The organism is Streptomyces sp. OR43, from assembly GCF_008042275.1.
GTDB lineage: Bacteria > Actinomycetota > Actinomycetes > Streptomycetales > Streptomycetaceae > Streptomyces.
The window spans coordinates 234,028-277,337 of sequence record NZ_RDBK01000008.1; the positions used below are offsets into that span (position 1 = coordinate 234,028).

43 protein-coding genes and 1 pseudogene are annotated in these 43,310 nt (G+C 71.5%); 25 read left to right on the plus strand and 19 right to left on the minus strand.

The window, feature by feature from the left end:
* Positions 1-723 (plus strand): annotated as a pseudogene (locus EAO72_RS05015) (hypothetical protein); the annotation flags it as partial.
* Between the two features lie 123 nt (positions 724-846).
* Here the strand turns inward: EAO72_RS05015 and EAO72_RS05020 are convergent.
* Positions 847-1,257: a VOC family protein gene (locus EAO72_RS05020; RefSeq protein WP_148016427.1), complete on the minus strand. Its 411-nt coding sequence runs from the start codon at positions 1,255-1,257 to the stop codon at positions 847-849.
* 123 nt (positions 1,258-1,380) lie between these two features.
* Positions 1,381-2,271 carry a KPN_02809 family neutral zinc metallopeptidase gene (gene ypfJ, locus EAO72_RS05025; protein WP_148015972.1) on the minus strand — a complete coding sequence of 297 codons (891 nt, stop codon included), beginning with the start codon at positions 2,269-2,271 and terminating at the stop codon, positions 1,381-1,383.
* A 280-nt stretch (positions 2,272-2,551) separates the two neighbouring features.
* Between ypfJ and EAO72_RS05030 the strand changes: the two genes are divergently transcribed.
* From EAO72_RS05030 to EAO72_RS05040, 3 genes are all read left to right on the plus strand, one after another.
* Complete coding sequence (locus tag EAO72_RS05030; protein WP_148015973.1) at positions 2,552-4,150, plus strand: ABC-F family ATP-binding cassette domain-containing protein; 1,599 nt, start codon at positions 2,552-2,554, stop codon at positions 4,148-4,150.
* A 402-nt stretch (positions 4,151-4,552) separates the two neighbouring features.
* The gene (locus EAO72_RS05035) at positions 4,553-4,774 is read left to right on the plus strand and encodes a helix-turn-helix domain-containing protein (protein WP_007263382.1); all 222 of its coding nucleotides are present in this window, start codon (positions 4,553-4,555) and stop codon (positions 4,772-4,774) included.
* Between the two features lie 150 nt (positions 4,775-4,924).
* Complete coding sequence (locus EAO72_RS05040) at positions 4,925-5,716, plus strand: enoyl-CoA hydratase/isomerase family protein (RefSeq protein WP_148015975.1); 792 nt, start codon at positions 4,925-4,927, stop codon at positions 5,714-5,716.
* A gap of 27 nt (positions 5,717-5,743) precedes the next feature.
* On the opposite strand, the gene EAO72_RS05045 is transcribed toward EAO72_RS05040, so the two are convergent.
* On the minus strand, positions 5,744-6,475 hold the full coding sequence (locus tag EAO72_RS05045; protein WP_148015976.1) for a hypothetical protein: 732 nt from the start codon (positions 6,473-6,475) through the stop codon (positions 5,744-5,746).
* 92 nt (positions 6,476-6,567) lie between these two features.
* On the opposite strand from EAO72_RS05045, the gene EAO72_RS05050 reads away from it, so the two are divergent.
* From EAO72_RS05050 to amaP, 5 genes are read left to right on the plus strand one after another with little or no spacing between them, the layout of a single operon-like run.
* Entirely contained in the window at positions 6,568-7,062 is a 495-nt protein-coding gene (locus tag EAO72_RS05050; protein WP_148015977.1) for an Asp23/Gls24 family envelope stress response protein, read from the plus strand.
* Positions 7,063-7,092: 30 nt separating this feature from the next.
* On the plus strand, positions 7,093-7,284 hold the full coding sequence (locus EAO72_RS05055) for a hypothetical protein (RefSeq protein WP_136330255.1): 192 nt from the start codon (positions 7,093-7,095) through the stop codon (positions 7,282-7,284).
* On the plus strand, positions 7,281-7,643 hold the full coding sequence (locus EAO72_RS05060) for an Asp23/Gls24 family envelope stress response protein (RefSeq protein WP_148015978.1): 363 nt from the start codon (positions 7,281-7,283) through the stop codon (positions 7,641-7,643). Before EAO72_RS05055 ends, EAO72_RS05060 begins: the two co-directional genes overlap by 4 nt.
* A complete protein-coding gene (locus tag EAO72_RS05065) occupies positions 7,640-8,317 on the plus strand; it encodes a DUF6286 domain-containing protein (protein ID WP_148015979.1) in 678 nt (225 codons plus the stop codon). Before EAO72_RS05060 ends, EAO72_RS05065 begins: the two co-directional genes overlap by 4 nt.
* The gene (gene amaP / locus EAO72_RS05070) at positions 8,314-8,901 is read left to right on the plus strand and encodes an alkaline shock response membrane anchor protein AmaP (protein WP_148015980.1); all 588 of its coding nucleotides are present in this window, start codon (positions 8,314-8,316) and stop codon (positions 8,899-8,901) included. The genes EAO72_RS05065 and amaP overlap by 4 nt, the downstream gene beginning before the upstream one ends.
* Positions 8,902-9,141: 240 nt before the next feature.
* Here amaP and EAO72_RS05075 read toward each other — a convergent pair whose 3' ends face one another.
* The 6 genes from EAO72_RS05075 to EAO72_RS05100 all read right to left on the minus strand — a co-directional run bounded on the left by EAO72_RS05075 (position 9,142) and on the right by EAO72_RS05100 (position 14,678).
* Positions 9,142-9,897, minus strand: a complete 756-nt coding sequence (locus EAO72_RS05075) for an SDR family oxidoreductase (protein ID WP_148015981.1) — start codon at positions 9,895-9,897, stop codon at positions 9,142-9,144.
* A 4-nt stretch (positions 9,898-9,901) separates the two neighbouring features.
* Entirely contained in the window at positions 9,902-11,713 is a 1,812-nt protein-coding gene (locus tag EAO72_RS05080) for a glycoside hydrolase family 15 protein (protein ID WP_148015982.1), read from the minus strand.
* 94 nt (positions 11,714-11,807) lie between these two features.
* Complete coding sequence (locus EAO72_RS05085; RefSeq protein WP_148016428.1) at positions 11,808-12,611, minus strand: SURF1 family cytochrome oxidase biogenesis protein; 804 nt, start codon at positions 12,609-12,611, stop codon at positions 11,808-11,810.
* A gap of 90 nt (positions 12,612-12,701) precedes the next feature.
* Positions 12,702-12,935: a hypothetical protein gene (locus EAO72_RS05090; RefSeq protein ID WP_078852816.1), complete on the minus strand. Its 234-nt coding sequence runs from the start codon at positions 12,933-12,935 to the stop codon at positions 12,702-12,704.
* Positions 12,936-12,999: 64 nt separating this feature from the next.
* Positions 13,000-14,004, minus strand: coding sequence for a DEDDh family exonuclease (locus EAO72_RS05095; protein WP_148015983.1), 1,005 nt, complete (start codon positions 14,002-14,004; stop codon positions 13,000-13,002).
* Positions 14,005-14,033: 29 nt separating this feature from the next.
* On the minus strand, positions 14,034-14,678 hold the full coding sequence (locus EAO72_RS05100; RefSeq protein WP_148015984.1) for a TetR/AcrR family transcriptional regulator: 645 nt from the start codon (positions 14,676-14,678) through the stop codon (positions 14,034-14,036).
* A gap of 112 nt (positions 14,679-14,790) precedes the next feature.
* On the opposite strand from EAO72_RS05100, the gene EAO72_RS05105 reads away from it, so the two are divergent.
* Genes EAO72_RS05105 through EAO72_RS05125 form a run of 5 tightly spaced genes read left to right on the plus strand, consistent with a single transcriptional unit; the run spans position 14,791 to position 19,732 of the window.
* Positions 14,791-15,591, plus strand: coding sequence for an acetoacetate decarboxylase family protein (locus EAO72_RS05105; RefSeq protein ID WP_148015985.1), 801 nt, complete (start codon positions 14,791-14,793; stop codon positions 15,589-15,591).
* A complete protein-coding gene (locus tag EAO72_RS05110) occupies positions 15,588-16,472 on the plus strand; it encodes an SDR family NAD(P)-dependent oxidoreductase (protein WP_148015986.1) in 885 nt (294 codons plus the stop codon). Before EAO72_RS05105 ends, EAO72_RS05110 begins: the two co-directional genes overlap by 4 nt.
* A gap of 17 nt (positions 16,473-16,489) precedes the next feature.
* Complete coding sequence (locus tag EAO72_RS05115) at positions 16,490-17,770, plus strand: amidohydrolase family protein (protein ID WP_148015987.1); 1,281 nt, start codon at positions 16,490-16,492, stop codon at positions 17,768-17,770.
* Positions 17,767-18,993, plus strand: a complete 1,227-nt coding sequence (locus EAO72_RS05120; RefSeq protein WP_148015988.1) for an amidohydrolase family protein — start codon at positions 17,767-17,769, stop codon at positions 18,991-18,993. Before EAO72_RS05115 ends, EAO72_RS05120 begins: the two co-directional genes overlap by 4 nt.
* Before the next feature lie 25 nt (positions 18,994-19,018).
* Positions 19,019-19,732, plus strand: a complete 714-nt coding sequence (locus EAO72_RS05125; protein ID WP_148015989.1) for a VIT1/CCC1 transporter family protein — start codon at positions 19,019-19,021, stop codon at positions 19,730-19,732.
* Between the two features lie 10 nt (positions 19,733-19,742).
* Here EAO72_RS05125 and EAO72_RS05130 read toward each other — a convergent pair whose 3' ends face one another.
* Positions 19,743-22,841, minus strand: a complete 3,099-nt coding sequence (locus EAO72_RS05130; RefSeq protein ID WP_261991330.1) for an NACHT domain-containing protein — start codon at positions 22,839-22,841, stop codon at positions 19,743-19,745.
* A 148-nt stretch (positions 22,842-22,989) separates the two neighbouring features.
* Here EAO72_RS05130 and EAO72_RS05135 point away from each other — a divergent pair, with 148 nt between their 5' ends.
* The 3 genes from EAO72_RS05135 to EAO72_RS05145 are packed head-to-tail and all read left to right on the plus strand — an operon-like array spanning position 22,990 to position 25,622.
* The gene (locus tag EAO72_RS05135) at positions 22,990-23,871 is read left to right on the plus strand and encodes a sterol desaturase family protein (RefSeq protein WP_148015990.1); all 882 of its coding nucleotides are present in this window, start codon (positions 22,990-22,992) and stop codon (positions 23,869-23,871) included.
* Complete coding sequence (locus EAO72_RS05140) at positions 23,868-24,557, plus strand: lysoplasmalogenase (RefSeq protein ID WP_148015991.1); 690 nt, start codon at positions 23,868-23,870, stop codon at positions 24,555-24,557. The genes EAO72_RS05135 and EAO72_RS05140 overlap by 4 nt, the downstream gene beginning before the upstream one ends.
* Before the next feature lie 21 nt (positions 24,558-24,578).
* On the plus strand, positions 24,579-25,622 hold the full coding sequence (locus tag EAO72_RS05145) for a zinc-dependent alcohol dehydrogenase family protein (RefSeq protein ID WP_148015992.1): 1,044 nt from the start codon (positions 24,579-24,581) through the stop codon (positions 25,620-25,622).
* Here EAO72_RS05145 and EAO72_RS05150 read toward each other — a convergent pair.
* Positions 25,612-27,030 carry a CoA transferase gene (locus EAO72_RS05150; RefSeq protein WP_148015993.1) on the minus strand — a complete coding sequence of 473 codons (1,419 nt, stop codon included), beginning with the start codon at positions 27,028-27,030 and terminating at the stop codon, positions 25,612-25,614. The two genes, EAO72_RS05145 and EAO72_RS05150, sit on opposite strands and share 11 nt — an antisense overlap.
* Positions 27,031-27,107: 77 nt before the next feature.
* Positions 27,108-28,643 (minus strand): S8 family peptidase, encoded by a 1,536-nt coding sequence (locus EAO72_RS05155; RefSeq protein ID WP_148015994.1) that lies wholly within the window; start codon positions 28,641-28,643, stop codon positions 27,108-27,110.
* Positions 28,644-28,932: 289 nt separating this feature from the next.
* Here EAO72_RS05155 and EAO72_RS05160 point away from each other — a divergent pair, with 289 nt between their 5' ends.
* The 3 genes from EAO72_RS05160 (at position 28,933) to moaA (ending at position 32,119) form a co-directional block, all read left to right on the plus strand.
* A complete protein-coding gene (locus EAO72_RS05160; RefSeq protein WP_148015995.1) occupies positions 28,933-29,298 on the plus strand; it encodes a DUF485 domain-containing protein in 366 nt (121 codons plus the stop codon).
* Positions 29,295-30,935 (plus strand): solute symporter family protein, encoded by a 1,641-nt coding sequence (locus EAO72_RS05165; RefSeq protein ID WP_148015996.1) that lies wholly within the window; start codon positions 29,295-29,297, stop codon positions 30,933-30,935. The genes EAO72_RS05160 and EAO72_RS05165 overlap by 4 nt, the downstream gene beginning before the upstream one ends.
* Before the next feature lie 194 nt (positions 30,936-31,129).
* Positions 31,130-32,119 (plus strand): GTP 3',8-cyclase MoaA, encoded by a 990-nt coding sequence (gene moaA / locus EAO72_RS05170; protein ID WP_148015997.1) that lies wholly within the window; start codon positions 31,130-31,132, stop codon positions 32,117-32,119.
* A 31-nt stretch (positions 32,120-32,150) separates the two neighbouring features.
* On the opposite strand, the gene EAO72_RS05175 is transcribed toward moaA, so the two are convergent.
* Together EAO72_RS05175 and EAO72_RS05180 are read right to left on the minus strand one after the other, a co-directional pair.
* On the minus strand, positions 32,151-32,447 hold the full coding sequence (locus tag EAO72_RS05175; RefSeq protein WP_148015998.1) for a hypothetical protein: 297 nt from the start codon (positions 32,445-32,447) through the stop codon (positions 32,151-32,153).
* A 220-nt stretch (positions 32,448-32,667) separates the two neighbouring features.
* Entirely contained in the window at positions 32,668-33,045 is a 378-nt protein-coding gene (locus EAO72_RS05180) for a DUF3099 domain-containing protein (RefSeq protein WP_148015999.1), read from the minus strand.
* A 245-nt stretch (positions 33,046-33,290) separates the two neighbouring features.
* On the opposite strand from EAO72_RS05180, the gene EAO72_RS05185 reads away from it, so the two are divergent.
* Positions 33,291-33,566 (plus strand): GlsB/YeaQ/YmgE family stress response membrane protein, encoded by a 276-nt coding sequence (locus EAO72_RS05185; RefSeq protein WP_148016000.1) that lies wholly within the window; start codon positions 33,291-33,293, stop codon positions 33,564-33,566.
* Between the two features lie 70 nt (positions 33,567-33,636).
* Here the strand turns inward: EAO72_RS05185 and tyrS are convergent, their stop codons facing one another.
* The 3 genes from tyrS to EAO72_RS05200 form a co-directional block, all read right to left on the minus strand.
* Positions 33,637-34,905, minus strand: a complete 1,269-nt coding sequence (gene tyrS / locus EAO72_RS05190; protein ID WP_148016001.1) for a tyrosine--tRNA ligase — start codon at positions 34,903-34,905, stop codon at positions 33,637-33,639.
* Between the two features lie 80 nt (positions 34,906-34,985).
* Positions 34,986-36,380, minus strand: coding sequence for a metallopeptidase TldD-related protein (locus tag EAO72_RS05195; RefSeq protein ID WP_148016002.1), 1,395 nt, complete (start codon positions 36,378-36,380; stop codon positions 34,986-34,988).
* Positions 36,381-36,459: 79 nt separating this feature from the next.
* Positions 36,460-37,983: a TldD/PmbA family protein gene (locus EAO72_RS05200; RefSeq protein ID WP_148016003.1), complete on the minus strand. Its 1,524-nt coding sequence runs from the start codon at positions 37,981-37,983 to the stop codon at positions 36,460-36,462.
* Positions 37,984-38,230: 247 nt separating this feature from the next.
* Here EAO72_RS05200 and fabG point away from each other — a divergent pair, with 247 nt between their 5' ends.
* From fabG to EAO72_RS05220, 4 genes are all read left to right on the plus strand, one after another.
* Positions 38,231-38,950: a 3-oxoacyl-[acyl-carrier-protein] reductase gene (gene fabG / locus EAO72_RS05205; RefSeq protein WP_148016004.1), complete on the plus strand. Its 720-nt coding sequence runs from the start codon at positions 38,231-38,233 to the stop codon at positions 38,948-38,950.
* 5 nt (positions 38,951-38,955) lie between these two features.
* Entirely contained in the window at positions 38,956-39,723 is a 768-nt protein-coding gene (fabI, locus tag EAO72_RS05210; RefSeq protein WP_148016005.1) for an enoyl-ACP reductase FabI, read from the plus strand.
* Between the two features lie 163 nt (positions 39,724-39,886).
* The gene (locus EAO72_RS05215) at positions 39,887-40,285 is read left to right on the plus strand and encodes a hypothetical protein (RefSeq protein WP_148016006.1); all 399 of its coding nucleotides are present in this window, start codon (positions 39,887-39,889) and stop codon (positions 40,283-40,285) included.
* 163 nt (positions 40,286-40,448) lie between these two features.
* Positions 40,449-42,044 carry a hypothetical protein gene (locus EAO72_RS05220; RefSeq protein ID WP_261991331.1) on the plus strand — a complete coding sequence of 532 codons (1,596 nt, stop codon included), beginning with the start codon at positions 40,449-40,451 and terminating at the stop codon, positions 42,042-42,044.
* Here the strand turns inward: EAO72_RS05220 and EAO72_RS05225 are convergent.
* Together EAO72_RS05225 and EAO72_RS05230 are read right to left on the minus strand one after the other, a co-directional pair.
* Positions 42,010-42,222 carry a hypothetical protein gene (locus tag EAO72_RS05225; protein ID WP_148016007.1) on the minus strand — a complete coding sequence of 71 codons (213 nt, stop codon included), beginning with the start codon at positions 42,220-42,222 and terminating at the stop codon, positions 42,010-42,012. The genes EAO72_RS05220 and EAO72_RS05225 overlap by 35 nt on opposite strands.
* A gap of 249 nt (positions 42,223-42,471) precedes the next feature.
* On the minus strand, positions 42,472-43,146 hold the full coding sequence (locus tag EAO72_RS05230; protein WP_148016008.1) for a FadR/GntR family transcriptional regulator: 675 nt from the start codon (positions 43,144-43,146) through the stop codon (positions 42,472-42,474).
* Positions 43,147-43,310 lie beyond the last annotated feature (164 nt).

The window sequence follows — 43,310 nt, forward strand, 5'->3', positions numbered from 1 at the left end:
GCCCTGGTCGCGCTCCTGCTGGACTGGGCCCTGGAAGGTCTTGCCGCCGTTGGCGCGCTCACCCTCGGCGCCGGGACCGCCACCCTGACCCCGCTCGGCAACTGGGCGGTCTGGGTCAAGCTGGAACAGATCTGCGTCGCTGCCCAGAGCCCGGCCGGCAATATCGAGCAGTCCGCAGCCGACATGCTGCTCGGCTGCGCCCGCCTCACGCCCGGACCGGCCCGCGCCGAATACCGGGCCTGGCTGGCCGCCCGGCCCGTCGGCAGCGCCGTCGCCGAACTGCTCGGGGTGGCCCGCGGCGAGGACGCGCTGCTGCGCGGGCTCGCCTTCGAGGCCCTCCGGGTCGTCGGCGCACCGGCCGAGCCCGAGGTGCGCTCCGTCGTCGCCGACCCGTCACTGCGCCCGTACGCACTGCTCTGGCTCGCGGAGTACGACGGAACCGACCCCGAGGACGCCCAGGAGGTCCTCAGCCGCGAGGAGGCCACCTGGCTCTGGGTCGACACCGCGGCGGCCGTCGCCGACCACGGCGAGACGGGACTGCTGGTCCGCCACCTCGACTCGGCCGTACAGGGCAGCGTCCCGGCGCTGCTGGACGAGGTACGGGCCGTGGGCCACCCGCGTACCGTCCAGGTCCTGGTCGCCCTCGCCGCCGCGCACCCCGACCCCGCGCTCGCCAAAGCGGTCCGCAAGGCGGCGTTCCAGGTGCACACGGGCGGTGCCTGACCCGGGGCTCCGCCCACCCCGCGTCTCGACCGTCTCCACCGCCGGAGGGGCTTCACTCTTCCCCCGCCGCCGCACATGTGCCGCGGCGGGGGCAGCGGCCCCGCCGCGGGCGCCGCGGCCCCCTCAGCCCGATCCCGGGGCGTACGTCCCGAAGCTCCACACGTTGCCCTCCGCGTCCCGCGCCATGTAGTCCCGGGAGCCGTAGTCCTGGTCGGTGGGCGGCATGAGGATCTCCACCCCGAACTCCACGGCCCGTGCGTGGTGGGCGTCCACCTCGTCGACCACCACGTAGACGCCGGCCGGCCCCGCCCCCTGCATCGCCTTGGCGAAGACGCCCTCGCGGCCCTTGGAGCCCAGCATCACCCTGCCGTTGCCGCAGGACAGCTCCGCGTGCAACACCGTGCCGTCCTCGCCCTCGTACACCGCCTCCTGGGTGAAGCCGAGGCCCTGCGTCAGCGTCCTGATCGCGGCCTTCGCGTCGTCGTACAGAATCGTCGGATAGATCGTCGGTACGCCTGCCGTCGCCTCTGCCATCGTGCTCATTCCCTTCTCGCGCCGAACCGGGCACCGCACGACCCGGCTGTGATCTGCGTCTCAGTCTTCCACCGGGTGCTGACAACGACCTGCGCAACGCCCGGGCACCGTCGTGCGGGCAGGTCAGCGGAAGGTGTCGCAGGCCTCCATGTCGCCGCTGGTGAAGCCGGTGGTGAACCACTGCTGGCGCTGCGCGGCCGAGCCGTGCGTCCAGGACTCGGGGGTGACGCGCCCCTGGAACCTCTCCTGGATCCGGTCGTCCCCGACCGACGCGGCCGCGTCGAGTCCGTCCCGGATGTCCGCCCGGGTGAGCTCGGTGATCAGCGGCCGGCCGGTCGACTCGTCCGGCGTGGTCGTCGCGTGGTGCGCCCAGACCCCGGCGTAGCAGTCCGCCTGGAGTTCCACCTTCACCGCGTTGCTGTTCTCGCCGGTCCGTCCGTCCTGAGAGCGGGCCAGCGTCCCCATCTGGTTCTGCACATGGTGTCCGTATTCGTGCGCGACGACGTAGGCCTCGGCGAACGGTCCGCCGCTCGACCCGAACGTGGTCCGCAGCTCGTCGAAGAAGCCCAGGTCCAGATAGACCTGCCGGTCGCCGGGGCAGTAGAACGGCCCCACGGCCGAGGTCGCCGACCCGCAGGCCGTGCCGACCCGGTCGGTGAACAGCACCGTGCGGGCGCTGCCGTACGTGGCGTCGCGCCGCTGGAACTCCTGGCCCCAGTAGTCCTGCACGCTGTTGACCACCGCCACCGTCCGGCAGTCGTCCTTGGTGTTGGCGTCCCGGCCGGTCCGGCAGTTCTGCTCGACCTGTGCCGCCGACGAAGCGGTCGCGGTCGTGCCCGAGTCGCCGGAGGACAGCCCGAGCTGATCGGGGCCGACCCCGAAGAGCAGCCCCAGGATCAGCGCGATGACCCCCGCGATCCCACCGCCCACGGTGGCCCTGCCGCCCGGGATGCGGCTGCCGCGCGTGTCCCGGACCTCGGACGTGTCCAGACCGGCGTCGTCGTCGAACTGCATGGCACCACCCTCTGCTCCGCGCGCGGCTGCCACACAGCCATGCGCCGAGTATCAGATAATTCACACCGCAATGCCCGTTTTTGCCTGTGGGGCGGGGCCGACCCGGCGCGCGGGGTGGGCTTTCGGCAACTGCGGCGGGAGCAGGCGGAAAAGTGGTTGGACACCGCCAGTAGACTGGTTCTCATGGCAATTCTCCTTGTGCGTGTGCGTGAGTAACGGCGTCGAGTCGTGAATCGCTAGTCGTTCCTCCGCCGTCCATACCGCTCTGGAGTTTTTCCCCGTGATCACCGCTTCCGGCATCGAGCTGCGCGCCGGCGCCCGCATGCTCATCGAGTCCGCCTCCTTCCGCATCGCCAAGGGCGACCGCATCGGCCTCGTCGGCCGCAACGGGGCGGGCAAGACCACCCTCACCAAGTGCCTCGCGGGCGAGGGCACCCCGGCGGCCGGCACCATCACCCGCTCCGGCGAGGTCGGCTACCTGCCGCAGGACCCGCGCACCGGCGACCTCGACGTGCTCGCCCGCGACCGCATCCTGTCCGCCCGCGGCCTCGACGAGATCCTGCGCAAGATGCGGGAGAACGAGGAGCGGATGGCGAACGGTAAGGGCGCCACCCGCGAGAAGGCGATGAAGAAGTACGAGCGCCTGGAGACGGAGTTCCTCACCAAGGGCGGCTACGCGGCCGAGGCCGAGGCGGCCACCATCGCCGCGGCCCTCAGCCTTCCCGACCGGGTGCTGGGCCAGCCGCTCCACACGCTCTCCGGTGGTCAGCGCCGCCGTGTCGAGCTGGCCCGGATCCTCTTCTCGGACGCCGACACCCTGCTCCTCGACGAGCCGACGAACCACCTCGACGCGGACTCGATCGTCTGGCTGCGCGACTACCTCAAGAGCTACCGCGGCGGCTTCGTCGTCATCTCCCACGATGTCGAGCTGGTCGAGACGGTCGTCAACAAGGTCTTCTACCTCGACGCCAACCGCTCGCAGATCGACGTCTACAACATGGGCTGGAAGCTCTACCAGCAGCAGCGCGAGGCCGACGAGAAGCGCCGCAAGCGCGAGCGGCAGAACGCCGAGAAGAAGGCCGCGACCCTCAACGCCCAGGCCGACAAGATGCGCGCCAAGGCCACCAAGACCGTGGCCGCGCAGAACATGGCCAAGCGCGCCGACCGGCTGCTCTCCGGTCTCGAGGCCGTCCGGGTCTCCGACAAGGTCGCCAAGCTGCGCTTCCCCGACCCCTCGCCGTGCGGCAAGACCCCGCTGATGGCCGAGGGCCTCTCCAAGTCCTACGGGTCGCTGGAGATCTTCACCGACGTCGACCTCGCGATCGACAAGGGCTCCCGGGTCGTCATCCTCGGCCTCAACGGTGCCGGCAAGACCACGCTGCTGCGGCTGCTCGGCGGCGCGGAGAAGCCCGACACCGGCGACGTCATCGAGGGTCACGGGCTCAAGCTCGGCTACTACGCCCAGGAGCACGAGACCCTCGACCCGAACCGCACCGTCCTGGAGAACATGCGCTCGGCGGCACCGGACCTCGACCTGGTCGCGGTCCGCAAGACCCTCGGCTCGTTCCTCTTCTCCGGCGACGACGTGGACAAGCCCGCCGGAGTGCTCTCCGGCGGTGAGAAGACCCGGCTCGCCCTGGCGACCCTGGTCGTCTCCTCCGCCAACGTGCTGCTGCTCGACGAGCCCACCAACAACCTCGACCCGGCCAGCCGCGAGGAGATCCTCGGCGCGCTGCGCACGTACAAGGGTGCCGTCGTCCTCGTCACCCACGACGAGGGCGCCGTCGAGGCGCTCCAGCCCGAGCGCATCATCCTGCTGCCCGACGGCGTCGAGGACCTGTGGGGTGCGGACTACCGGGACCTGGTCTCGCTGGCCTGACCCGGTCCGGGCGCGAGCCGGGGCCCGTCCCGGCCGCCGATCACACGCGCGGCGGCCGTTTTCCGGCCGTCGCGGCCCGCTGATCCACTTGTCCTGGATCATTCGGCCTATGCGTGATCCATCATCTGTGTGAGGACGTCTCGTACCCCGGCGCGGCACCCGGCAGTCAGCTGCCGGATGCACGCATGAGGGGCTCCGGGCCCTGTGCGGCCCTGACCTGGCCGTTCCTCCGGCGCGGTTGCCCCGCCGGCTCCACAGCCTCGCGGAATCCTGGATTCCGCTCGTGTCGTCGCCCTCCCGGGGCGCCGATCCGCTTGCACGGACCTTGCCGAATGGGTGGCCAGGACGGCCCCGAGGGGTGATCATGAGAGTCCAGAGCGCACTTCCCATGAGGAGGCACGGGTGGCCGAGACTCTGAAGAAGGGCAGCCGGGTAACCGGCGCCGCGCGCGACAAGCTCGCGGCAGACCTGAAGAAGAAGTACGACTCCGGTGCGAGCATCCGGGCGTTGGCCGAGGAAACCGGCCGCTCCTACGGATTCGTCCACCGGATGCTCAGCGAGTCCGGAGTGACGCTGCGGGGACGTGGCGGAGCGACACGAGGCAAGAAGGCCGCGGCGGCCTGACGGCCGTCCACGGATCGGGGCAGGTCGCAGGACCTGTCCCGGGGCTCACCGGTTTCGGTGGTGGCCACCCGGTCGATCGTGCGGTCGACCGGGTGGTTACTGTTCAGTCACTTAGCTCTGTGCTGACTGCACCCGATCCGGAGGCGCTCCATGACCTCGCTCGACACTGTGCTCGACAAGGACGGCGTACGACTCACCGTCGACGACGCGGTCGCCACGGTGACCCTCACCAATCCGGCCAAGCGCAACGCTCAGTCCCCCGCTCTGTGGCGGGCGTTGACAGAGGCCGGACGGGCTCTGCCCGGCAGTGTGCGGGTCGTCGTGCTGCGCGCCGAAGGTGTGTCCTTCTCCGCCGGACTCGACCGCCAGGCGTTCACCCCCGAGGGCTTCGACGGCGAGCCGTCGTTCCTCGACATGGGACGCGGCCCGGAGGCCGAGCTCGACGCGGTCATCGCCGAGTACCAGGAGGCGTTCACCTGGTGGCGCCGCAACGACATCGTGTCGATCGCGGCCGTCCAGGGGCACGCCATCGGCGCCGGCTTCCAGCTCGCCCTCGCCTGCGATCTCCGGATCGTCGCCGAGGACGTGCAGTTCGCCATGCGCGAGACCAGCCTCGGACTGGTCCCCGACCTCACCGGCACGCACCCCCTGGTGCACCTGGTGGGGTACGCGCGCGCGCTCGAAATCTGCGCCACCGGCCGCTTCGTGCACGCCGCCGAGGCCGAACGCACCGGCCTGGCCAACCTCGTGGTGCCCGCAGCGGAGCTCGAAGGAGCCGCCCGCGATCTGGCCGGCGCCCTGATCGCCGCCCCGCGCGACGCCGTCATCGAGACCAAGGCCCTGATCGGCGGCGCCGTCTCCCGTACGTACGAGGAGCAGCGTGCCGCCGAGCGTGCCGCGCAGGGCCGTCGGCTCCGCGACCTCTCGGGCGCGTCCGACTGAGAACGTCCGGCAGCGGGCCCGGGTGCGTCACCCCGGGCCCGCCACCGTGGCGCCTCCCGGTGGGACCTGTCCCTCCGTCACCGCCGTGACCAGCACCGCGACCGGCGGATTCCCGTCCACTGCCTGGGTCACGGCCGCCCGCACCGAGCGGGCCACGTCCAGCGCCCGGTGGCCGCCGTCCGTCGCGAGCTCGACCCGGACGTGGTCCGGGCCCGTGTGCACGGACGCGCCGAGCACCCGCGTCAGCGTCGCGACCCCCGTCACTCCAGCGGCGGCACGGCCCGCCACGTCCTCCGGGTCCGTCGGGAACACCTCGGCCGGGGGCGGTTCGACCCGGTCCGGTTCGGTCTCCAGCAATGCCGCCACCTGCACATCCACCTCGTCGACCACCAGCCCGAGCCGCCGGGCGGCAGCCGTCAGCAGAGCGGAGCGCAGCGCCGCGGCAGCGGCCGGAATCGGCAGCTGCGCCGTCGCCGCCACGGTGGCCTCGATGCGCAGCGGCCCTGGTGGCAGAGCGCTCGGCGGCGGTGGCACCTGCGGAGCGGGCGCCGCCTCGGCATCGGCCACGTCGATGCGCAGCTCCAGAAGCACCGGCCCCGAACCGCCCACCGCCCGGCGCAGCACGGCCGCCGCCGCCCGTTCCGAGATCCAGGCCCCGTCCGCCGGGCCGCCCAGCGGGAGAAGCCGGCCCAGACCGAGCCGCTGCCGAACCGCGGCCGTCCATCCTTGAGCCCTGCGCGAGCTGTCAGCCGTCGTCATGGCCCCAGCCTGCCGCATCCACGGCGCGAGACCGGGCAACCGCACTTAATCTGGGCAAGGAAGTCCAATCTGCCCCGAAGGGAAGAACGGCGATGACCGAGACCCCACAGCGGAACCGCCCCGAGAACCCCGACAAGGACTCGGCCGGTGGCGACAGCAGGAGCAACTCGCTGACCAGGCGCGGCGGGGGAGACCCCGCCACCCGCGGCCGTACGACGATCGCCGACGGCGTCGTCGAGAAGATCGCCGGAATGGCGGCACGCGACGTGGTCGGTGTGCACGCGATGGGCAGTGGACTCTCGCGGACCTTCGGCGCGGTGCGCGACCGCGTCCCCGGCGGTTCCAAGTCGGTCACCCGCGGCGTGAAGGCCGAGGTCGGCGAGTCCCAGACGGCGCTCGACCTGGAGATCGTCGTCGACTACGGCGTGTCGATCAGCGAAGTCGCCCGCGATGTGAGGGAGAACGTTGTCGCGGCGGTCGAGCGGATGACGGGCCTCGAAGTCATCGAGGTCAACATCGCGGTGAGCGATGTGAAGCTGCCCGACGAGGACGACGACGAGGACCAGTCCGAGCCACGTGTCCAGTAGTCCTCCGTCAAAGGCAGTTGAGGAGCGCAGATGAGCATGGCTGTGGTCGGCATGGTGGCCGGCATGGCGCTCGGGTTCGCCGGGTACTTCGGCGGATTCGGAGCCTTTCTGCTGGTGGCCGCCCTGGGGGCGATCGGCTTCATCGCCGGTCGCTTCCTCGACGGTGACCTGGAGCCGGGCGACTTCTTCCGGAGTCGCGATCGCGGCGACCGACGGCGGTGACGGCGTTGTCGGGGGCGGGCGGCCGGGTCGCCGCCGCGGAGCGGGGAGAGACCCGGATCGCCGACCGGGTCGTCGCGAAGATCGCCGCGCAGGCGGCGAAGGAGGCGGTCGACGAGCCCGCCAAGGACGCCGCGTCGCCGCGGGCCACGGTCACGGTGCACCGTGACACCGCCCGCGTACGGGTGAGTCTGGAGCTCGGATATCCCAGCGACATCGGGCGCCAGTGCGGTGCCGTGCGTCGTCGGGTCGCCGAGCGGGTAGAGGCGTTGGCAGGGATGGAGGTGCCCGAAGTGGCCGTACAGGTCGAGCGCCTGCATCCCTCAGGAGCGAGCCTCGCGGCGCAGGGGAGGATCCGATGACCGAGCCCCGTAACCCGGACCCGGAGAACGGCGCGGAGCACACCGTGGAACACGGGAACGTGCTCGCGCTCGACCAGTCGGCGTCGTCCGCGGCCTACGACCCGGTCCCGGACAAGGAACGGAGCGAGGGCGGAGCGGGCCGCTTCTGGTCCGCCCGCCGCATCCCCGCGGGCATCACCGCCCTCGTGGTCCTGGGCGCCGCCGGACTGCTCCTCTACGACGTCGCGGCGGTCCGCGCCGACCACCCGGCGATGCAGTGGCGCCGCTCGCTGGCCGACGAACTGGCGGAGCGCCGGCTGGACGACGTCTGGGTGCTCACGGGCGCCTCGGTCGCGGTGGCCGTCGGCCTGTGGCTGCTCGTCCTCGCACTCACGCCCGGACTGCGCGATCTGCTGCCGATGCGCCGCGAACGCCCGGACGTACGGGCGGCCCTCGACCGGACCGCGGCGGCCATGGTCCTGCGCGACCGGGCCGTGGAGGTCTCCGGTGTGCAGTCGGTCCGGGTCCGGATGGGCCGCCGCAAGGTGGGCGTACGGGCCGTCGCGCACTTCCGTGAACTCGACGACGTACGGGCCGATCTGGACACCGTGCTCTCCACCGGCATCAGGGAACTCGGACTGGCCAGGCAGCCGAGCCTGTCCGTCCATGTCCGCCGTCCGGCGAAGAAGGGGTGAGCCGAGTGATCCGGACCGTCAACCGGGTACTGCTGGGCCTGGCCGGACTGGTACTGGTCTGCGTCGGCGGCGGGGTGCTGGCCGCGGCGCTCGGCCTCTCCGTGCCGTCCTGGTGGCCGTGGTACGGCAAGCGCGACGTCCTCCTCAGTGACGCGGACCGGGACCGCTGGCGCTCCGAGGGCTGGTGGTGGCCGGTCGTGATCGCCGTCCTCGCGGTCCTGGTGGTCCTTGCCCTGTGGTGGCTGCTTGCCCAGCTGCGCCGGGCCCGCCTCGCCGAGGTACTCGTGGACAGCGGCGACGGCGAGGGCGCGCTGCTGCGCGGCCGCGCCCTGGAGGGCGTGCTCGCACAGGAGGCGGGCGCCCTGGACGGGGTGGCCCGCACCCAGGTCGTCCTGACCGGCAGGCGCAGCGAGCCGCAGGCCAGGATCCGGCTCCTCATGGAACCGCACGCCGCTCCGGACGAGGCGCTGGGCCGGCTCACCGACGAGGCGCTGGCCCATGCCCGGGACTCCGCCGGGCTGGCGAAGCTGCCGGCCGAGGTGCGGCTCAAGGCGGTCAAGCACCGGGCCGAGCGCGTGAACTGACGGCCGTTACGCCACGCGCTGGGGCCGGACGGCGGAACTCGTCCGGCCCCGGCGCGTGGCGCGTACGGCTTCCCTGCGCGTTCGGTCTCCCGGCGCGTTGCGCGTACGGGGCTGCCCGCGAGTACGCGCGTACGGCCGCCCCGCGCGTTCGGTGTCTTGCTCCTCAGCGTTTCCGCGTCCGGCCCCTCAGCGCTTCCGCCCCAGCGCTTCCGCCTCAACGCTTCCGCTTCCGGGAGCGGCTCAGAAGCCGCGCCGGGCCCCGCCGTCGACCGGCACCATGATGCCCGTCAGATACGAGGCGGCAGGCGAGAGCAGGAAGGCCGCGGTCCGGCCGAACTCATCCGGGGTGCCGTAGCGGCGCAGCGGGATGGCCGCCTCGTTGGCGGCGCGCGAGGCCGCGGCGTTGCCGGACAGCGCGTCCAGTTCACGGACCCGGTCCGTGTCGATGCGGGCCGGCAGCACGCCCACCACGCGGATGCCCCGCGGCCCGAGCTCGTCGGCCAGCGACTTCGCGAAGCCGGCCAGGCCGGGACGCAGTCCGTTGGAGATGGTCAGTCCGGCGATCGGCTCGTGGACGGAGCCGGAGAGCACGAAGCCGATGACCCCGCCCTCGCCGAGCGCCGCTGCCGCCGTCCGGGCCAGGCGCACCGCGCCCAGGAACACCGATTCGAACGCCGACTGCCACTGTGCGTCGGTGTTGTCCGCGGCGGAGCCCGGCGCGGGGCCGCCGACGCTGATGAGGATGCCGTCGAGCCGGCCGAACCCCTCCTGCGCGGACTCCACCAGCCGCTGTGCGACGTCCGGGTCGGCGTTGTCGGCCGCGAGCCCGACGGCGTCGGGGCCCAGCTCGTCGGCGGCCTCCCGGACGCTCTTCTCGTCGCGGCCGGTGATGATCACTTTCGCGCCGTCGGCGACCAGGGCGCGCGCCGTGGCGTTGCCCAGCCCCCGGGTCGCTCCGGTGACGACGTACACACGGTCCTTCAGTCCAAGATCCATGGTCCTATCCTGCCTCCTGCCCCTGTGCCGCGTCCTCGGCGGCCCGGCCTTCGGCCAGTGCCACCGCCGTGCCGACCAGCCCGATGTGGCTGAAGGCCTGCGGGAAGTTGCCGAGCTGGCGCATGGCCACGGTGTCGTACTCCTCGGCGAGCAGCCCCACGTCGTTGCGGAGCGCCAGCAGCCGTTCGAAGAGTTCGGTGGCCTCGTCGGTGCGTCCGGTCATCCGCAACGCGTCCGCCAGCCAGAACGAGCAGGCGAGGAACGCGCCCTCGCCGCCCGGGAGTCCGTCGACCGCGGTGCTGTCCGTGCTGTAGCGGCGGACCAGCCCGTCGCTGCCCAATTCGTCACGGACGGCGTCCACCGTGCCGATGACGCGCGGGTCGTCCGGCGGCAGGAACCCGGTCCGGGCGATCAGCAGCGTCGCGGCGTCCAGCTCCCGCGACCCGTACGACTGGGTGAAGGTGTTGCGCTCCGGGTCGTAGCCCTTCTCGCACACCTCACGGTGCACGGCGTCCCGCATCGCCCGCCAGCGGTCCGCGTCGCCGGACAGCGAGGGATCTTCCTCCAGGCTGCGTACCGCGCGGTCGGCCGCCACCCAGGCCATGACCTTGGAGTGCACGAAGTGGCGGCGCCGGCCGCGGATCTCCCAGAGTCCCTCGTCCGGCTCGCGCCAGGTGGACTCCAGGAAGCCGAGCAGGCTGAGCTGGAGGCTCCAGGCGTGCGGCGCGTCGTCCAGGCCCGCGGCCCGGGCCAGCCGGAGGGAGTCGATGACCTCTCCGTACACGTCGAGCTGGCGCTGGCGCACGGCGGCGTTGCCGATCCGGACCGGGGCGGAGTTCTCGTAACCGCGCAGCCACGGCAGTTCCGCCTCGGGCAGCCGGCGCTCGCCCGCGAGCCCGTACATGATCTGCAGGTCGGCAGGGTCCCCGGCGACGGCGCGCAGCAGCCAGTCCCGCCACGCGGCGGCTTCCTCCAGATAGCCGGCCGAGGTCAGCGCGCCGAGGGTGAGCGTGGAGTCCCGAAGCCAGCAGAAGCGGTAGTCCCAGTTCCGTACGCCGCCGAGGTCCTCCGGGAGCGAGGTGGTCGGGGCCGCCACGATGCCGCCGGTCGGGCCGAAGGTGAGCGCCTTCAGGGTGATCAGCGAGCGGATCACGGCTTCCCGGTAGGGCCCCTCGTACGTGCACCGGGCGGACCACTCGGCCCAGTCGGACAGGGTGTTCTCCAGCGCCTCGTACGGGTCGACGAGATCGGGGCGCGGCGAGTGCGAGGGATGCCAGGTCAGCACGAAGGCCACCTGTTCGCCCGCGGAGACGCTGAACGAGGAACACGTGGAGAACTGCTGGCCCCAGGTCTTGACGGGTGGTTCGCTGCGCAGCCAGGCGGAGTCGGGCCCCGCGACCGCCACCCGCTGGCCCTCCGCGCGGCGCATCCACGGTACGACGGAGCCGAAGTCGAAGCGCAGCCGGATCACCGAGGCCATGTCGACGGTGCCGCTGACGCCCTCGATGATCCGCATCACATCGGGCTCGTGGTCGCGCTGCGGCATGAAGTCGATGACCTTGACGGTGCCGGTGCGGGTCTCCCAGAACGTCTCCAGGACGAGGGAGTCACCGCGGTAGGCGCGGCTCGTGCAGGTGTCCGCGCCCTTCGGGGCGATGCGCCAGTGGCCGTTCTCCTCGTCACCGAGCAGCGCGGCGAAGCAGGCGCCCGAGTCGAAGCGGGGCAGACACAGCCAGTCGACAGAACCGTTCCTGCCGACCAGGGCGGCTGTCTGGAGATCGCCGATGAGGGCGTAGTCCTCGATGCGTGGGGTCACGTTCTGGCGTGTTCCCGAACCTGGCGCCCGCTAAGCAGCCACGGGGTCAGGAGAGGCGGGTGTCACCCCCGCGGACGCCGTCCCCGACGCGCCGTCAGGCCTTCGCGGGCTCGGGCTCCGCCGCATCCGCCTGTTCGGCGGCCTCGGCCGCCGCCGCGAGCCGGTCGCGCTTCTCCCGGCGGGCCAGCACCACATAGCCGACCGGGACACCGGCGGCGAACAGCCACCACTGCACGGCGTACGCCATGTGCGGGCCGATGGAGCTGTCGTCGGGAGCCTCGATCAGTTCGGGGGAGTCGCCCTTCGGCTCCGGCCCGGTCTGCTCGATGTAGCCGCCGAGCACCGGCCGGGAGAGCAGTTTCGCCTGCTGGGCGCTGTTGATCAGCATCACCTGGCGGTCCGGCAGGTCCGAGATGTCCTTGATGCCGCTGGCGCCCGTCGTCTCGTCGGCCTTGAGCCGCCCGGTGACGGTCACCTCTCCCTTGGGCACGGCCGGTACGTCGGGGAAGGCGTGCTGGTCGGCGGCGGACGGGACCCAGCCGCGGTTGATCATGACCGTGCCGCCGCCCTTGAGGTCGAACGGGATCAGCACATGGACGCCGATGGAGCCGTCGATGGCGGTGCGGCGCCGGACGACGACCTCGTGCTTCTCGTCGTACGTCCCGGTGGCCGTCACCGCACGCCAGTAGTCCGCGCGCGGAACGACATGACCGGGTGACGTGAGTCCCGCGACCGGCACGGGCTTCGCCTTGAGGTTCCGCGTGATCAGGGCGTTCTGCGCGACCTTGTGCTCATGCCGGTGCAGCTGCCAGAAGCCCAGTTCGACCATCGTCGGAATCAGGACGAGGGCGATGAGGGCGAGAATCAGCCACTGCCGGGTCAACAGGAAGCGGTACACCCCATGACGGTACAACTGCGTCATGGGGTGCATCGCGGAGGGGGTGGGGGGCGGGAGCCCGGCATGATCCAAACGAAGGGCCGCAGGCGCTCAGACCTTGTCGATGATGCCCACCTTCCCCTCCGCGCGGGCGCAGTGGCCGCCGCAGAACCAGTGCCCGTCGACCTCGACACCCTGGCCGATGACCTGGACCCGGCAGTGTTCACAGATGGGCGCCATGCGGTGAATGGCGCAGGAGAAGCAGTCGAAGACATGCACCGCGCCCTGCGCGTGCACCTCGAAGGACATCCCGTAGTCGTTTCCGCATACCTCGCAACGTGCCATGCGCCACAGGGTGGGACGCCGGGGCTGCGGCGGGCGAGCCGTGGGCGGGCGAGTCGCCCCCGGTTCACTCCGATGACGGCGTCGGCGCCGGCACCTTGGTGGACGCGGCCACGTCCCGCAGGAGATGGGTGAAGGCGCTCTCGTCGACGATCGGCGTACCGAACGACTTCGCCTTCACGGTCTTCGAGGTCGCCGCGTCCGGGTCGTTGGTGACCAGCAGGCTCGTCAGCCGGGAGACGCTCGTCGCCACATGCAGCCCGGCCTCCACGGCCCGGTCCTCCAGCAGCTCGCGGTCGACCGAGGTGTCGCCGGAGAACGCCACCCGCATGCCCTGCATGAGAGGTTTCTCCTTTTCGTACCTTCCCGGGTTCGGATACGGGCAGGCCGGGCGCTTGCGCGAGGGCCGCCAGCTGTTCTGTGCCCCGTACGAGGACTGGTAGCCGATCCGGGGGGTGACCGGGGAGTCCGACCACTCGGTCAGCGGCCGGCACTCCAGCAGCGGCAGCCGCACGCCGTCCCGCGCCGCCGCGTGCAGGCTGGGGCGGAACGCCTCGGCGAGCACCCGCGCGTCGTCCAGCGCGTGGTGCGCGCGTTCCTGCACCACGCCGAAGTGCGCGGCCAGCGACTCCAGCTTGTGGTTGGGCAGCGGCAGCCGCAGCTCCTTGGAGAGCGCGATGGTGCACAGCCGCTGCTGCACGGGGGCGATCACCGCGGCCCGTGCGTACTCCCGGGCCAGCATCGACCAGTCGAAGGCGGCGTTGTGCGCGACGAGCACGCGGTCGGCGAGCCGCTCGGAGAGCTGCGCGGCCACCTCGGGGAAGAGCGGGGCGCCTTCCAGGACATCGCTCGTCAGCCCGTGGATCCAGACCGGGCCGGGATCACGCTCCGGGTTGACGAGGCTGTACCAGTGGTCCTCGACGTTGCCCCGTGCGTCGAGGCGGTAGACGGCGGCGGAGATGATCCGGTCGTCCCGTGCGAGGCCGGTGGTCTCCACGTCGACGACCGCGTACCCCTGCGGGTAGGCGGTCGGCCACGGTGCTGCGGTCTGGCGGTCGTCGAGCATGGTCACAGAGAATACGGGCCGACACCGACAGTCCCCTATTCGGCCGTCACCCCCGAGGGCCTGCCGCCGATGAGCAACCCGTCCACCAGAGCCCGCAGGGACGTGACGAACAGCCGTTCCTGGTCGGCCGGCCGGGCCAGTGCCCGGGCCAGTGCCGGGTCGCCGTCCTCCGTCGACGCGCTCCACAGATCGCCCTCGGCGGGCGACTGCACGGGCGACCGTTCCCGGTTGCGCTCGACGAGCAGGAAGCCGACGGTGTGGAACTGCACCGCCCGTACCGCGGCCGCCGCCCGGGCGCCGCGCAGCCCGGCGGCATGTACCTCATGGGCGAGCGCCCGCTGGGCCGGCAGGAACATGCGTTCCGTCAGTCCCCGTTCGTGGACCATCGCGATCAGATGCGGCCGGGCCCGCAGCTCGCGGCGCAGCCCCCGGGCCACGGAGACGATCCTGGTCGCCGGGGTGCGGCCGGTGGGACGCAGGGTGCCCATCTCCTGGACGGTGCGCTCGACCAGGGCGTCCAGCAGCGACTCGCGGTTGCCGACGTGCCAGTAGATCGACGTGACGGCGGTGCCCAGTTCGGCGGCCAGTCTGCGCATGGTGAGGGCCGGCGGACCGTGCTGCCGTACGAGTCCCGCAGCGGCCGCGAGGACCTCCTCACGGGTCAGCGACGATCGAGCCACAGCTCCTCCGGTCTCCAGAACTCCGTTACACGCACGGCTATTTACCCTTCACGGGCTCCGGTGTAACTGTGTTACAGAACCCGGCGCGGACAACCGAGAAGGGTGGCACCGCATGGCACGTGTACGGTACGGCGCGCGCACCGAGGCCGAGATCGCCCAGGCCCGCGAGGCCCGCTCCCGGCTTCCCGACATCTGGTCCACCGGCGTCGCCGCCGTCTGGGAGAGCGACCCGGACGCGGTGGCCGCCGTCCTCCCACCGCCCCTGAAACCCTCGGCCCGCCCGCTCGTCCGGGCGAACATCAGCAAGGTCGATCTGCCCGGCTACCCGCTGGGCGCGGGCTCCGTCGCCGTCGCCGCCGTCCACGACGGGCACGAGGGCTGGTACCCGCTGGTCATGCCGATGACCCACGAACGGGCCCTGACCGGCGGCCGCGAGGTGTTCGGCGAGCCGAAGAAGCTCGGCGAGGTGAGCGTGGAGCGCGAAGGACTCGTCGTGCACGCCTCGCTCGCCCGCCACGGCATCGCCTTCGTCGAGATCCGCGGCGCGGTCGGCGAACCGCTCCCGCTGCCCGCACCGGCCACCAAGCTCGACTTCTACTTCAAGTTCCTGCCCGCGGTGGACGGCGAGGGCTTCGACGCCGACCCCGTCCTGATCCACTGCACCCGCCACGAGAAGGTCCGCCGGCTGGAGCGGATCACCGGCGACGTGGTGCTGCGCGAGTCCATGTACGACCCGGTCGCCGACCTCCCCGTCCTGCGCGTCCTCGACATCACCATCGGCGAGAAGACCAGCGACCAGCAGGGCCGGGCCGTCGAACGGGTGAGCGCCGACGCGCTCCTGCCGTACATCCACCAGCGCTACGACGACCCGCAGCAGATCCACGACGGCCCGCCGCAGGGGAGTGTCCGATGAGGCTTCAGGAGGGTCAGGTCGCCGTCGTCACCGGCGCCGCGAGCGGCATCGGACTCGCGATGGCCCGGAGGTTCGCAGCCGAGGGACTGAAGGTCGTCCTCGCCGACGTGGAGGAGGGCGCGCTCGACAAGGCGGCCGGTGAACTGCGCGCGGAGGGCGCACAGGTGCTGGCCCGGCGCGTCGACGTCAGCGAGCGCGACTCCGTACAGGAACTGGCCGGGGCCGCGTACGACACCTTCGGCGCCGTGCACGTGCTGTGCAACAACGCCGGGGTCGGCTCCGGAGCCGAGGGCCGCATGTGGGAGCACGAGCCCAACGACTGGAAATGGGCCTTCGCCGTCAACGTGTGGGGCGTCTTCCACGGCATCCAGGCCTTCCTGCCGCGCATGCTCGCGGACGGCGGCCCCGGCCACGTCGTCAACACCTCGTCCGGAGACGGCGGGATCGCCCCGCTGCCCACCGCGTCCGTGTACGCCGTCACCAAGTCCGCCGTCGTCACGATGACGGAGTCGCTGTACGCGCACCTGAAGGCGGAGGACGCGGCGGTCGGCGCCTCGGTCCTCTTCCCCGGCCCGCACATGCTGCGCACCGGACTGTGGGAGTCGCACCGCAACCGGCCCGAACGGTACGCCAAGGAACGCCCGCGCAGGACTCCCTACCGCAGCCTCGACCAGTGGGAGAAGGCCATGAAGGCGGGCGGCCACGAGGTGGAGTTCACGCCCGTGGAGGACGTGGCCGCCACCGTCGTGGACGGGATCCGTGCCGACCGCTTCTGGATGCTGCCCGACAGCGAGCACAGCGACCGGCAGATCCGCGCCAGGTCGCAGTCGATGCTGGAGCGGTCCAACCCGTCCTACCTGGAGAACTTCATACTCGACTGAGGGGACAGGACCCAGCGATGACCGACGACGACCCGTACCTGATCATCTCCTCCGACTGCCACGCCGGACTTCCCACCGAGGAGTACCGGCCCTACCTGGACAGCCGCTTCCACCGCGAGTTCGACGACTTCCTGGCCGGCCGTGACCGCCGCCGCGAGGAGATGACCCGCCTCGGCGTACGCAACGAGGCCTTCGCCGACAAGTGGTTCCACGACAACGAGGAAGGGCTCAGGGGCGGCTGGGACGCGGCGCAGCGCCTCAAGGAGCTCGACGGCGACGGCGTGGCGGCCGAGGTCGTCTTCCCCGACGCGGACGCCGTGGACAGCCGCACCGCGGCCCCCTTCGGGGTCGGCCTCGGCCTGTCCGGGGACCAGGACCCCGAACTGGGCATGGCCGGGGCGCAGGCCCACAACCGCTGGCTCGCCGAGTTCGTCTCACAGCACCCCGAACGCCACTGCGGTGTCGCCCTGCTGCCCGTCACCGGTGAGACCGACCGGGTCGTCGCCGAGATCCACCGGGCGAAGGAGTCGGGCCTCGGCGCCCTGATGATCCCCTCGATGTGGGTGGACAAGGCGCCGTACCACGACCGCCGTTACGACCCCGTGTGGGCGGCCGCCGCCGAGACCGGGATGCCGGTCGTCACCCACTCCGGCGCGGCCCCGCGCCACGAGTACGGCGACCACCTCGGGATCTACGTCTCCGAGGTCACCTGGTGGCCGTCCCGCCCGCTCTGGTTCCTCCTCTGGTCGGGCGCCTTCGAACGGCATCCCGGGCTGAAGTTCGGCGTCGCCGAGTCCGGCTGCTGGTGGCTGCCGAACCTCCTGTGGTTCATGGACCGGCTCTACCTCGGCGCCCACGGCGGCAAGAAGCTCTCCCCGTTCGCCGAACTGAAGCGTCCACCGCACGAGTACCTCGACCGGCAGGTGTTCGTCTGCGCCACCAACACCAAGCGCCGCGAGCTCGCCCAGCGGTACGAGATCGGTGTCGGCAACATCCTGTGGGGCAGCGACTTCCCGCACCCCGAGGGCACCTGGCCGAACACCGCGAACTGGCTGCGCAACACCTTCCACGACATCCCCGTCGCCGAGACCCGCGTGATGCTGGGCCTCGCGGCCGCCGAGGTGTTCGGCTTCGACACGGCCGAGCTCGCCCCCATCGCCGCACGCATCGGTCCGACCCCCGCCGACCTGGGCCAGAGCGCCGACCAGGCCCCGGTCGAGGCGTCCTGGGCCCGCTCGCGCGAGGTAGGCCGCCACTGGCTGACCGACCACGACTTCCCTGTCCTGGGGGCGTCATGACGGACCGCTACACCGTCATCTCCGCGGACTGCCACGCCGGCGCCGACCTCCTCGACTACAAGCCGTACCTGGAGTCGAAGCACCACGACGACTTCGACGCCTGGGCGGCGGCCTACGTCAACCCGTACGAGGACCTCGTCGCCGACACCGCCGACCGCAACTGGAACTCCGACCGCCGCCTCGCCGAACTGGAGGCCGACGGCATCGTCGCCGAGGTCGTCTTCCCCAACACCATCCCGCCCTTCTTCCCCTCCGCCTCCCTGATGGCGCCCGCGCCCTCCCGGCAGGAGTACGAACAGCGCTGGGCGGGCCTCCGCGCCCACAACCGCTGGCTCGCCGACTTCTGCGCCGCCGCACCCGGCCGGCGCGCGGGCGTCGCCCAGATCCTCCTCAACGACCCGGCCGAGGCGGCGCGCGAGGTCCGGCGGACCAAGGAGGCGGGCCTCACCGGCGGCATCCTGCTGCCCGGCACCCCGCCCGGCTCCGGCCTCCCGGAGCTGTACTCCGCTTCGTACGACCCGCTCTGGGCGGTCTGCGCGGAGCTGGACGTCCCCGTCAACCACCACGGCGGCTCCGCCTCCCCGCCGCTCGGCGAGGAGCCGGCCGCGCGCGCGGTGTTCATGGTGGAAACCACGTGGTTCTCGCACCGGGCGCTGTGGCACCTGATCTTCGGCGGTGCCTTCCGCCGCCACCCCGCCCTGAAACTGGTCCTCACCGAACAGGGCTCCGGCTGGATCCCGGGCATCGTGGAGATGCTCGACTACTACCACGGCCGGCTGGTCGCGGCGGCGACCCGCGCGGCCACCGCCGAGTCCAAGTTCGGTGCCGGACTCGCCGCTTCCATGGGCGCGCCTCCCAGCGAGGTCTGGCGTGACAACTGCTTCGTCGGCGCCAGCTTCATGCGCCCGCACGAGGTGCCGCTGCGCGACCGGATCGGCCTCGACAAGATCATGTGGGGCAGCGACTACCCGCACGACGAGGGCACCGCCCCGTACTCACGGGAGGGCCTGCGGATCGCGTACGCGGGACTGCCGCCCGCGGAGATCGCCGCCATGACCGGGGGCAACGCGGCCCGCGTCTACGGGTTCGACCTGCCCGCGCTGGACAGGATCGCCGCGACCGTCGGCCCGACGGTCGCGGAGATCGCCGAACCGCTGAAGGAGGTCCCGGCGGACGCGACCAGCCCCGCCTTCGCGCCGGGCGGGTCGGTACGCGTCTGGTGACACCGCGGGGTGAGACCATCCCCGGATGACGGATACCCCGGCACACGACGAACCGCACGGCACCGGCCTCGGCGCGCGGCTGAACTGGCTGCGTGCCGCGGTCCTCGGGGCCAACGACGGTGTGGTCTCCACCGCGGGCCTCGTCGTGGGCGTTGCCGGGGCAACCGGCGACCGCGGCACGCTGCTGACGGCGGGCCTGGCCGGGCTGCTGGCCGGGTCCATGTCGATGGCGGCGGGCGAGTACGTCTCGGTCTCCACCCAGCGCGATTCGGAGAAGGCCGCGCTGGCGACGGAGAGGCGCGAGCTCCAGGAGGCCCCCGAGGCGGAACTCATCGAACTCACCGGTCTGTTGCAGGGCAAGGGCCTGAGCCACGAAGTGGCTCGCGAGGCCGCCGTCCAGCTCACCGCACGCGACGCGCTGCGCGCCCACGCCGAGGTCGAGCTGGGCATCGACCCGGACGGCCTGACGAACCCCTGGCACGCGGCAGGCGCCAGCTTCCTCGCGTTCACGGTGGGCGCGCTGCTGCCCCTGCTGGCGATCGTGCTGCCTCCCGCGTCGGCGCGCCTTCTGGTGACGGTGCTGTCGGTCCTCGCCGCCCTGGCCCTGACGGGCTGGTGGAGCGCCCGGCTGGGCGATGCGAAGGCGGGCCCGGCGGTGCTGCGGAACATGGGCGGGGGAGCGGTGGCGATGGCCGTGACGTATGTGGCGGGAGAGCTGCTGGGGGCGGCGGGGGTGTAGGACATGTTTCTCAGTGCAGGCGCACGATCCGTTCGGGCGGGAAGAGTTCGTGCCCGATGGTCCGCGTGCCGCCCAGCAGGGTGACGGTGAGGCGCTCGACGCGGGCCAGCGGTCTCAGATCAATGGGGGGAGCGTCCTCGGCGCAGTTGCTCAGCCGGAGCGATGTGAGGTCGGGCAGTCCGTCCAGGAAAGCCAGATCGCCGACGGCCCCGCAGCGGAACAGGAAGAGCCGCTGCAAGCCGGTGAGGGTGGCGATCGACCGGGGGTCGAAGTGGTCGACCTCGTGTACTCCCAGTCCTGTGAGTGCGGAGAGGGACGGGTGACGTTCCAGCTGGCTGAGCTGCGTCCGGCCCCCGACCGTCAGTGAGTCCAGGCTCGGCCATCGCTCGATGCCGTAGAGGCTCACGTACCGGGWCTGACGAGAGAGTGACAGGTTGACGAGCTGAGGTCCGATGGGCAGTTCGTCAACGTCATCGATGAGCAGAGGGTGCTGTGCGGTGAAGTCTCTGAGCCCCGTCATGTCGCGCAGCGGATCGAGGGACACGCCGGGGTCGATCTCGTACAGCAGGAGGCTCCTCAGTCCCGGGGTGGCCAGCGGGCTCAGGTCACGTATCCGGGGACAGAGGCTCAGCCCCACGTCGGTCAACGAGGGCATGGAGGCCAGGACGGAGAGGTTCGTCAACCGATGGTTGTCGTACAGGAAGAGTGCTTCCGGGGCGTCCAGCCACAGCAGGGGGAGGAGATCGGGATGGCCACCGCTCACATGGATCTGGCGGGCCCCGCGCGTGTGACGCAGAGCGTCGAGCTGATCCGCCGTTCTTACGTACAGATACGACGTGGTCCAGGAGTTGGCGGAGAGCACCTCTCGGGCGTATTCATCGGCCGCGAAACCGCCCCACCCCTCGGCCAGTTGGCGGGACACCTCGGGTCGCTCGTCCTCTCGGAACCCCGTCAGCACCTGGAACGCGGCGTCTCCCCCGATCAGTGACGCCGTCCGTACGATCGCGGCCGCAGTGCCCTCGCTCAGGGTGCCGGGCCTCGGCAGCAGGTCCAGCACCAGCTCACCCGCCTTGGCGAGTTCGTCGGCGTCCTCGATACGCAGCGGCGGCAGCAGTTCCTCCGTCCGCGCCTGAATCTCGGAGCGCACATCGGGACGGAGTTCCGGGGCGTGGTCCAGGCTCGCGGCAGCCAGGAGCACGAGGCGGTGCCGGTGTTCGGGCTCTTCCTCGGAACGGTGCAGCAACTTGTTCAGGAGCAGGGCCCGTTCGTCCACCCGTGCGTGCCCGACCGCCATCCGGACCACGTCGTCCCATCCGGCGTCGTGGGCGTTGCGCACCAGTACCCCGAAGTCACGCGCCTCCACTGCCGCCTTCGCGCCCAGGTAGTCCAGGAACGTCCGGTGCACGAAGTCCACCGCTCCCGGAGCCGGTTCGCGCAGCAGTCCGGTGCGGATCAGCAGATGCGAGAACACCTGAGCGGCCGTGCCCCGGACCTGGGGCATGGACCGCAGCCACTCCGCCACCATGGCGACCGCCTCCTCGCGCACCACCTCCAGCTGATCGTTGCGGATCAGCCAGTACGCCAGCCGCTGGAGCAGGGCCGTCTGTTCCTCCCGGGTGAGGTCGACCCCCTCGACGTTCACGATCTCGCGTTCCGTGTCCCGCCGTACCAGCAGCATGTCCAGCGCGGCGTCGTACAGCTCTTTGCGGGCGCGCGGCAGCTGAGTGCGCCGGTCCCGGTTCAGCGCGCACAGCAGTGCGCACATCAGCGGGTTCGTCGCCAGCCGGCCGAGATCGCGCCGCATGCCGACCGCGCGGCGTAACGAAGCCTCGTACAGGTCGAGTTGCTCGCGCTCGCCGGAAGGGCACTCCAGCCGGGCCGCGTCGTGCCAGTGCTCGATGAACGCGCGGATGTCATCCCGCTCCATGGGCAGCAGCGAGTGCGTGACGAAGCCCTGCTGCCCGAGCCACCCCTCGGGGACGGCGGAGGGCCGGGTCGTCACCACGTACCGAGCCTGCGGGTAGGCCGCGATCAGGTTTTTGAGCCAGCGTTCGGTGTGGTTGCGCAGCCTTGCGGGAACCTCGTCCACCCCGTCGACCAGGACCAGCGCCCGGCCCTGCGACAACAGCCGGTCCGCCCAGCCGTTCGGCTCCGCGCCGTGCAGCGGGACGCCCGTCGCGCGCAGGAAGTCCTCCGGGCCGGGCAGCTTCCCGTCCGACGTGAACGCGCGCAGCCGCAGGACGAACGGCACGCAGCGGTTCCAGTCCGCCAGGTCGCTGCCGAAGGTCTGCCGGGCGGCGTTCACCGCCAGCCACTGCACCAGGGTGCTTTTCCCCGAGCCGGCGGGCCCGTGCAGCAGCAGCCGGTCGGTTTCCGCGAGGGCCTGTTCCACATTGACCGTCACCCGCTCCGGTGCCGGCACCTCCCACCACTCCTGGCCGCTGTCCTGGGAGCTCACCGCCAGGCTGATGTAGGCCGTCTCCAGCGGCCACTCACCCGCCGAGCGCCCCAGCGTCAGCCCGAACAGCCCCATCCGGCTGTGCGTCGCCGCCATGAACTCCGTGTAGCGCCGCTCGAAGTCCAGGGCCACCACGTCCGGGCGTGGGCCGATCCGTTCCCGTACGTCCTCCACCAGCTCCCGGGTCCGCTCCGCCGCGCGGACCTGCTCTACCGCCGCCCGTGCCGGGAAGGACGGCTCCGCGGTCAGCTGCTCCACGACGTGCGCGCAGCACCGGCTCAGCAACTCCTTGTACAGTCCGGCCGCCCGCTCCGACAGGCCTGCCGGGGGCGCCGGCAGGCCGGCGGCCAGCCGCTCAGGGGCCAGGTCAGCGGCGAACAGCCGCTCCGCCGTCAGCTCGCCTGCCGCCGCGAAGGTGTCCCGTACGGCGTCCACGGCGGCCAGTCGCTCGTGTTCCGGCAGTCCGGCGTATGACTCCTCCAGCCGTCCGCCCAGCACCTTCGCCAGCCGGTCCGGCTTCGCCGGGCGCGGGAGCGGGCGCACCGGGTCCGGAACCGTGCCCGCGCCCGGCTTCGGCGAGACCAGCGACCGGGCCACCGTGCCGACCACCGTCGTCGCGAGCCGGACTAGTGCAACTTCCAGACCCTGCACGGCAGTTCCTCCCCCTGTCGGACTCCGTGGAGGAATCGTACGACGGTCGCCCTGTCGAAAGGTGCCAAAGACTGCTGACAGCATGTCTCGCATACTTATTGGTAACAACGTCTAGTCGGGGGCCGACCTGCGGCTCTACGGTGCAGGCATGCCGACGAACCTGCCCGATGTAGTGCTGTGGTCCATACCGGCCTTCGTCCTGCTCACCGTTCTGGAAATGGCGCTCCACCACTTCCACCCCGACGAGGACGCCGCCGGTTACGAGGCGAAGGACGCCACCACCAGCATCACCATGGGGCTGGGCAGTCTGGCCTTCGACCTGCTGTGGAAAGTGCCCATCGTCGCGATCTACACCGCGGTCTACGAACTGACCCCGCTCAGGATTCCCCTCCTGTGGTGGACCGTCCCGCTGATGCTGCTGGGGCAGGACTTCTTCTACTACTGGTCCCACCGCGGGCACCACGTCATCCGGATCCTCTGGGCCTGCCACGTGGTCCACCACTCCAGCCGGAAGTTCAACCTCTCCACCGCGCTGCGCCAGCCCTGGACCTCACTGACCGTCTGGCCGTTCTACCTCCCGCTGATCGCCTGCGGCGTCCACCCGGCGGCGCTGGCCTTCTGCTCCTCGGTCAATCTCGTCTACCAGTTCTGGGTGCACACCGAGCGGATCGACAAGCTGCCCCGGCCCGTCGAGTACGTCCTGAACACGCCCTCCCACCACCGGGTGCACCACGCCTCCCAGGGCGGCTACCTCGACCGGAACTTCGGCGGCATCCTGATCGTGTGGGACCGGTGGTTCGGGTCCTTCACCAAGGAGACGGAGCGGCCCGTGTTCGGGCTCACGAAGAACATCGACACGTTCAACCCGCTGCGGGTCGCCACCCACGAGTACGCCGCCATCGCGCGCGACGTCCGCGCGGCGGGCAGTTGGAGCGAGCGGGCCGGGCGGGTCTTCCGCGGACCCGGCTGGAAGCCCGCCGAGGCCGTGGGCAGCGTCACGGCCGCCCCCGCGCGGGAACGCACCGGATGAGCGCCGGCCCGTCCCCGGACCGGCGGGAGCGTCTCGTACGCCCCCTGCTCATCGCCTTCCTCCTCGCGTGCGCGGCCGACCTCGTGGGGGTCCTCACCGACACCGGACCCGTCCACCTCGTCGCCAAGCCGCTGCTGATGCCGCTCCTCGCCGCGTACGCCGCCGCCCGGCGCGGGCCCCGGCTGCTGATCGCCGCCCTGCTCTGCGGCTGGATCGGGGACGTGTTCCTGCTGGCCGACGCCGACCTCGCCTTCCTCGTCGGGATGGGCGGCTTCGCGGCAGGACACCTCTGCTACCTGCGGCTCTTCGGCCGCGCCCGGGGCGCGCTGCTTCCCGCAATCGGGTACGCGACCGTCCTGACGCTCTTCGTGGTGCTGATCTGGGACGGGCTGCCGGCCGGGCTGCGGGTCCCGATGGCCGGCTACAGCCTGCTGCTGACCACCATGGCCTACCGCTCCGGCGTCCTCGGCCGGTACGCGGCCACCGGAGGCGCGCTCTTCCTGCTCTCCGACGCACTGATCGCCACCGGCATCGCCGACTGGCCGCAGCCGCCCGCCCCCGGCTTCTGGGTCATGCTCACCTATGTCGCCGCGCAGTTCCTGCTGACCCTGGGCGTGCTCGCGCCCGGGGCGAGAGGGGCCGGTGCGCTCCTCGGGGCGTACCGTGAGCGGAGTATCAGCATCTGAGATCAGCAAGGACCCCCACGCATGCGCGCCACCGTCATCCACGCACCCCACGACATCCGCGTGCAGGAGGTCCCGGACCCGGTGATCCAGCAGCCCACCGACGTGGTGCTGCGGGTCCTGCGGGCCTGCATCTGCGGCAGCGACCTGTGGGCCTACCGCGGTGAGTCCGCCCGGCAGCCCGGCCAGCGCATCGGCCACGAGTTCCTGGGAATCGTCGAGGAGGCGGGCTCCGAGGTCAACGGCTTCGCCGTCGGTGACCTCGTCGTCGCGCCCTTCGTCTGGTCCGACGGCACCTGCGCCTACTGCGCCGAAGGGCTGACCACCTCCTGCCCGCAGGGCGGCTTCTGGGGCTCGGTCGGCTCCGACGGCGGGCAGGGCGAGGCCGTGCGCGTTCCGTTCGCCGACGGCACGCTGGTCAAGCTCCCCGCCGCCGCGGCCTCCGACGACCACCTGCTCACCGCGCTCCTGGCCCTCTCCGACGTCCTCGGCACCGGCCACCACGCCGCGGTCGGCGCCGGTGTGAAGCGGGGCTCCACGGTCGCCGTCGTCGGTGACGGCGCCGTCGGCCTGTGCGGCGTCATGGCCGCCAAGCGGCTCGGCGCCGAGCGGATCATCGCGCTCGGCCGCCACCGGGTACGCACGGACATCGCCCGCGACTTCGGCGCCACGGACGTCGTCGCCGAACGCGGCGACGCGGCCGTCGAGGCGGTACGGGAACTGCTCGGCGGCGAGGGCGCCCAGGCGGTCATCGAGGCCGTCGGCACCGAGCAGTCGATGCGAACCGCCGTCGGCATCACCCGCGACGGCGGCTCGATCGGCTACGTCGGAGTGCCGCACGGCAGCGGAACCGGACTGGACCTCGGCATCATGTTCGACCGGAACATCGCCCTGCGCGGCGGCGTCGCCCCCGTACGGACGTACATTCCGGAACTCCTCCCCGACGTGCTGTCCGGCACCATCGACCCGTCGCCCGTCTTCGACCTGACGGTCGGCCTCGACGAGGTACCGGCCGGCTACAAGGCGATGGACGAGCGCACGGCGCTGAAGGTTCTCATCAAGCCGTGAGCCAGACGGCCGCGTCCGTCCCCAGCGGTCCGGGCGGGCGCGACCAGCCGGCGGGCGCCCCGTCGAAGGCGACCGGCGAACACGCGTGGCGCAGGCGTCCCAGCGGGCTGTCGGTCTCGGTGAGCCACTTCCGCGGGTCATGGTCCCCGGGCGCCGCGGGTTCCGGCGCGGCCGGGATCTCGTCGGTCAGCCAGAGCGCGGTTCGGGCGAGCGAGAAGGTGGCCAGCCGCGAACCGCCCTCGTCGTGCTGCTCGGTCAACGCCCGGAGCACCGCCGCGGCCAGCAGATAGCCGGTGCCGTGGTCCAGCGCCTGGGCGGGCAGCGCACCCGGAGGACCGTCGGGCCCTCCCGGTCCGGCCTCGGTCACGGCGATGCCGGTGGCGGCCTGCACCACGCTGTCGAAGCCGCGGCGGCCGGCCCAGGGGCCCTTTCCCCAGGCCGACAGCCGCGCGATCACCAGACCCGGCCTGCGCGCGGCGAGCGACTGCGGTGCGAGGCCGAACCCGTCGAGCGCACCGGGCCGGTATCCGGTGACGACCACGTCCGCCCCGGCCAGCAGTCCGTCGAATACCTCGCGGCCGGCCCCGCTCGCCAGGTCGATGTCCACCGACCGCTTCCCGAACCCCGTGTCGTTGTGCGCCTCCTGGCTCTCCGGCAGCTGCGGGGCGTCGATCCGCAGGACGTCGGCGCCGAGCAGCGCGAGCGTACGGGTGGCGACCGGGCCCGCGGTGACCCGGGTGAGGTCCAGGACGCGCAGTCCGGCGGCGGGCCGCAGCGGTGTGCCCGCGAGGCCGGCCGTCCGGCGTACCGGGGCGTCGTCCAGCCGCTCCCGCTCCACCAGCGGCACGCCGGAGAGCGCGGCACGGCGCGGGTCGGCGGCCCATTCCCCCGGGGTCCTGGCGGCCACGGCCAGCGCACCCGCCGCGTACACCGTCTGCTCGATCTCGGCCGCCCGCCGCCCGGCGAAGGACGCGGCCACGGCATCCACGGCCAGGCCGTCGGCGGTGTCCGCGGGCAGGCCCAGCGTGCCCAGCAACCGGGCCCGGTGGTGCGGGTAGTTGGCGTGCGTACGGACCCAGCCGTCGGCCGTGCGCCAGAACCGGGAGAGCGGGGCGAAACCGGCCGGGGCGCGGCCGTCGATCCGCAGATGGCGCTCGCTGACGAACGCGGTGGCCACCGCGCCGTCGTCGATCCGGACCCGGGGCACGGGTCCGCCGGTGCGGCGCGCCGCAAGCTCGGCGGCGGCCAGCGAACAGACCCCGACCGCGGCGCGGGCCAGCTCCCGCACGGGCAGCCGGGCGGCAAGCAGTCCGGCCGGTCCTTGTGTCTCGATCCGGGAGAGCAGTACGGGGTCGCCGCCGAGGGCGGCCCAGGCCTGCCCGGTGGCGGAGGCGGAGATGCGCGTCATCCCCGCACTATGGCACTGGGTGCCATACGTAGGACAGGGGCCGGCACACGTGCACGTGCCGGCCCCTCGCGTCGCCGCTACCAGCGCACCGCGTCGAGCGCGTCCACCACTCCGGCCCCGTAGAAGCCGTTGCGGTTCTTGCCGCCCTCGCAGACCGCGTCGATCTTGCCGTCGCCGTTGATGTCGTACGGGTCACCGCACGCCGTGGCGTCGGCCTCGAGCGTCAGCAGGGCCTTGACCGCGGCGGCCGACGCGTACGGGTGCGTCGACTTGATCAGGGCCACGACGCCCGCGACGTGCGGGGAGGCCATCGACGTACCGGCCTTGTAGCCGTACTTCCCGCCGGGCAGCGTGGACAGGATCAGACCGCTGGTCGCCGGCGGCTCGGGCGTCTGGTAGGCCGTCGAGTCCCCGCCCGGCGCGGCCACGTCGATGACGCCGTTCCCGTAGTTCGAGTACGAGGCCTTCAGGCCCTTCGCGCCCGTCGCCGAGACCGTCACGACCCCCGGCAGCATCGTCGGGATGTCGAGGCACACCTTCGGGTCGATGGTCCGGGTGACCGGCGTGGTGTCGTTGGGGCTCGTCACGTCCTCGATCGTGTCGGCCGCGAGATCCTCGGCCGCGTTGCCCGCCGCTGCGACGTTGACCGTGCCCTTGCCCTCGGCGTACCGCGTGGCCCGGGCGACGGCCTCGACCAGCGCGCCCTGGTCCGGGTCGTCCTTGCAGTTGAACAGCCACGGGTCGGTGTAGTAGCTGTTGTTCGTGACATCGGCGCCGTGGTCCGCAGCCCACATGAACCCGCAGACGACGGCCTCGGTGTAGAAGAAGCCGTCCGGGTTGCCCACCTTGATACCGGAGACCTTCACGCCCGGCGCGACTCCGGTCACCCCGATGCCGTTCTTCGCGGCGGCGATGGTCCCCGCGACATGCGTGCCGTGGTCGCTCTCACCGGTCTTCGGGCGCCAGGAGCCGTCCGTGGTGTCCGGTGCGCCGGACACACAGTCCGCCGAGCCGCGGCGGTCGAAGTTCGGGGCGAGGTCCGGGTGGGTGTCGTCGACACCCGTGTCGATGACCGCGACCGTGACCCTGGAACTGCCCAGCGACCTCTCGTGCGCCTTGTCCGCCTTGATGGCGGGCAAGTCCCACTGCAGGGGCTCCATGGGGTCCTGACCCGCCGTGGCCCGCGCCGCCGCGGCCGCCTCCTGCTGCGCGGTCAGCGGCTGATCGACCCCGATGTCCTTCGTGGCCTGCGGAACGATCGGGTTGGTACGGGTGGCGCCCGCCGAGTCGACGCCCCTGACGCGGCGCATCGACTGCGCGAACTGCGGGTTGGACGAGTGGGCGACGATGACCCCGATCCGGTCGTAGGCGATCACCACCGTGCCGCCGGCCCGCTCGATGGCCTTGCTCACCTGCTTGACGGTGCCGTGACCGCCGCGGGTGTTGACCACGTACGACAGCTTCGGTCCGTCCGTCGACACCGCCGCCGAGGGCGTCTCCTGCGCCGGGGCGGCGGAGGCGGTGCCCGTCGGCAGGAAGCCGAGCGATGCGGTGAGGGCCAATCCGACAGGCAGCGTCAGTGCACGCTTCCGTCTGGATCCCAGATGAGCCATGGGGTCTCCACTTCATCCGTGTCAGTCGACGGACACGCGGTGTGTCCAGTCGCGTACATGACGAGTGAAGCTATCGCTGATCATCCCGGCTCATCAATGAGTTCGAGAGAACCGATTCCGGCCGGAGCGTCCGAAGGGGTGACACGAAGACGGCGGAAACCGAGGTGAACCGCTTCGCCGCGCGCTGCGTGCCGTTGTCAGGGGAGGCGTACATCACTCCCCGATACCGAGGTCCCCAGTGAAATCCACCGTCCCCACCACCACCGCACCCGCGTCGCGAGGAGATTCCGTGGCTACCGATGCACCGCCGCCCGAGGGCAGTACGGAGACCGGCCCCGCCCAGCCCACGACCGAGGCGTTCGTCGCGGAGCAGGCGAGCCAGGAATTCGGCGAACTCCGCCGCTCGTACCGCTCGTTCGCCTTTCCGCTGACCATCGCCTTCGTCCTCTGGTACCTGCTGTACGTGCTGCTCTCCAACTACGCCGGCGGCTTCATGGGCACCAAGGTGTACAGCAACTTCAACGTGGCCTTCGTCTTCGGCCTCGCCCAGTTCCTCACCACCTTCCTCATCGCCTGGTTCTACTCGCGGCACGCCAACGCGAAGCTCGACCCGAAGGCCGAGGCCATCAAGTCCCGTATGGAGGCCGACGCATGAGCGCCGCGTACCACTCCCACACCGTCGTGACGCTCGCCGCCTCGTCGACCAGCGAGCACCGGCCGCTGATCATCTCCCTCTTCGCCGTCTTCGTCGCCGCGACCCTCGGCATCACCGTCTGGGCCGGCCGCCAGACCAAGAGCGCCTCCGACTTCTACGCGGGCGGCCGCCAGTTCACCGCCTTCCAGAACGGCCTCGCGGTCTCCGGCGACTACATGTCCGCCGCCTCGTTCCTCGGCATCGCCGGAGCCATCGCCCTCTTCGGCTACGACGGCTTCCTCTACTCGATCGGCTTCCTCGTCGCCTGGCTGGTGGCGCTGCTGCTGGTCGCCGAACCGCTCCGCAACTCCGGCCGCTACACCATGGGCGACGTCCTCGCCTACCGGATGCGCCAGCGCCCGGTCCGTACCGCCGCGGGTGTCTCCACCATCATCGTGTCGATCTTCTACCTGCTGGCACAGATGGCAGGAGCGGGAGTTCTGGTCTCGCTGCTCCTCGGAATCACGAGCGACGCCGGAAAGATCCTCATCGTTGCGCTGGTCGGCGTACTGATGATCGTCTACGTCACCATCGGCGGCATGAAGGGCACCACCTGGGTGCAGATGGTCAAGGCCGTGCTCCTCATCGCGGGCGCCATCCTGATGACCTTCATGGTGCTGTGGAAGTTCGACTTCAACGTCTCCGACCTGCTGGGCACCGCCGCCGAGAAGAGCGGCCACGGCGCCTCGTTCCTGGAGCCCGGACTCAAGTACGGGGCCACGGGAACCTCGAAGCTGGACTTCCTCTCCCTCGGCATCGCCCTGGTGCTGGGCACCGCCGGGCTGCCGCACATCCTGATCCGCTTCTACACGGTGCCCACGGCCAAGGCCGCCCGTAAGTCGGTCAACTGGGCCATCGGCATCATCGGCGCCTTCTACCTGATGACGATCGCGCTCGGCTTCGGCGCCGCGGCCCTCATCGGCCCGGACGAGATCAAGGCGAAGAACCCGGCAGGCAACGCGGCGGCCCCGCAGCTCGCCGAGTACCTCGGCGGGGTCGGCACCACCGGCGGCGCCGTCATGCTCGCCGTCATCTCCGCCGTCGCCTTCGCCACCATCCTCGCCGTCGTCGCGGGACTCACCCTCGCCTCCTCGTCGTCCTTCGCCCACGACATCTACGCCAACGTCATCCGCAAGGGAAAGGCCACCGAGAAGGAGGAGATGAGGGCCGCCCGCTGGGCCACCGTCTTCATCGGCGCCGCCGCGATCGTCCTGGGCGCCTTCGCCCGCGACATGAACGTCGCCGGCCTGGTGGCGCTCGCCTTCGCCGTCGCCGCGTCGGCCAACCTGCCGACGCTCCTCTACAGCCTCTTCTGGAAGCGGTTCACCACCCAGGGCGCGCTGTGGTCGATCTACGGCGGCCTGGCCAGCTCGGTGATCCTGGTGCTGTTCTCGCCGGTCGTCTCCGGGAACGCGAAGACCTCGATGTTCAAGGGCGTCGACTTCGCCTGGTTCCCGCTGGAGAACCCGGGCCTCATCTCCATCCCGCTGGGCTTCCTGCTCGGCTGGATCGGCTCCCTGCTGTCCAAGGAGGAGCCGGACAAGGGCAAGTACGCCGAGCTGGAGGTCAAGTCCCTCACCGGCATCGGGGCCCACTGAGAGCAGGAATTCACACACGTTCATCCAGGGAAGCGGTTCCAGGACCCTTCCTTCCCGCGGCCGCGTCGTAGAGTCCTACGACGCGGCCGCGCCGCTCCTCGTGTCAAACGGGCCCCTCCGTTGTCACTGGTCTCGCGTAGTCTCGGAAGAGTCAGAATCCGCAACCGGGAAGTCACCGGGGGAGGGGGGCCACCATGCTCATCGACACATTCGACCGGGTCGCCACCGACCTGCGTGTATCGCTCACCGACCGGTGCAATCTGCGCTGCACGTACTGCATGCCCGAAGAGGGCCTGCAGTGGCTCGCCAAGCCCGACCTGCTGAGCGACGACGAGATCGTCCGGCTCGTCCGCATCGCCGTCACACAGCTCGGCATCACCGAGGTCCGCTTCACCGGCGGAGAGCCGCTGCTGCGCCCCGGACTCGTCTCCATCGTCGAGCAGTGCGCGGCCCTCGAGCCCCGCCCCAGGATGTCGCTGACGACCAACGGCATCGGACTGAAGCGGACCGCCGCCGCCCTCAAGGCCGCAGGCCTGGACCGGGTCAACGTCTCCCTGGACACCCTGCGCCCCGAGGTGTTCAAGACCCTCACTCGCCGCGACCGCCACCACGACGTCCTGGCCGGACTGGAAGCCGCCCGCGAGGCCGGGCTCACGCCCGTCAAGGTCAACACCGTGCTGATGCCGGGGCTCAACGACGACGAGGCACCCGACCTCCTCGCCTGGGCCGTGGACAACGCGTACGAGCTCCGCTTCATCGAGCAGATGCCGCTCGACGCCCAGCACGGCTGGAAGCGCGACGGAATGATCACCGCGGGAGACATCCTCGAGTCGCTGCGCACCCGCTTCGACCTCACCGCCGAGGAGGACGGCGAGCGCGGCTCCGCCCCCGCCGAGCGCTGGCTCGTGGACGGCGGCCCCCACCGGGTCGGCGTCATCGCCTCCGTCACCCGGCCGTTCTGCCGGGCCTGCGACCGCACCCGGCTCACCGCCGACGGCCAGGTCCGCACCTGCCTGTTCGCCCGCGAGGAGACCGACCTGCGCGGCGCCCTGCGCTCCGAGGCCCCGGACGAGGAGATCGCCCGGCTCTGGAAGGTCGCCATGTGGGGCAAGAAGGCCGGCTCCGGCCTCGACGACCCGTCGTTCCTCCAGCCCGACCGCCCGATGTCGGCGATCGGCGGCTAGGGCGTGCGTTGACAGAGACCTGTCCCGATCGTTACGCGGGCGGCGAGTCCCGCGACTCCCACTCGGCCAGCGTCACCACGTCCTTCAGGAAGCCCCGGACGCCCAGGAACGACGAGAGATGCTCCCGGTGAGCGTCACAGGCCAGCCAGGTCTTGCGGCGCTCCGGAGTGTGCAGCTTCGGGTTGTTCCACGCCAGCACCCACACGGCATCGGCACGGCAGCCCTTGGCCGAGCAGACGGGCGCGACGGCAGCACGCGCGGACGCGGAATCGGTGGAATCGGGTCCAGCACGATCGGGTCCGGCGGAATCGGGTTCGGGGGAGTTCACGGACTCAAGCCTAGAGCCTGAGCCGCACGGCAGACCGTGCGGCATCCCCGCCGGAGAAATGGCGACGCCGAGCAGCCACGGGGGGAGCTGCCCGGCGTCGGTCCGTCGCTCCGACGGGGGATGCGGAGCGCTCACGAAGTATGTCACGCAGACCGGGCCGCGGTGCACTGGAACTTCATGATTGATCTGAGCTTTTCTTGAGCTTGGGCCCGTCGTGGGCTCAGCCGTGCTCCCGCGGATCCGGGCTTCGGAAAACGTGTCCGGATTCCGGACCCGACTCCGCCGGACCGGCCATCGGCGCGGCTTCCAGCACGGGGCGCGTAGCGGCCGGCACGAAGGTCGAAGGGATGGACGGGCTGTTCTCCCGGCCCGCGTTGGCGATGACGACCGCGACGTAGGGGAGGAGAACCCCCAACGCGAGCGCCACGATCGCCACATGGCGTTCCACGTTCCACAGGACCGCGGCGGCGACCACCGAAACCGTGCGCACGGACATCGAGATCACATAGCGCCGCTGCCTGCCGCGCACATCCTCCGCGAGCCCCTGCCGCGCCCCCGTGATCCGGAAGACCTCCGCACCGCTCTGCTTCCCCAACACGTCTCCACCACCCTTCCCCGAGCTCATCACGAACCGGGGGAGACCCCGTTCCTGCGCCGGACGCTCCCCGGACCGGACCGGATCCCACGGTACGCCCGGCCTCCCCCGGGTTCGAGACCGGGGCGCGCCGCATACGTACGCCCGACCACCCCGTCGCACGTACGGACCTGTCCGACATGCGGCGTACCGGCCCAGGAATGAGACTGGGCGGACATGCGCGACACCGCGTCGCACAAGGAGGCGACATGAGCTGGTTGTGGGCAATCATCGTGGGCCTGGTGCTCGGTCTGATCGCGAAGGCGATCCTGCCGGGCAAGCAGGAGATCCCACTGTGGCTGACGGTCATTTTCGGCATGATCGGCAGCATCCTCGGCAATGCTGTCGCCACCTGGATCGGCGTCAACGACACCAAGGGCATCGACTGGACACGCCATGTGCTCCAGCTGATCGGAGCCGTGGTCGTGGTCGGAGTCGGCGACATGCTCTGGGCCTCGATCCGGGGCAGCAGGCAGAAGACCTGACCCACGCGCCGGACAGCGCGACGGCGGGGCACGCGTCGCGCGTGCCCCGCCGTCGTACGGCCGTGACGGCTCAGCCGGCCGTGACCTCGATCGCCGCGAGGTTCTTCTTGCCCCGGCGCAGCACCAGCCACCGCCCGTGCAGCAGCTCCTCGCGGGACGGAGCCGCCTCGCCGTCGACGGCCTTCACGTTGTTCACGTAGGCGCCGCCCTCCTTGACGGTGCGGCGCGCACCCGACTTGCTCGGTGCCAGCCCGACCTCGACCAGCAGGTCGACCAGCGGACCGAGCTCGGTGACCCGCGCGTGCGGGACCTCGGAGAGCGCGGCACTCAGTGTCGCCTCGTCCAGCTCGCCGAGCTCGCCCTGACCGAACAGCGCCTTCGACGCGGCGACGACCGCGGCACACTGGTCCGCGCCGTGCACCAGCGTCGTCAGCTCCTCGGCCAGCGCGCGCTGCGCGGCCCGGGTCTGGGGCCGCTCCTCGGTGACCTTCTCCAGCTCCTCCAGCTCGGCGGGGCTCAGGAAGCTGAGGATGCGCATGTAGCGCGAGATGTCCCGGTCGTCCACGTTCAGCCAGAACTGGTAGAACGCGTACGGCGTGGTCATCTCAGGGTCGAGCCAGACGGCGCCGCTCTCGGACTTGCCGAACTTGGTGCCGTCCGCCTTCGTCATCAGCGGGGTCGCCAGCGCGTGCACCTCGGCGCCCGGCTCCAGGCGGTGGATCAGGTCGAGACCCGCGGTCAGGTTGCCCCACTGGTCGCTGCCGCCCTGCTGGAGGGTGCAGCCGTGACGCCGGTACAGCTCCAGGAAGTCCATGCTCTGGAGCAGCTGGTAGCTGAACTCGGTGTAGCTGATGCCCTCGTCGGACTCCAGCCGCCGCGCGATGGACTCCTTGGTGAGCATCTTGTTGACCCGGAAGTGCTTGCCGATGTCCCGGAGGAACTCGATCGCGGACATGCCCGCGGTCCAGTCCAGGTTGTTCACCATGACCGCGGCGTTCTCGCCCTCGAAGGACAGGAACGGCTCGATCTGGGACCGCAGCCGCGCCACCCAGGCGGCGATCGTCTCCGGGTCGTTCAGCGTGCGCTCGGCGGTCGGCCGCGGGTCACCGATCTGGCCCGTGGCCCCGCCCACCAGCGCGAGCGGCCGCAGACCGGCCTGCTGGAGCCGACGCATGGTGAGCACCTGCACCAGATGGCCGACGTGCAGACTCGCCGCGGTGGGGTCGTAGCCGCAATAGAACGTGACGGGACCGTCCGCGAGAGCCTTGCGCAGTGCGTCCTCGTCAGTGGACTGGGCGAACAGCCCGCGCCACTTCAGCTCGTCGACGATGTCCGTCACGGTTCCGTGTCTCCTCAGCTACGTGTCTCGAGATGCCCTGCCGATCTGTGTGTCGCAAGGCAACCGTCAGTCTAGGCGGGTCATACGCCCCGGCTCACCGAGCTCATGTTGAAGTCCGGGATGCGCAGCGCGGGCATCGCGGCCCGGGTGAACCAGTCGCCCCACTCGCGCGGCAGCGTCTTCTCCGTCCGTCCCGCCTCGGTGGCCCGCGACAGCAGGTCCACGGGCGATTCGTTGAAGCGGAAGTTGTTCACCTCACCGACCACCTCGCCGTCCTCCACGAGATAGACCCCGTCGCGGGTCAGCCCGGTCAGCAGCAACGTCGCCGGGTCGACCTCCCGGATGTACCACATGCAGGTCAGCAGCAGTGCGCGGCCGGTCGTCGCGGCCACCATCTCCTCCAGGGACCGCTCACCGCCGCCCTCCAGCAACAGGTTGTCGATCGCCGGGGCGACCGGCAGCCCGGTCTCGCCCGCCGTGTGCCGGGTCGTCGTCAGCCGGTCGAGCCGGCCGTCGCCGATCCAGTCGGTCCGGCCCAGCGGCAGCCCGTTGTCGAAGACCGACGCACCGTCCCCGGAGGAGTGCGCGATGACGAACGGCGCGGATTCGAGCCCCGGCGCGTTCGGATCGCTGCGCAGGGTCAGCGGCAGCGGGGACAAGGTCTCGCCGAGCCGCGTCCCGCCCCCCGGCTTGGAGAACACCGTCCGGCCCTCCACGGCGTCCCGGGCGGTGGCCGACCACAGCTGGTAGATCAGCAGATCGGCGACGGCGGTCGGCGGCAGCAGCGTCTCGTAGCGCCCGGCGGGCAGGTCGATCCGGCGCTCCGCCCAGCCCAGCCGCCGCGCGAGTCCGGCGTCCATCTCCGCCGGGTCGACGTCCTTGAAGTCGCGGGTCGAGCGCCCCGCCCACGCCGAGCGCGACCGGTCGGGCGACTTGGCGTTCAGTTCCAGCGTCCCGTTCGGCTGGTCGTGGCGCAGCCGCAGCCCCGTCGACGTCCCCAGGTAGGTCGAGGTCATCTCGTGGTTCGCGAAGCCGTACAGCTCACGGCCACCGGCACGAGCCCGGGCGAAGGCGTCGCCGAGCGCGGGGGCGAACGCCGCGAAGACGTCCGAGCCCGTCTCCGCGGGCGCGTCCGTGAAGTCCGGAGACTCCGGCACCCCGGTGACCAGCGGCTGCGCGTCCTCGGCCGGCCCGGCCCCGCGCGCGGCGGCCTCGGCGGCCCGCACCAGGGGCTCCAGGTCCGCCGCGGTGACGGCCGACCGGGAGACCACACCCGAGGCGGTGCCCTCGGATCCGTCGACGGTGGCGATAACGGTCAGGGTGCGGCCCCGGGTCACCCCGTTCGTGGTCAGCGCGTTGCCCGCCCAGCGCAGATTGGCCGACGACTCCTCGTCGGCGATGACCACACAGCCGTCGGCGGTGGACAGTGCGAGCGCGCGCTCGACGATCTCGTACGGCTTGCTGACGCGGCTCATCGCCCGGCCTCCTGCGTCGTGTTGAGACTGTGCCTGCCCGGGGGCCGCCCCCCGGACCCACCGGTTCCGTGGTCGCCGCTCATCGCCCGGCCTCCTGCGTCGTGTTGAGGATGTTCACGCCCCGGAAGAGGGCGGAGGGGCAGCCGTGGGAGACGGCCGCGACCTGGCCCGGCTGGGCCTTGCCGCAGTTGAAGGCGCCGCCCAGGACGTACGTCTGCGGGCCGCCCACCTTCTCCATGGAGCCCCAGAAGTCCGTCGTCGTCGCCTGGTAGGCGACATCGCGCAGCTGCCCGGCCAGTCTGCCGTTCTCGATCCGGAAGAACCGCTGTCCCGTGAACTGGAAGTTGTACCTCTGCATGTCAATGGACCAGGACCGGTCGCCGACCACGTAGATCCCGCGCTCCACCCCGCCGATCAGGTCCTCCGTGGAGAGCCCGCCCGGATCCGGCCTGAGCGACACGTTCGCCATGCGCTGGACGGGGACGTGGCCCGGCGAGTCCGCGTACGCGCACCCGTTGGACCGGCCCAGACCCGTCAGCTTCGCGATCCGGCGGTCCAGCTGGTAGCCCACCAGCGTCCCGTCCTTGACCAGGTCCCAGGACTGCGCCTCGACACCCTCGTCGTCGTACCCGATCGTCGCGAGGCCGTGCTCGGCGGTGCGGTCGCCGGTCACGTTCATCACGGGGGAGCCGTACGCCAGCTTGCCCAGCTGGTCGAACGTGGCGAACGAGGTCCCCGCGTACGCCGCCTCGTATCCCAGGGCCCGGTCCAGTTCGGTGGCGTGGCCGATCGACTCATGGATGGTCAGCCACAGGTTGGACGGGTCGACGACCAGGTCGTACGTCCCCGCCTCGACGCTCGGCGCCCGCATCTTCTCGGCCAGCAGCCCCGGGATGCTCTCCAGCTCCGCGTCCCAGTCCCAGCCGGTCCCGGTCAGGTACTCCCAGCCGCGTCCCGCCGGCGGCGCGATCGTGCGCATGGAGTCGAACTCGCCGGTCGTCGCGTCCACGGCGACCGCGGTGAACTGCGGATGCAGCCGCACCCGCTGCTGGGTGGTGACCGTGCCCGCGGAGTCGGCGTAGAACTTGTTCTCGTGGACGGTCATCAGGGAGGCGTCCACATGCGCGACGCCGTCCGCCCCCAGGAGCCGGCCGCTCCACTCGGCGAGCAGCCCCGCCTTCTCCTCGGCAGGTACGGCGAAGGGGTCGATCTCGTACGCCGAGACCCAGCTCCGCTCCCCGTGTACGGGCTCGTCGGCGAGCTCCACCCGCTCGTCCGATCCCGCCGCCGCGATCACCTTCGCCGACAGCTTCGCCATGGCGACCGCCTGCGAGGCCACCTTCGCCGCCGCGTCCATCGTCAGGTCCACGCCGGAGGCGAACCCCCACGCCCCGCCGTGCACCACCCTCACCGCGTACCCGAGATCGGTGGTGTCCGACGACCCGGCCGGCCGGGCGTCCCGCAGCCGCCAGGTGGCGCTGCGCACCCGCTCGAACCGGAAGTCGGCGTGCACGGCCCCGAGCGCCCGCGCACGGGCGAGCGCCGCGTCGGCCAGCGGCCGTAGCGGGAGGGCCAGGAACGACTGATCTACCTCATGGGGCACGGGCGGCCTCTCCTCTGCGTTCACATACCCTCGGATCGTTTACGAGGCAGTGAAGCACGGCCGCAGCGGCGTCGCGGCCGATTTCCCGCCCCGCCCGGCACGGGCCGCCGGCGGCCGGACGAGGGGCGCGTCACTGTAGGAACCCCACAGTGCCCGGCCGAAGGCGCTGTCAGGGGCCGATTCCTCGTGGGGCGGACGGTACCGATAGGTTTTCGAGGTACCAGACCGCTACCGAAAGGGTGATCCGTTGAGCCGCTCGGTTCTCGTCACCGGAGGAAACCGGGGCATCGGCCTCGCCATCGCCCGCGCTTTCGCCGACAACGGCGACAAGGTCGCGATCACCTACCGTTCCGGAGAGCCGCCCGTGGCGCTCACCGAGGCCGGTGTTCTCGCGGTCCGTTGCGACATCACCGACAGCGAGCAGGTGGAGCAGGCCTACAAGGAGATCGAGGAGAAGCACGGCAACGTGGAGGTACTGGTCGCCAACGCCGGTATCACCAAGGACCAGTTGCTGATGCGGATGTCCGAGGACGACTTCACGTCCGTACTCGACACCAACCTCACCGGCACCTTCCGCGTCGTCAAGCGCGCCAACCGCGGCATGCTGCGGGCCAAGAAGGGCCGCGTCGTCCTCATCTCCTCGGTCGTCGGCCTCCTCGGCTCGGCCGGACAGGCCAACTACGCCGCGTCCAAGGCCGGTCTGGTCGGCTTCGCCAGGTCGCTGGCGCGCGAGCTCGGCTCGCGCAACATCACGTTCAACGTCGTCGCGCCCGGTTTCGTCGACACCGACATGACGCAGGCGCTCACCGAGGAGCAGCGCAAGGGCATCGTGTCCCAGGTGCCGCTGGGCCGCTACGCGCAGCCCGACGAGATCGCCGCCGCCGTGCGCTTTCTCGCCTCCGACGACGCGTCGTACATCACTGGAGCCGTCATCCCCGTTGACGGCGGATTGGGCATGGGTCACTGATCACCATGAGCGGAATTCTCGACGGCAAGCGCATCCTCATCACCGGGGTGCTGATGGAGTCGTCCATCGCGTTCCACACCGCCAAGGTGGCCCAGGAGCAGGGCGCGGAGATCATTCTGACCGCCTTCCCGCGGCCCACGCTGACCGAGCGCATCGCCAAGAAGCTGCCCAAGCCGGCCAAGGTCATCGAGCTGGACGTGACCAACGCCGAGCACCTGGACCGGCTGGCCGGTCTGGTGCGCGACGAGCTCGGCTCCCTCGACGGTGTCGTCCACTCCATCGGGTTCGCCCCGCAGGACGCGCTGGGCGGCAACTTCCTCAACACCCCGTTCGAGTCGGTCGCCACGGCGATGCACGTCTCGGCGTTCTCGCTGAAGTCGCTCGCCATGGCGTGCAAGCCGCTGATGAGCGAGGGCGGCTCGATCGTCGGCCTCACCTTCGACGCGCAGTACGCCTGGCCCCAGTACGACTGGATGGGCCCGGCCAAGGCCGCGCTGGAGGCCACCTCCCGCTACCTCGCCCGTGACCTGGGCAAGGACGGCATCCGCTGCAACCTGATCTCGGCCGGACCGATCGGTTCCATGGCGGCCAAGTCCATCCCGGGCTTCGGCGAGCTCGCCGACGTGTGGAACACCCGTGCGCCGCTGGCGTGGGACATGAAGGACCCGGAGCCGGCCGGCCGCGGCATCGTCGCGCTGCTCTCCGACTTCTTCCCGCGGACCACGGGCGAGATCATCCACGTCGACAGTGGCGTGCACATGATGGGTGCCTGACCCTCTCGCGCACCACGGCCGCGCACCGCCTCCTCCGGGGGTGGTGCGCGGCCGTTTCCCTTGCCCCGCCCGGCCTCCCGGCGCTCAGGTCGAAAAGCTGGTTGATCCACCGCAGAATGTGGAGGAACCGGACTTCTGGTCAGGCTGAGGGGAGGAGATCGCTGTGCGCGGTACTCGTCACCGAACCCGAACCCGATCCCTGCTGGTGGCCTCCGTCGTCGTCGCCGGGCTGCTGGTGCCCGTAGGTCTGTACGCGGCGGGGCAGGGCGGAGCCGCCGGCGCGGGCGCGCCTCCCGCGCCGGACCCCGAGCCCTCCGGCGCCGAATGCCGTACGTCGGTGAAGGGCTCCCGGGTCGTCGCGTACTGCCACAACCCGTACCCCACGGCCGACCGCGTCCAGCTGCACACCGAATGCGCCCGCTGGTGGGACATCGACGCAGACTCCAGGCCGGTCGAGGTCCCCGCGGGCCGGACCGTACGGCTGGACGACCGCTGCTGGAAGGAAGTCCGCTCCGCCTGGGTCACCCACGCCACCGAGACGCACCGGGCCACGGCGTCCTAGCCGCGTGCAGCCGCGGCGTCCCGGCAAAGGACGAAGCCGCGGCGCTCCGGGCAAAGGAAGAGGGCTTCGTGCCGTACGGCGCGCCCGGCTCCTTCGGCACGCGGGGATCGGGCAGGCTGGCCCCGGTCGGGGCTCATCCCGACCGCCCTGCCGAGGAGCGGTCATGTACGAGTTGCGGGCCCCGAGCCCTGCCCCGGTGCGCGCGTCCACGGAGCCGGCCCGCGGGTCCTCGCCGCGGCCGCTGCCCTGGCTGGCGGCCATCGCGGTGTTCTGCGTCGCCGTCCAACTGGTCGTCGTCGTACCGGGATCGGGCCTCGGCTGGGACGAGACCGTCTACGTCAGCCAGGCCGGCGGCGACGCCCCGGCCGCGTTCTTCAGCGCCCCGCGCGCCCGCGGCATCTCCTACCTGGTCGCTCCGGTCGCCGGCCTCACCGCGTCCACGACCGTCCTGCGGATCTACCTCGCCGTCCTCTCGGCCGGCGCGCTCGTCGTCGCCTTCCGGGTCTGGCGCACCCTGGTGCCCGGCCGTGTCCTGGTCTGCGCGGGAGCCCTGTTCGCCACCCTGTGGCCGACCCTGTTCTACGGCTCCATGGCCATGCCGAACCTCTGGTGCGCGCTGGGCGCCCTGGCCGCCACCGGGTGGGTCGCGCGCGCCGTGCAGCGCGGGGCGGGCCGGGCCGAGCTCCTCGGAGCGGGGGCGGCGGTCGCGGTCGTCGTCCTGATAAGGCCGGCCGACGGGGTGTGGCTCGCGCTGCCGTTGCTGCTGGTCACGGTCGTGAGGCCGCGGATGTTCGCCGCGCTGGCCGTCGGGCTCCTCGCGGGCGCCGCACCATGGGTCGTGGAGGCGTTCGCGCACTACGGGGGTCCGCTCAGCCGGCTGCACCGGGCCAGCGAGATCCAGGGCGGTCTGGGCTGGAACATGGCGGTCGACGACCAGGCCAAGGCGCTGGAGGGACGCACGCTCTGCCGTCCCTGCACCATCCCGTGGAAGCGGCCCGGTACGACGGTCTGGTGGGCCCTGCTGCCGTTCCTGGCCGCGGGCGGGGCGGCCGTCGCGCGCAGGGCGGGCCGGGGAACGGCGATCCTGCTGGCGACCGGGACGGCGGTGTCCCTGGCGGTGCCGTACCTCTTCCTGATCGAGTACGCCGCACCCCGCTTCCTGCTGCCCGCCTACGCGCTGCTGTCCCTGCCGGTGGCGGAGTGCCTGGTACGCCTGTACGGCTGGGCGCGGCGTCCCGCCGGGCGGCCGGGGCGTACCGCCGCGCGGCAGTGGCGTGTCATCGCGCTCGCCGCCGTCCTCGCCGCCCACCTGGCCGTGCAGTTCCAGGTGACGAGCAGGGTGTCCGCCAGCAGCAAGTCGACCACGGCGGACTTCGAGGCCGTGGCCGCCGCGCTCCACCGCAGCGGTATCCGCCCGCCCTGCGTGATCAGCGGCGACCGGGCGGTCCCGATCGCCTACTACGCGGGCTGCGCCTCACGGCAGACCGCCGGGCACGACGGGAGCATCACCCCCGCGGGTCTCAGACAGACCGCCCGACGGGTCCCGACGGCCGTTCTCGTCTCCGGCGGCGGCCACCGGCCGGCGTACGCCCCCTCGGGGCCGCCCGTCTTCCTGGCGGAGACCCGGGACGCGGGTCCGTACACCGGCTATCTGTTCCCACCGCCGGACCGCCCCGGTCCTGGCCGTCCGACTCCTGAAGACGGCCCAGGCCGGAAGGATGCCGTCAGTCGGGGAGAGGGACGCGGATCACCGGTGTGAACGGGCGTTTGTTGAAGCCGGTGCGCAGGTTGCGGCATTCGGGAGCGGCGCACATGAAGAACTCCTCGACGCTCCGGCGGCCCGTGTGGGCTCTGAGCCACACCTTCTCATCGGTGGTGAGGGCACGGTGTTGTTCGTCGGAATCGCAGGTGAAGCAGTACATCTGACGGGGCTGCACAGGACCTCCCGCGGTGGGCGGACAGACCGGACAGGGCGAAACGGACCGAGCGAACCGCAGCATAAGGGGGTGTGACGGGAGAGGGCAGGGCGCGCGGGAGCGTGTCCACGATGATGCGCCGCCCGGGTCACGGGGACCTGGACCGGCGTACGTGCGCCGGCCCGCACACCTGACCCACGGGGGGACGGGTGCCGGGGCAGGGGGTCGGAAGTGGCGTCGCCGGGCAGGCGGGACGTACGAAACGCGCCCCTAGACCCGGTCCACCAGGCAGCTCAGCGCATGGCTCGCGGCCTCCGCCGCGGCGGCCTCCGCGTCGCCGGCCCGGATCGCCTCGACCAGCCGGCCGTGATCCATGAGGTTCTCCGGCCCCAGTTCGGGGCCGACGTCGCTTCGCAGGTAATCCTTCAGCAGGTCACCCAGGTCGGCGTAGAGCCCGGTGAGCACCTCGTTGTGCGAGGCGGCGACCACGGCCAGATGCAGCGTCGCGTCCGCCGCCACGAACGCCTCGGCGTCGCCCGCCGCCCAGGTCTCCTCGCGGCGCCGCATGAGCGCGTCCAGCTGCTTCAGGTCCCGCTCGGTGCGCCGCCCGGCGGCCAGGCGTGCCGCCGAAGACTCCAGCGTCGAGCGCAGCTCGGCCACATGGCGCGGATCGGCTGACGCGAACCGGCGGTGCATCACCCCGGCGAGCTCGCTGACGGCCACCACATAGGTTCCCGAACCCTGCCGGATGTCGAGCAGCCCGTTGTGCGCGAGCGCGCGCACCGCCTCACGGACGGTGTTGCGGGCCACCCCCAGCTGCTCGACCAGTTCCGGCTCGGTGGGGATGCGCGAACCCACGGGCCACTCGCCCGACGTGATCTGGTTCCGCAGCTGGGCAATCACCTGGTCGGCGAGTGCCGAACGCCGCGGGGACGTCAGCGCCATGGTGCTCCTTGCTCGGGTGGGCGGCGGACGGCGGTGGCCGCCGCCGTCTCGCGGAGGTATCCGCATCTTCTCAGAGGATTGGACAAGCAATCATCCCATGATTCTATGATGACCCCATGCCTGACGACGAGACCCCTCCCCGGACCCCCACCAGGACACTGGCC

Bases quoted from the DNA above. Each gene is read 5' to 3' on its own strand.
- EAO72_RS05020 (WP_148016427.1), bottom strand. From the start codon at position 1,257: ATGGCAGAGGCGACGGCAGGCGTACCGACGATCTATCCGACGATTCTG.
- ypfJ (WP_148015972.1), bottom strand. From the start codon at position 2,271: ATGCAGTTCGACGACGACGCCGGTCTGGACACGTCCGAGGTCCGGGAC.
- EAO72_RS05040 (WP_148015975.1), top strand. From the start codon at position 4,925: ATGACCTCGCTCGACACTGTGCTCGACAAGGACGGCGTACGACTCACC.
- EAO72_RS05045 (WP_148015976.1), bottom strand. From the start codon at position 6,475: ATGACGACGGCTGACAGCTCGCGCAGGGCTCAAGGATGGACGGCCGCG.
- EAO72_RS05050 (WP_148015977.1), top strand. From the start codon at position 6,568: ATGACCGAGACCCCACAGCGGAACCGCCCCGAGAACCCCGACAAGGAC.
- EAO72_RS05055 (WP_136330255.1), top strand. From the start codon at position 7,093: ATGAGCATGGCTGTGGTCGGCATGGTGGCCGGCATGGCGCTCGGGTTC.
- EAO72_RS05065 (WP_148015979.1), top strand. From the start codon at position 7,640: ATGACCGAGCCCCGTAACCCGGACCCGGAGAACGGCGCGGAGCACACC.
- EAO72_RS05075 (WP_148015981.1), bottom strand. From the start codon at position 9,897: ATGGATCTTGGACTGAAGGACCGTGTGTACGTCGTCACCGGAGCGACC.
- EAO72_RS05090 (WP_078852816.1), bottom strand. From the start codon at position 12,935: ATGGCACGTTGCGAGGTATGCGGAAACGACTACGGGATGTCCTTCGAG.
- EAO72_RS05105 (WP_148015985.1), top strand. From the start codon at position 14,791: ATGGCACGTGTACGGTACGGCGCGCGCACCGAGGCCGAGATCGCCCAG.
- EAO72_RS05110 (WP_148015986.1), top strand. From the start codon at position 15,588: ATGAGGCTTCAGGAGGGTCAGGTCGCCGTCGTCACCGGCGCCGCGAGC.
- EAO72_RS05115 (WP_148015987.1), top strand. From the start codon at position 16,490: ATGACCGACGACGACCCGTACCTGATCATCTCCTCCGACTGCCACGCC.
- EAO72_RS05120 (WP_148015988.1), top strand. From the start codon at position 17,767: ATGACGGACCGCTACACCGTCATCTCCGCGGACTGCCACGCCGGCGCC.
- EAO72_RS05125 (WP_148015989.1), top strand. From the start codon at position 19,019: ATGACGGATACCCCGGCACACGACGAACCGCACGGCACCGGCCTCGGC.
- EAO72_RS05135 (WP_148015990.1), top strand. From the start codon at position 22,990: ATGCCGACGAACCTGCCCGATGTAGTGCTGTGGTCCATACCGGCCTTC.
- EAO72_RS05140 (WP_148015991.1), top strand. From the start codon at position 23,868: ATGAGCGCCGGCCCGTCCCCGGACCGGCGGGAGCGTCTCGTACGCCCC.
- EAO72_RS05145 (WP_148015992.1), top strand. From the start codon at position 24,579: ATGCGCGCCACCGTCATCCACGCACCCCACGACATCCGCGTGCAGGAG.
- EAO72_RS05150 (WP_148015993.1), bottom strand. From the start codon at position 27,030: ATGACGCGCATCTCCGCCTCCGCCACCGGGCAGGCCTGGGCCGCCCTC.
- EAO72_RS05155 (WP_148015994.1), bottom strand. From the start codon at position 28,643: ATGGCTCATCTGGGATCCAGACGGAAGCGTGCACTGACGCTGCCTGTC.
- EAO72_RS05165 (WP_148015996.1), top strand. From the start codon at position 29,295: ATGAGCGCCGCGTACCACTCCCACACCGTCGTGACGCTCGCCGCCTCG.
- moaA (WP_148015997.1), top strand. From the start codon at position 31,130: ATGCTCATCGACACATTCGACCGGGTCGCCACCGACCTGCGTGTATCG.
- EAO72_RS05185 (WP_148016000.1), top strand. From the start codon at position 33,291: ATGAGCTGGTTGTGGGCAATCATCGTGGGCCTGGTGCTCGGTCTGATC.
- EAO72_RS05195 (WP_148016002.1), bottom strand. From the start codon at position 36,380: ATGAGCCGCGTCAGCAAGCCGTACGAGATCGTCGAGCGCGCGCTCGCA.
- fabI (WP_148016005.1), top strand. From the start codon at position 38,956: ATGAGCGGAATTCTCGACGGCAAGCGCATCCTCATCACCGGGGTGCTG.
- EAO72_RS05220 (WP_261991331.1), top strand. From the start codon at position 40,449: ATGTACGAGTTGCGGGCCCCGAGCCCTGCCCCGGTGCGCGCGTCCACG.
- EAO72_RS05230 (WP_148016008.1), bottom strand. From the start codon at position 43,146: ATGGCGCTGACGTCCCCGCGGCGTTCGGCACTCGCCGACCAGGTGATT.